Origin of the sequence: Gordonia shandongensis DSM 45094 (genome assembly GCF_000423025.1) — a bacterium.
Classification (GTDB): Bacteria; Actinomycetota; Actinomycetes; order Mycobacteriales; family Mycobacteriaceae; genus Gordonia; species Gordonia shandongensis.
This window is the reverse complement of the sequence record NZ_AUHE01000012.1, coordinates 1-56,298: the sequence shown is the minus strand read 5'-3', so window position 1 is coordinate 56,298 and position 56,298 is coordinate 1. Positions and strand designations below refer to the sequence as shown.

Below are 56,298 nucleotides of genomic sequence, written 5' to 3'. Positions count from 1 at the left end.
TCGGCGAGTTTCGGGAGCAGTCCCTTGGTGATCCGCAGGGTGCCGATCACGTTGGTCTCCCACATCCAGCGCCAGTCGTCGAGGTCGGCGTCGGCCACGGGGGCGAGGCCCTTGGCGCCGCCGGCATTGTTGACCAGGACGTCGACACGATCGAGGGCCGCGATGAACCGTTCCACCGAGGCGGCGTCGGTGACGTCGAGGTAGCTGGCTCGGCCGCCGATCTCGTCGGCCAGCTCACTGATCCGATCGACTCGGCGGGCCCCGAGCACCACCTGGAAGCCGTCCTGTGCCAGCCGTCGCGCGGTGGCGGCGCCGATGCCGGAACTCGCCCCCGTCACGACTGCGACCCTGCCGTTGCTGTTGTCCGAAGCGCTCATGCCTCCGAGTGTATTCGCTGCGGACCGGTGACATCCGGCGGTGACGACGGCCGGTACCCGCATCCCGGAGCGCTGCATACTGATACTTTCGACCCCATGAACATCAGCGGCGTCGTCGTCGCGCACCTGCGCGTCGGGTCCGGTCCCGCCGCAGCGGTTCTCGGCGCCGTGCGGGCCGGCGCGCCCCTCACCCGCGACAGGATCGTCGACGAGACGGGGCTGTCGGCGGCGACGATCAACCGTCAGGTCAACGCGCTCCTGGACGCAGGTCTCCTCGTGGAGCGCGCCGACCTCCTCGGCCACGCCGGTGTGGGACGCCCCAAACTGCCGCTGACCCTCGACGCGGATCGGTTCTGCGTGGCCGGAATGCATGTCGGCGCCCGCCGGACCGCGCTGGTCATCGCCGACGTCGCCGGCCGGACGCTCTACAGTCACGCGATCCGCACGCGTGAACTGGCCGGCGCGGAGCCCGCCGAGGCGGTCGCGCGGCTGTGCGATCTGCTCGCCGAACTCGCCGCCCGCTTCTCGGGGCGCCGGGTGCTGTGGGGCGGTGCGGCTCTCGGCGGCGTGGTCGATTCGGAGACCGGTGTCGTCTCGCACCCGATCCTCGGCTGGGAGGACCAGCCGCTCGGTGAGCGGCTCACCGCGGCGCTCGGGGTCCCGGTGTCGGTCGCCGAGCACGTTCAGGCGATGGCGGCCGCAGAACTGCTCCTCTCGTCGTCGATCGACGACGACGGCTCCACCCTGTTCTTCTATGCCCGCGAGACGGTCGGCATGTCGCTGATCATCGGCGGGGAGGTGCATCAACCGGCCGGCGGCGCGGGAACCGTCGCCGGACTCCGCGTGGCTCCCGGCGTGCTCGACGTCGAACCGATCGCGCCCCTGCAACCGGTGATCGGGACCGCCGCGGTCAAGGCCGCGGCCGCCCGACTCGGCGTCGATCACACCGCGGGGGTGATCGCCGACGATCGGGCACGGGTGCTGGGGGAGGCCGTCGCGACGATGCGCGACGTGCTCAACCCCGACCAGGTGATCGTCGCCGGTGAGGCGTTCTCCGCCCACCCGCACGGTCTGGCACCGGTGCAGGCGGCCTTCGACGCCGCCAGCCTGCTGCCCGGAGCCCTGGAGATCGTCCCCACCTGCTTCGGGATCGCGGCGCCCGAGGCGTCGGCGGTCGCCGTGGCGCTGTCGGCGGTCTACGGCGACCCGCTCGGCGTCGCGGGGGACTGACGCCCATCCCCCGGAGTCAGCATCCCCGGAGTCAGCGAATGCGGAGGTCGGCGATCCGGGCGAGCACCTCGGCGACGTCGTCGGGACCCTCGACGCAGAACGCCGCGGCCGTCGCGCCCGCACCGACCTTGACGCCGACATCACCGGGACCCAGGTGCGCGAACGCCTTCTCGTCGGTGACGTCGTCACCCAGGTAGAGCACGGCGTCGACCTCGAAGGCCGACCGGAGTCGGTCGAGCGCGACACCCTTGCTCGTCTTGATGACGGCCAGCTCGATGACCGCCTTGCCGTGTGTGACCTCGACACCCTCCCAGGCGCCGGGACCCGCCTCGGCGAGGGCTATCGCCTCGGCGGCGGCGTCGTCGTCCACGTTGCGGACGTGGAGGGCGGCGCTCACCGGCTTCGTCTCGATGGTGGCGCCGGGGAAGTGACCGCTGATGTCGCCGAGGTCGGCGACGATCCGCGCCAGCAGATCCCGGTGCCGGTCGGTCACCGCGTCGTCGAATCCCGACTCGAACTCGGCGCCGTGACTGCCGACCAGCGTGATGGACTTGTCGGCGCCGGACAGGGCGGCGAGGTCGGCGCGCGCTCGCCCCGAGATGAGCGCGGCGACCGTTCCCGGTGCCTGCGCCGCGCGTTCGAGTGCCGCGATCGACCGGGGATCGGCGACGGCGTCCTCCGGACGCGACACGATCGGCGCCACGCAGCCGTCGTAGTCGGACGCCACCAGGACGCGCTCGTGGGCGGCGACCTCGGCGAGGGCGGCGGTCAGCGAATCGTCGATCATCGCCGCACCTGGGCGAGGGTGTCGAGGAAGCTGCGCGCCCACTGGTCGACGTCGTTGTCCATCACCTGTCGGTGCAGTGCGGCCATGCGGCCGCGACGCACCTCGGCGGGATCGGTGACGGCGGCCGCGATGGCGTCGTCGACGCCGTCGGCGTCGTACGGATTCATCAGGTAGGCGTCGGTGAGTTCGGCGGCGGCACCGGTGAACTCGCTGAGGACGAGGGCGCCGCCGAGGTCGTCGCGGGCCGCGAGGTACTCCTTCGCGACGAGGTTCATGCCGTCGCGCAGCGGCGTCACGAGCATCACGTCGGCGGCACGGAAGTAGGCGAGCAACTCCGCTCGCGGCACCGGCTGCAGGAGATACCGGACGGGGGGACTCCCGACGGTGCCGTAGGTGCCGTTGATGTGGCCGACCGTCCGCTCGATCCGATTGCGGATCTCGATGTAGCTGTCGACCCGCTCGCGGCTCGGGCTGGCGAGCTGGATGAGGACGGTCTCGGCGGGGTCGAGGCGACCGTCGGCGAACAGACGCTCGAGCGACTCGAGTCGGACGTCGATGCCCTTGGTGTAGTCGAGCCGGTCGACGCCGAGCATCACCGTGCGCGGGTCACCGAGCTCGGCGCGGATGCGGGCCGCCCGGTCGGCGGTCTCGGCGGCCCGGTCGCGGACCTCCGCGGAGTCGATGGAGATCGGGAACGATCCGACGCGCACCGTCCGGCCGTCGTGGACGACGGTGCCGAAGTCCTCGCGAACCCCCACCGGACCGGTGGACGCATCGGCCCCCAGGACCCGTCTGGCGAGGGCCAGGAAGTTCTCGGCTCCGCCCGGGAGGTGGAAGCCGATGAGGTCGGCGCCGAGGAGTCCGCGGACGATGTCCTCGCGCCACGGCAGCTGGCTGAACAGCTCCACCGGCGGGAACGGAATGTGCAGGAAGAACCCGATGCGCAGGTCCGGGCGCAGGTCGCGGAGCATCGCCGGGACGAGCTGCAGTTGGTAGTCCTGCACCCACACGAGCGCCCCGGGCGCCGCGGACTCGGCGGCGGCCTCCGCGAACCGCCGGTTCACGGTCACGTAGGTCTCCCACCAGTCGCGCCGGTAGACGGGCGGGACGAGGACGTCGTGATAGAGCGGCCACAGGGCGGAGTTCGAGAAGCCCTCGTAGTAGTCCTCGACCTCGGTGGCGCTCAGGGGGACCGGACGGATGTCGATGCCGTCGACCACCGGTCGCTCGCCGGAATCGGTGGCCGGCGAATCGGTGCCCGGCGAATCGGTGCCCGGCGACTCGGGGACGCCGGACCATCCCACCCACGCGCCCGACCGGGCGGCGAGGGTGGGGGTCAGTGCGGTGACGAGACCGCCGGGGGCCCGCTTCCACACGGCGGAGCCGTCCGGTCGGACACGTTTGTCGACGGGCAGTCGGTTCGCGACGACGACGAAATCCGCACCCGTCGCCGGGTGCCCACCGGGCTGAGTCATCGAGTCGGGGTCTTCTGCTCAGGCGGTCTCGCCCGGTGCGATGCCCAGCATGGCGAGCAGCATGCGGCATTCGTCGGCGTCGGTGGCGTAGGCGGCCACCACCCGTCGTGCCGAATGCGCTGTCTCGTCAGCCACCGGCGTCAACTCGTCCTCGGCGATCTCGTCGGTCGTCGTCTTCGCTGCCATGGCCGCGATTCTACCCGAGCCGGTCAGGTGTTCCGGGCGGCGTTCGCGACGATCGCATCACGCACATAGGCGGCCAGCCCGGGTTCGAGATCCTCGTAGGTGGCGGTGAATCTCGGGTCGCTGACGTACATCTCGCCGAGACACGTGTGGAACTGATGGCTGCAGTCGTAGAACCGCCGGTCGATGTGTGTGCGAGCAGCCTCGGCCGCATCGGTGGCGGCGTCGCCGTCGGCGGGGAGACCGGCGCGTTTGGCCGCGACGAACGCGGCGTTGATAGCGTCGGTCTCCGCCTTGATCTGCGCCCAGTCGTCCTTCGTGTACCGCCGGGTCCGTTCGGCCGACTGCCGCCAGGCATCGGTGTCGCCCCACCGCTGTTGCGCCTCGGCCTGGTACTCGTCGCTGAATCCGTCGCCGAAGATCTCGCGCATCTCCGCGTCGGTCACGGGTCGCTGTGTCATCTCTGCCTCCAGTGTTCGATCGATGGCGTCGATGAGCTCGGTGAGCTCATCGCGCCTGGACACGACGGCGTCCCGGCGGCGACGGAGACTGTCGGCCGGATCGTCGTCACCGTCGAGCAGTGAGGCGATCTCGTCCAACGGCATCTCGAGTCGTCGGAACAGGACGATGCGCTGAAGGCGACGGACGTCCGCGTCTGTGTAGAGGCGGTATCCGGCACCCGAGCGCATGCGCGGCGAGAGCAGTCCGATCCGGTCGTAGTGGTGCAGGGTGCGCACCGTCACACCGGTCGACTCCGCGAGGCGACCCACCGTCCAGGTGGTGCCGCCGGGCGTCGTGCTCTCGTCGTTCACCGTCATGTCTTCGATCGTGGAGACTGACGTCGGGGGAGGGTCAAGCCCCGCGCGGGACCGGTCGCACCGGGGTCCCGGTGGGGGAGGAAGGGCATCGCGGCCATGCGGGGGAACTTCACGGCACGCCGCTGGCGGTGAAAGGCCGCAGGCAACTGCGGGCGTTTGAGCGTACGGGCGATGAACTCACCGAGCGTCACCCCCGCGGCCAGTGCGCCGGCGATGCTGATCGCCGTGGCCAGCTGCCGCATCCCGGCCACCGACTGCTCGCTCATCAAGCCGTACAACCCCCGGTAGACGGCCGAACCGGGCAGCATCGGGGTGATGCCTGCGACGGCGATGACCAGCGGCGGCGTCAACGCGCGGCGGGCGGCGAGACCACCGACGAGGCCCACCACCACGGCCGCCCCGAACGAGGCGACGAGCGGGCCCGCGGTGAGCAGCGTGAGTCCGCCGGTGACGCCGGAGGCCACGACCCCGGCGCCGAACGCGACGGGGATCGCCCGTCTCTCGGCGTAACTCGCCAACGCGAAGGCGCCGGCCGCGATCGCACCGCCGGCGATGGTCGTCGGCAGATCGGTCGGCCGGAACGGCGACGCCGTGGAGATCGACGGCAGCATGATGCCCAGCGACTCGGTCACCTTGATCGCCGCACCGACCCCGCCGAGGATGCCGACCGTCATCAGGACGACCTCCGAGAACCGGGCGGTCGCGGTGATCGGCGCTCCGGTGATCGCGTCCTGCACCGAACCGACCAGCGACAATCCCGACAGGAGCACGACGATGCCCGCGGCGATGATCTGCGAGGGCATGAACGTCACATTGAGCGCCTCGCGCCAGTTGTAGAGCGTCGCGGCGGGTAACACGGCGATGAAACCGCCCACCATCTGCTGAAAGAACACCGGGGTGCCGAAGCGTGCGAGCAGCCGATTCGTCGAGACGATGATGATCGTGGTGACCATCGTCGTCGTCGCGATGAGCGGATTGCCGCCCAGCAGAATCGAGATTCCGAGGGCCATCGCGCCCCACCCCAGGGTGGCGACCCAGTACGGGTAGGGGTGACCGGCGGTGGTGATGCCGTCCACGATGCGATGGGCGGTGCCGGGAGTGATCGCGAGCTGCCGCACCCGCCGCACGAGACGGTCGACGTGCGCGAGGCGGGTGAAGTCCAGCGACCGGTAGTGGACGGTGCGGACCGCCGTCACCGGCGGCAGCGTGGGACCGCGGCGCGCGCTGACGAGGATGGTGTTGAAGGTGACGTCGACCTCGACGTTGTCCAGGCCGTAGATGCCGGCGACGAAGATGATCTGATCGCGGGTGTCGACGGCGCCCGTGCCGGAGTCGAGGAGGACCGCGCCGATGCGGGCGGCGAGGTCGAGGACCTCGGTGATGGCCGCCTCGTCGTCCATCGGGATCGGCTTGCGGGGAGCGACGAGGATGCTGCCGGGCTCGATCGTGTCGATCGTGGCCTGTTCCTCGCCCAACAGCTTGTCGAATCCGCGACGGAGCGTGGTCAGCAGTCGCACCCCTCAGTCCTCCTCACAGGTGGTGATTCGCAGACGCATCCGGGTGGGGACGGCTGCGGCGGTGACGGTCATGAGCGGAGCCGGATCGCGGGGGTGTGCGAGGGCTCCACGTGTCAGTCGTCGTCGGTCGGCCGCTCCGTTACGGGTCTGGAGTGTGACCCTATATACTTCCGCGGCAGGCCTCCTTAGCTCAGTGGTAGAGCAACGCTCTTGTAAAGCGTAGGTCGTCAGTTCAATCCTGACAGGGGGCTCCACTCGGGGGACTCCCGTTCGGGTCGGCGGTCCTCGTCAACGGATCCGCACCAACGGGATCGTCCTCCCCGTCGCCGCCGCCCTCGTGCGGTAGTCGGCGTACAGCGGGAAGACCCGATCGGCCATCGCCCACACCCGGCCGCAGTCGGCGGCGTCGACGATCTCCTCCGCCGTCCGGGCCGGACGGCCCCACTGCGGTCGCCGGTCGTGGTCAGCAGTGCCGTCGGGATCGACGCGCGGGAGGTCGTCGTCAGTCGTCATGGTCGGCGCCTCACAGGACGACGAGCAGGTCGGTCCGCAGGTCGTCGTGGGCGATCGCCGACGGGTCGGTCACATAGATCTCGATGAGGGCGCGCGGTGCGGACCCGCGGGTCACGCGGTGCGTCTCCAGCAGCGTCTCCCACGCGCTGCCGAGTCCGTCGAAACCGCCCAGATGGCTCATCACCAGTGCCCGGCCGGCGGGGAACTCGGCGTTCGCGACACCGTCGAGGTCGGTGACGTCGACCGGCTCGGCGACCGGGAACCCGACCGTCAGGTCGAAGGTGTCGGTGACGTCGCCGACGTACACGGCGAAACCGGGCCCCACCGGGCCGGCCTCGGCGAGAGCGCCGAACGCCGAGTCGAAGATCTCCGGCAGCCCCGAGAGGGTCTCGTCGAAGAACTCCACGGTCACGGTGGGCACGCCCGACGGCAGCTGGATCTCGGTGGCCTCGAAGTACGGGTCCTCGCGCAGGACCAGGGATGCAGAACTCGTCATGCGGCAATCGTACGGCCGGACCGCGCGGGTGCGCGCCGTGCACACGGGCCGTGAACGCCGAGGTCGTGCACAATGATGTCGTGATCGCGCCCGACCTCGTCGTCGACACCGGATACGGACCGCTTCGCGGCACCGGCACCGCCACCGCCGACCTCTGGCTCGGCGTCCCGTATGCGCAGCCGCCGGTCGGCCCGCTGCGGTGGCGCCACGCCCGGCCGCCGCGAGTGCGCAGAGAGATCACCGACGCCCGCAATCACGGACCGGTGTGCCCGCAGCCGGTGATGCCGGTGATCGATCTGGGGGCCGCGGCCGTCGCCAACGAGGACTGCCTGTACCTCAACGTCGGCACACCCCGCGGTGCCGCCGGGTCGGGGCGCTCGATGCCGGTCATGGTCTGGATCCACGGCGGCGCCTACCTGTGCGGGTCGGGATCGCAGCCGCTCTACGACCCGGGGTCGCTGGTCCAGTCGTCGGTCGCTCGTGGAACGCCGACGATCATCGTGACGGTGAACTATCGGATGGGGGCGTTCGGGTTCACCGACCTGCGGTCGATGTCGGCGGGCGGCGAACAGTTCGACGCGAACTGCGGTCTGTCGGACGTGATCGCGGCGCTGGCCTGGGTGCGGGACAACATCGCCGCGTTCGGCGGCGACCCCGGAAACGTCACGATCTTCGGGGAGTCGGCCGGCGCCGGCGTCGTCACGACCCTGCTGGCGTCGCCCGCCGCGCGCGGACTGTTCCACCGGGCGATCGCACAGAGCTCGCCGGCGACGACCGTGTACGACGCCGAACGCGGCGAGCGGTACGCGAACATGCTGCTGGCCGCCCTCGACCCCGACCACGTGAGTGCGGCTCGGCTCCGGGGAACCCCGGCGTACGACCTGGTCGCTGCGTCGTCGACCGTCTTCTCGTCGGTCCCGAACAGATTCCCCGGCACCATCGCGTACGCGCCCGTCGTCGACGGCGACCTGGTGCCGCGTGATCCCCTCGACGCCGTGGTGACCGGCGATGCACACCGGGTGCCGCTGCTGATCGGCACGAACCGTCACGAGACGTCGCTGTTTCGGTTCATGTCGACACCGCTCATGCCGGTTCGCGATCACGGGGTCGACGCGATGTTCACGCTCATCGGGCACGAGCGGCCCGCGTTGTCGATCCCCGCGCGTGACGAGCTCGGCGCCTCCTACGGGCATGTGCCGAGCGGGGCGCGCAGCATGGCGATCTCCCGCGACATCGGATTCCGGATGCCCGCACTGTGGATCACCGAATCGCACGCCCAGGTGGCGCCGGTCCACCTGTATCGCTTCGACTGGGCCACACCGCTGCTCCGCCTGCTCGGGTACGGGGCGGCACACGCCACCGAGGTGCCCTACGTGTGGGGGAATCCGGCGTCGAGCCGACGCGACCCGATGTACGCGCTCGGCGGCCGAGCGATCGGCGAACGGGTGCGCCGCCGCATGCAGTACCGGTGGCTCGGGTTCGCGGCCGACGGTGTGCCCGACACCGGCGACCCCGACGACGTCCGCTGGGACCCGTACGTGCCCGAACGGCACAGTTCACTGCTCATCGACGGTCCGACCGACTACGCGGCCGAGGGGATCGACGACCACCTGCTGCGGGCGTGGGGCGACGAAGTGCTCAGCTTCCGGTGAGCCGCCGCCCGGTCACGCCCGCCGCGACCGCCGGGAGAGTCCGACGATGCCGGTGATGAGCAGGCCGAGACCGACGAGCGCCACGACGAGCCCGCCGGCGATCCACCAGCCGAAGGCGCGCAGGAATCCCTCGAAGGGTGCGGGCGGCGCCACGTACACGTTCGCATCGGTGGCGCACTCGATGTGCTGGACACCGTCTCCCGTGGCGGTGATCCGCGCGAACGACCGGTAGTCGTGTCCGTGCGCCGAGATGCTCATGAACGAGTCGGCGACGGGGGTGATCTGAGCGGCGTCGCCGGTGAGGGTGCGTGCGTGGCAGAACTCGATGCCGACCTTGGAGATCTGATCGGCCTCCGCGAACAGGATCGCGGTGTCGCCGTCGTCGAGCCGGAGGTCGGCCGTCTCGATGGGGGTGATGTCGTCGCTGTACCGGACCGCCTGGCTCGCGGTGTGCACGGCGCCGCCGATCAGACCGCCGAGCGGGCCGCCCAGCAGCAGGAGCACGCCGAGGACGATCATGACGATGGGGCCGGTCTTCGAGCGCGGCGGATTCACGTGTGGCGCAGGGTTCGCGTACGGCACGGCCATGTCGGATCCTCTCGTCGCGGGTCGCAGGTGCGCCCGTTCCGACGATGCTAACTCCCGTCCGGTTCACAGGAAGTTCCCAGCAGTCTGCCAGTCGGGGCAGCGGTGCGCTGTGCACGCTGGAGGCATGACTTCTGCGGACGCACCGGCCCGAGTCCTCGTCGTCGACGATGAGGAGAACATCCGCGAACTGCTGTCGGTGTCGCTCAAATTCCAGGGCTACGAGGTGGTGACGGCCGCCGACGGGCCGCGCGCGATCGACGTGGTCCGCGGCTTCCGACCCGACGTGGTGGTCCTCGACGTGATGATGCCGGGGATGGACGGCTTCGGGCTGCTGCGGCGGCTGCGCGCCGACGGCGTCGACGCGCCCGCGCTGTTCCTGTCGGCCCGCGACTCGGTGGAGGACAAGGTCAACGGTCTGACCATCGGCGGTGACGACTACGTGACGAAGCCGTTCAGTCTCGAGGAGGTGGTGGCGCGACTCGCCGTGCTGCTGCGGCGCAGCGGGTTCGGCGAGGGACGCGACGCGACCACGCGCATCGTGTTCGCCGACATCGAACTCGACGAGGAGACGCACGAGGTGTTCAAAGCCGGTGACCTGGTGCCCCTGTCGCCGACGGAGTTCACCCTCCTGCGCTACTTCATGGTCAATGCGGGCACGGTGCTCTCGAAACCGCGGATCCTCGACCACGTGTGGAGCTACGACTTCGGGGGCGATGTGAACGTCGTCGAATCGTATGTCTCGTATCTGCGTCGCAAGATCGACACCGGGCCGACGCGCCTCATCCACACGCTCCGCGGCGTCGGATACGTGATGCGCGAGCCGCGCACGTGAACGCATCGCCGCCCGCCGCGCGGCGCGGTGTGCCGCTGCGCGTGTCGCTGGTGGCGCTGACGGCACTCCTGGTGGTCCTCGGCCTCGTCGCATCGGGGTTCGCGGTCACGTCCGCGATGCGCGGCAACCTCGTGTCGAGGACCGACGAGGGACTGCGGGACGCGATCAACGGGTGGGCGCGACCGGGCAACATCGGAACCGACCACGTGCAGCCGCCGGGACCGCAGCGGCCGCCGTCGCAGTATCTGGTGTCGACGACGATGCCCGGTGGCGTCACCGTGACCCTGAGCGACTTCTCCACCCGCCCCGACCTGGAGTCGCTCCCCGACGGGGACGCCGGGCCGACGACCGTCGCGTCGGTCGGCCACGGGCCGCGGTGGCGTGTGGTCAAACGGACCTCCGGAATCGGGGTCACCGTGGTCGCGGTCCCGCTCACCGACGTCGACGAGACGATGAGCCGCCTCATCTGGTTGCAGGTCGGCATCGGCGCCGTGGTGGTCCTGGTGATCGGCGTCCTGAGTTCGCTTCTGGTCCGCTCGAGTCTGCGCCCGCTGCGCCGGGTGGAGGAGACCGCGCACGCGATCGCCGGCGGCGATCTGCACCGGCGGGTGCCGACCGCACCGGAGAACACGGAGGTCGGCAGCCTCGGCAGGTCGATCAACGGGATGCTCGGACAGATCCAGCACGCATTCGCCGCAACCGCGCGCTCCGAACAGCAGGCGCGGCGGTCGGAGGAGAAGATGCGTCGTTTCGTCGCCGACGCCTCCCACGAGCTCCGGACTCCGCTGACGTCCATCAAGGGGTTCGCCGAACTGATGGCCATGGGCGCCGCCGACACGGACGACGCCGTCGCGCGCATCGGTTCGGAAGCCGACCGGATGAGTCTGCTGGTGGAGGATCTGCTGATGCTGGCGCGGCTCGATGCGCAGCGCCCCCTGAGTCGCGCAGACGTGGCGGTGGTGCCCCTGGTCGCCGATGCCGTGGAGGCGGCGCGCGCCGCCGCGCCCGGCCGCACCATCGAGATCGAGGTCGGTGACGACGTCGGCGATCCGCTGGTGAGCGGCGACCCGCCGCGTTTGACCCAGGTGGTGCGGAATCTCGTCGGCAACGCCCTGGTCCACGCGGGACCCGCCGCGAGTGTCGTCGTCCGGGTGCTCGCGACACGCGACGAGGTGACGGTGGTGGTCGCCGACGACGGACCCGGGATGGCGGCCGACGACGCGGCCCACGTCTTCGAACGCTTCTACCGCGGTGACGCGTCTCGGCACCGCAGCAGCGGCGGCTCCGGCAGCGGACTGGGGCTGTCGATCGTGGCGGCCCTGGTCGACGCCCACGGCGGCCGAGCCGGTGTCGACACCGCGCCGGGGCGGGGGGCCGCGTTCTGGTTCGTGCTGCCCCGCTCGGCCGTCGCATCGACTCCCTGACTCACCACCGGACGCCCGGCCCCGGGATCTCGACTCATACACGGTCCCGACTCCTACACGGTCTCGACTCCTACACTGTCTCGACTCATACACTGGGGTCATGCCTTCGGTTTTCACACACATCATCAACGGCGATCTTCCGGGCCGCTTCGTGTGGAAGGACGGCACGGCCGTCGCCTTCCTCACGATCGCGCCGGTCACCCCCGGCCACGTCCTGGTGGTGCCGCGCAAGGAGATCGACCACTGGGAGCAGATCGACACCCCGACCTTCACGCACGTCACCGAGGTGGCGCAGAAGATCGGCCGAGCGGTCAAGGACGCCTATGACGCCCCGCGGATGGGTCTGCTCGTCGCGGGCCTGGAGGTGCCGCACCTGCACGTCCACGTGTTCCCCGCGTACACGCTCGAATCGTTCGACCTCACCAAGGCCGAGCAGGATCCGTCGCCGGAGTCGCTCGACGATGCGGCACGGCGGATCCGGGCGTCCCTGGTGTCGTCGGGGTACGCGGAGAACGTCCCCGACGAGTGACGGTCGGCCCGCCCGACTCGACTCACGCCGTCTGGTGGATCACCAGCGGGAGCACGGCGTCGGCCCCGGCGTCGCGCAGTGCTGCGGCGGCGAGCGTGACCGGCCAGCCGCTGCCCGTCTCGTCGACCACCAGCAGCACGGCGCCGGTGACGGGCGGGACCGGCTCGAGGTGATCCCGCCAGTAGACGGCTTCGGTGGCGCCTGTCGCCTCGCGGCCCGGTCGAGTGCCGGCGCGGACGCCGAGCGGTCCCCCGGACCGCCGCCCGACCTCGCGGAGCCGGGTCGCCAGCGCTTCGGCGAGGTCACCGCCGGTGAGGTCGAGTGACACGATGAGATCGGGTCTGATGCCCGCCGCGCGCGTCCAGTCGGCGACGACGGACACGGCGGTGTCGGCGAGCGCGGCCCGCGCCTGCCCATCGCCGGACTTGGCCGCGTCGAGGACGTCCCGCCACTGGGGTGCGTCGGCGAAGGCCAGGACGCGTCCCGCCTCGGCCGTCGACTCCGCCGGGATCCGGCCGCGCGTCCCGAACTCGCCGCCCGGCCACATCTTCCGCGGTGCGAGGATCTGGGCGTCACGCCGCAGGACGGCGCCGATCGCGGCGAGGGTTTCGGGATCGGGCCGCAGCGCCAACCCCGGCGTCACCTCGCCGCGACACACCGAGCACTGTCCGCACTCCTGCGCCGCCGGATCGTCGAGCGACTCGGTGAGCAGGCGCATCAAGCACTTCTCACCGCGGATGAAGGCGCGCATGATGTCCGCTTCGCGGCGACGGACCGCGAGGACGCCCGCGTAGTGTTCGGCGTCGTAGGTCCACGGACGGCCGGTGGTCGACCACCCGTCGCTGGACCGTTCGACCGCGCCGTCGACGGCCAACTGTTTGCACATGAGTTCCACGCGGCCCCGTCGGATGCCGGTCTCCGCTTCGATGGCGGGCACGGTCATGGGGCCGGCCGCCTCGGCGAGGGTGGTCAGGAGCCGGTTCATCCGGTCGGGGTCGGGAATGGTCGCGGTCGCGAAGTGCTCCCAGACGGCGTCGTCGACGCGTGAGGCCAGCAGCATGACGATCGCCTCGTCGAGGGCACGCCCGGCACGACCGACCTGCTGGTAGTAGGAGACGGGGGACGGCGGCGAGCCGACGTGGACGACGAAGCCGAGGTCGGGCTTGTCGAAACCCATGCCGAGGGCGGAGGTCGCGACGAGCGCCTTCACTCGGCCCGCGAGCAGATCGTCTTCGCGGCGGGCCCGTTCGTCGGCGTCGAGTCCGCCCGTGTAGGACGCCACGGGCAGCTCGTCGCCGTGGACCGTCCGGATCGCCGTGACGAGGCGGTCGGCGTCGGCCACCGTCAGCACGTAGACGATCCCCGACCCGGGGAGCATCGGCAGTTCTTGGGCCACCCAGGCGTACCGCTCCAGTGGGGCGAGGTCGTCGATCACGTTCAGGTGCAGCGAGCGGCGGGCCAGGGGGCCGCGCAGGACCAGTGTGGCCTCGCCGAGTTGATCGGCGACGTCGTCGGTGACGCGGGCGTTCGCGGTGGCGGTCGTCGCGAGTACGGACGTCTGCGGGTTGAGGGTCTGCAGTACATCGGACACCCGCCGGTAGTCGGGCCGGAAGTCGTGGCCCCAGTCGGAGATCGCGTGCGCTTCGTCGATCACGACCAGGCCGAGGCGACCGGCCAGCGCGTCGAGGACCCGCCGACCGAAGCCGGGGTTCGCGAGACGTTCGGGTGAGACGAGCAGGACGTCGAGTGAACCGTCCAGGAGGGCGGCCTCCACGGCCGACCAGTCGTCGATGTTCGCCGAATGCACGGTCGCGGCGCGCAGTCCGCCGCGCGTGGCGGCGGCCACCTGGTCGCGCATCAGCGACAGCAGCGGCGAGACGATCAGGGTGGGGCCGCCGCCCGCGGCACGGATGACCGCTGTGGCCGCCCAGTAGACGGCCGACTTGCCCCAGCCGGTGGCTTGGACGACCAGGACGCGGGCGCCCGGTGTCGCGAGCGCTCCGACGGCGCGTTCCTGGTCGTCGCGCAATCGGGCGTCGGGACCGGCCAGTGAGGTGATGACGCGGTCGGCGACGGCCCGCTGATCGGGCGTCAGCGGTGCGTCCTGGGGCGGCTCGGAACTCGTCATGCCGCCACAGTATCGGCGCGGGCGGCAGTACCCTTCCCTGGTGACGATCTCCACCGCCCTGCGTCGGATGACCGGACGCGACCCCGCCGAGAACGACCGCGGTGCCAGCGACCTGGAGGTCTTCTACGACCTCGTCTTCGTCGTGGCGTTCTCCGTCGCCGGCACCCAGCTCGCCGAGTATCTCGCCGTCGGCCACTACCGTGCGGCGGTGGTCGGCTACTGCATCGCGACGTTCGCTGCGGCGTGGGCGTGGATCAACTTCGCGTGGTTCGCGTCGGCTTTCGACACCGACGACTGGGTGTACCGGCTGCTGACTCTGGTCCAGATGGTCGGCGTGGCGGTCATCGCGATCGGTCTGCCGCCGGTGTTCGCGTCCATCGACGCCAACGAGCACGTCGACCTCGCCGTCGTGGTGATCGGTTACATCGTGATGCGGCTCGGAATGATCGCCCAGTGGCTCCGTGCGGCGATCCAGGCTCCCGGCTTCCGTGCGACGGCGCTCACGTACGCCGTGATGACGATGGTCGCGCAGGTCGGCTGGGTGCTGGTCGCGGTGATCTCGATGACTCTGGTGCCCACCCTCGTCGCGATCGCGGTGTGCATGGTGGTGGAGTTGCTGGGGCCGGTGATCGCCGAGACGCGGTTCACCTGCACGCCGTGGCATCCCCGGCACATCGTGGAGCGTTATTCGACGCTGGTGGTGATCACCCTCGGCGAGGGTGTCGTCGGGACGGTCGCGGTGTTGCAGTCGACGATCGAACGGGTGGGGTGGAGCTTCCCGACGGCCGTCCTCGGGCTGTCCGCGATGGGCGTCACGTTCGCGATGTGGTGGCTGTACTTCCGGTTGGAGGTCGGCAAGCCGTTGGCCGATCATCCGGCCAAGTGTTTCCCGTGGGGGTACGGCAGCATGCCGATCGTCATCGGCTGCGCCGCGGTGGGGGCCGGCCTGCACGTGGTCGGCCTGTGGGAGGACGGGGAGGTCGTGATCTCCGAGCACGCGGTGTACGCCGCGGTCGCGATCCCGTTGGCCGTGTTCTGCCTGGGCACCATCGGCATGTACTACTACCTGGAGGGACCCGATGCGCGGATGCCGTCGATGGTCGCGCTGGCCGCCGTCCCCCTCGTCGCGGGACTGGTGATGACGGAGGTCGGCGTCGGCCTGCTCGTGTGCGTGGTGGTCGCCTGCCTCACTCCGGTGCTGCCGGTGCTGCTCGTGGAGGTCTCGCACCGGGTGCGGGGTACGCCGGCGGGGTGATCGACCGATCGACCGCGGGGTGATCGACCGCGGGGCACCCACTATCCTGATGACCGTGCGCGTACTCGTGATCGGCTCGGGCGGCCGCGAACATGCCCTGCTCCTCGGACTCGACCGTGACCCGTCGGTTTCGGAACTGCACGTTGCGCCCGGTAACGCGGGAACGGCGTCGGTGGCGACCAATCATGCGGTCGATGTCGCGTCGGCGGAGGCGGTCGTGGCCCTGGCCACCGAGATCGGCGCCGATCTGGTGGTGATCGGTCCGGAGGTTCCGTTGGTTCTGGGTGTGGCCGACGCGTTGCGTGCCGCGGGCGTCGACACGTTCGGCCCGGGGGCGCAGGCTGCACGGATCGAGGGGTCGAAGGCGTTCGCGAAGGATGTGATGGCGGCTGCCGGTGTGCGCACGGCGCGCGCCGAGACCGTCGACAATCCCGCCGACCTCGACGCGGCTCTCGACCGTTTCGGTCCGACCTGGGTGGTCAAGGACGACGGCCTGGCGGCGGGCAAGGGTGTCGTGGTGACGACGGATCGTTCGGCGGCCCGCGCTCACGCCGCCGACTGCCTGGAGAACGGTCACCCCGTGCTCTTGGAGAGTTTCCTCGACGGGCCCGAGGTGTCGCTGTTCTGCCTCGTGGACGGCGAGACCGTGGTCCCGTTGTTGCCGGCGCAGGACCACAAGCGAGTCGGTGACGGAGACGCCGGACCCAACACCGGCGGCATGGGGGCGTATGCGCCGCTGCCGTGGTTGCCCGACGAGATGACGCAACGCATCGTCGACGAGGTGGTCGCGCCGGTGGCCGCCGAGCTCTCGGCTCGGGGGATGCCGTTCAACGGACTGCTGTACGCGGGCCTGGCGATCGACGCAGAGGGGCCGGCCGTTGTCGAGTTCAACTGTCGTTTCGGTGATCCGGAGACTCAGGCGGTTCTCGAACTGATGGAGTCTCCGCTCGGTGAGGCGCTCGCGGCGACGGCGCGCGGAACGCTCGCCGACCTTCCGCCGTTGCGTTGGCACGACGGCGCCGCGGTGGTCGTGGTCCTTGCGGCCGAGAACTATCCGGGTCGTCCGCGGACGGGTGACCCGATCCGCGGCGCCGACGGCGAGGGGATCCTGCATGCCGGCACGGCGCGCGACGCCGACGGGACCGTGGTCTCCGCTGGCGGTCGCGTCCTGTCGGTGGTGGGTCGCGGTGACGATCTGGCAGGAGCACGCGCGCAGGCTTATGAACGGCTCGCCGGTGTGACGTTGGTGGGCGCCCATCACCGCACGGACATCGGGAAGGCCGCCGAGGACGGGCTCATCAGCATCTGACTCCGAGTGGCCGGTATGCCGACGGTCGGGCTCAGAAGGGCGGCGGGGCTCAGAAGGGCGGCAGGCCGTCGTCGGTGGAGTTGAGTGCGGCGAGTGCTTGGTCGGTTTCGCGGTGGCGGCGGTTGATGGCGCGTTGCTGCATTCGGTATCGGTGTTTGGCCTCCAGGCGGGTCCGTGTGCGTTTTGGTGCGTTCTCGGCGTGTCCGGTTGTTCGGCGTGTCGTGCCGGTTGGGGTGTTGTGGTCGCAGGGCAGGAGTCCGAGTTCGGGGAGGAGCCAGGTGTTGGCGGCCTGCCGGCGGATGGTGATGCCTTCGGGGGTGGTGAGCTCGGTCCAGATGGTGCCGTGGGCGTCGGTGATCTGGTCGTCGAGCCAGCCGCGGGTGTGGGTTTTCAGGCCGTGGTGGAAGCGGCATTTGGGGTTGAGGTTGCACGCGCACGTCGGCCCACCCGAACCCGGATCGGCGTGGTTGTATTCGGTGACATGATCCAGATCGCACCGCCACGCGGGTCGATCACAGCCGATCCAGGAGCACGTGCCGAACAACCCGCGCACCGCCGTGTCGAGGACGGCGGTGGGCCGATATGGATTGCCTCGCTGGGCGGTCCGGTCCAGGAGTTGCCCGAGGTCCAGGTCTCGAGTCGTCGCGTCGGGGCGTTTTGCTAGTTCTCGGACGTGGGCGGCGGAGATCGGTCCGTAGCCGTCCAGTACGGCGGGGGTGTCGGCGGTGCCGTCGAGGGTTTCTTTCCGGACCACGACGTGCAGGACGATGCTCGCACACCGGGCGGCCACATCGTGATCGGAGAGCTCAGCGGCACAATCGGCGCGTTGGCACGCACAGACGAACGGGGTGCCGGTCAGGCGGGCGACGGCCGCATCAGCACGTCGTTCTCCTTTGGTGCGCGGATCGTGGCGGCACACTCCGGCGATGACCGCATCGATGGTGTCCTTGCACAGCACCGCGTCTTCGGTGGAGGTGGTGATGAGCAGTTCGGAGACGGTGTCGGTCACCGGTGCGATAAGCACCTTCTTCTGGGCGCGGGTGTCCTCGCGGGTGGCAGTGACCGCATCCGGGTCGTGCGTGGCCACGACGTGGGCGATGGTGTTCTCCACCCGGCGTGCGGTCAGCCCACCGATGACCGTGAGACGGTGGGCGGCTTCGGTGTCGATGAACGCCAGGATGTCGGGGTCCTCGATGAGTGCGGTTTGTTCGATGGCGCGGCGGAACCAGAACGGCGTCAGGACCCCGTCGCGCAGGAGGCGGCCGATGGCCGGGATGCGGTCGAAGCAGGCGAGGGCCTCATCGACGAAGCGTTCGGCGGTGCACTGCCGCACCCCCGCTACGACGGCGTAGGAGGCGGCGATCTGACACAGCGGATCATAAAGCCGCGTGAACACATCGGTGTTCCCGGCAGCATCGGCGGTGGTGTTGGCGTCGGCGGCAGCATTCGCCTCGGCGATCCGGTCGCTGGCCAGGTCGTAGATGGCCCGATATCGGTGCCAGAGGACCAGTCCGTGGAAGGAGTCGGCGCGGGCGGCGAAGAGCATCATCGCCGCATCATCACGCCCAGCATCATCACGCCCAGCATCATCACACCCAGCATCATCACACCCAGCATCATCACCACCCGCTGCCCGCCCGGCCGCTCCAGCGGGCCGCGGGAGTCGGATCACCAACTCCTCATCGGTCACCGTCACCGACAGCTCCGCCAACTCACCGGGCCCACGCAACACCGGACCCGGCCCGGGGTTGCCCGGTCCGGGCGGCAAGATCATCGTCGCGGTCATGGCATCCTCCCCGAAACTCCCGATCACGTTCGCCGTATCTCGAACTCGTGTTCGATGATACTCGCGGGGTCGGACACGTCGAACAGGCGCGACGACAGATCAGCGTGCGAGATTGCGGCCGAGGAACTCGACCTGTTCGGGGAGCACCGACCGCCAGAACCGGTTGGTGTGGCCGCCCGCGGACGTCCCGAACGCGGCCGGTGGATGCAGGTCGGCCGCCCACTGGCGCGCATACGTGTAGAACTGGTCGGCCATGCCGATCGAGATCATCAGCGGAATCTTGCTGAACGCGTGCTGTTGACCGAACAGTGAATTGGCCGCGTAGTCGGCGTAGGAGTCGAACGCGCGGGGCGGAAAATTGTTGGGGTCGGCCCACATGGCCGGTGAGCTCACCGCGATCGCCGCGATCCGCGGGGCCCCGACCAGGGCGCCGATGCGCAGGGCTCCGTAACCGCCCATCGACCAGCCGTAGAGGCCGATCCGATCGGTGCGGACGTTGAGTTCCGGATTCTCGTCGAGCAGCGGGATGAACTCGTCGATGATCATCGCGGCGCCGTCCGCGCCGTCGGTGCGAGCGTGGAAGTAGTTGCGGCCCACGTCGACGCTGGCGACGGCGAACGGCGGGTTCCCGGCGTCCACGTACTGCTGCACCACGCCCTGGATGTTGAGGCCCTTGGTGAAGATGCTGCGCTCGTTGGTGTTGAGCGCGTGCGCCACGATGACCACCGGAAGTTCGCCCGTCACACCCTTCGGGCGGACGGCGGCCCATCGGGTGGGCCGTCCGGCCATCTTCTGGGAGACGAAACTGCCGGTGATGAGGTCCGGTTCGTCGGGGATCTCCTGCGGGGTGGTCGGGGTCGGTAGCTCGTCGTCGCCGCCGACGTCCGCGGCCTGGCTCGGCACCAGGGGTTCCTCGCTCGTGCAGGCGGCGACGCCGCCGAGCGCCGACAGGCCGACGACACCCGCAAGCAGGGACCGGCGGGAGACCGGGCTTCGGGTGGTGGCCGAACGATCGGCGAACGGAGAGGTGTCGTCGGTAGGCATTCCGATAACGGACTTTACCGCGCCCCACCCGCGGAGGCCGATTCGCGCCGCGTGTGCACCGTCAGGCGTCGGCGAGTCGCGTGTCGGGACAGGTGCACCGCTGGTCGGCCGGAACCTGGTCCATGACCTGGTCGACGTGCTCACCGCAGCCGTCCCAGGTGGTCTTTCCGCAGGCGGAGCAGGTGACGGGGAAACACATGCCGAGGTTCTCCTTCGTGGTCGCGGTCGTGGTCGCGGTCGCTCACGCGTGCAGCGACTCGATGGCGGCGGTGAGCAGGGTGGTGGCTTCGTCGGCGACGGGGGCCAGCGCCGGGTCGTCGGTGACGGTCACCATCAGGGCCGGATTCATGGCTTCGACGATGCTCCGTTCTGGTCGCTCGACGTCGGTGCGGACGACGACGTTACACGGCAGCAGCAGGCCGATCTGGCGGTCGGCGGTCACGGCTCGGTGGGCCAGGGTCGGGTTGCAGGCGCCGAGGATCACGTAGTCCTCGATCTCGGCGCCGATCTTCGTCCGCAGTGTCGAGGCCATGTCGATCTCGGTCAAGACGCCGAACCCCTGGTCCGCCAGGGCTTCTCTGGTGCGTGCGACGGCTTCGGGGAGCGGGGCGTCGATGGTGGTGGCGATGGCGAGGTTCACGGCCTCGTCTCCTTTCGGGTGGGTGGTGTGGGGCGGTGGTGCGAGGTGGTTCAGGCGAGGGAGAGGAAGAGCTTCTCCAGCGACTCCGCGTCGGGGCCGTCGCCGTCGGGGTCGGTGAGGCAGGAGCGCAGGTTGGTCGCGATGATCTTGAATCCCGCGCGATCGAGCGCCTTCGACACGGCGGCCAGTTGCGTGACCACCTCGTGGCAGTCGCGTTCGTCTTCGATCATCGCGATGACTCCCGCCAGCTGGCCGTGGGCGCGGCGCAGTCTGTTCACGATCGCCGTGCGTGCCGGGTCCGTTGTCACCGGAGTGCCCTTTCGCTCGTCTTCCGGTACTTCCCCGACTATACCCCTGGGGGTATAATTCGTGCCAGGATGCGGCCACAGACCGGGTGCAGCGTTTTCGCTGGGCCGTGCGAGCGGCACTACACTGCCTAAGCGTGGGTAAACCTGCTATCAGCAACGTCCTCGCCGGCCGCTACGCCTCCGCAGACCTCGCAGAGATCTGGTCGCCGAGCAACAAGATCATCCTGGAGCGGCGACTCTGGATCGCCGTGATGAAGGCGCAGCGCGAGTTGGGTATCGATGTGCCCGCCGACGCCGTCACCGCATACGAGCGGGTGGTCGACGATGTCGATCTCGACTCGATCGCCGCCCGCGAGCGGGTCACCCGGCACGACGTCAAGGCTCGGATCGAGGAGTTCAACGATCTCGCCGGGCACGAACACATCCACAAGGGCATGACGAGCCGCGACCTCACCGAGAACGTGGAGCAGTTGCAGATCCTGCTGTCACTGCACCATGTGCGGGACCATGCGATCGCCATGCTCGCGCGGATCACCGAGCGTGCCGCCGCGTACTCGACCACGGTGATGGCCGGCCGCAGTCACAACGTGGCCGCGCAGGCGACGACCCTCGGCAAACGGTTCGCCTCGGCGGCCGACGAGCTGATGGCGGCCCTCACCCGGCTCGACGAACTCATCGCCCGCTACCCGCTCCGCGGGATCAAGGGGCCGATGGGGACCAGTCAGGACATGCTCGACCTGCTCGACGGTGACGCCGCCAGACTCGACCGTCTCGAGGAGGCGATCGCCGCGCATCTCGGCTTCGCGCATTCGTTGACGTCGGTGGGGCAGGTGTATCCGCGGTCGCTCGACTACGACGTGGTCTCCGCGCTGGTCCAGTTGGCGGCCGGACCGTCGTCGCTGGCGACCACGATCCGGCTCATGGCCGGGCACGAACTGGTCACCGAGGGATTCCAGCCGGGCCAGGTCGGCAGTTCGGCGATGCCGCACAAGATGAACACCCGCAGCTGCGAACGGGTCACCGGACTCGCGGTGATCCTGCGCGGCTACGCGTCGATGACCGGCGAACTGGCCGGTGCGCAGTGGAACGAGGGCGACGTGTTCTGCTCGGTCGTCCGCCGTGTCGCGCTGCCCGACGCATTCTTCGCGATCGACGGTCTCACCGAGACGTTTCTCACCGTCCTCGCGGAGTTCGGTGCGTATCCCGAGGTCATCGCGAACGAACTCGACCGCTATCTGCCGTTCCTGGCGACCACCAAGGTTCTCATGGCGTCGGTGCGGGCCGGTGTCGGCCGTGAGACGGCGCACGAGGCGATCAAGGAGAACGCCGTCGCCGTCGCGCTCGCGATGCGGGAGGAGGGGCGTGAGCCGGATCTCCTCGACCGGCTCGCCGCCGACGACCGGATCCCGCTCGACCGTGCCCGGCTCGATGAGCTGATCGCCGACAAGACGGCGTTCGTCGGTGCCGCCGAAGCGCAGGTCGCGCAGGTGATCGCCGATGCGGCGGCCTGGATCGACGCCCGTCCCGACGCCGCGGCCTACAGCCCGGCCCCCATCCTCTGACGCACCGGGAGTGACCATCATGCGACCTGATCTCGCCGAGTACACGCATATCGCGTCCGGCAAGGTGCGCGACATCTACCGGATCGACGAGGGCACCCTGCTGCTCGTGACGTCCGACCGGATCTCCGCGTACGACTTCGTTCTTCAGACCCCGATCCCCGACAAGGGCCGTATCCTCACGGCCGCCAGCTTCTTCTGGTTCGACTACCTAGGGGTGCCCGATCATCTCGCGGGCGGCCCCGCCGACGAGCGGATCCCGGCCGACCTGGTGGGGCGTTCGATGGTGGTGCACGCGCTGCCGATGGTTCCGGTGGAGTGTGTGGCCCGCGGCTATCTCACCGGGTCGGGGCTGGCGGATTACACGGCGACGGGGGCCGTGTGCGGGGTGACGCTGCCCGCCGGACTGGGGGAGGCCGACAGGCTGCCCGAACCGATCTTCACCCCGGCGACGAAGGCCGCTGTGGGTGATCACGACGAGAACGTGAGCTTCGAGCATGTCGCGGAGACGGTCGGCGCCGACCTCGCGGCAGATCTGCGGGCGACGACCCTCGACGTCTACCGGCGGGCCGCCGATCTCGCCGCCGAACGGGGGATCATCTTGGCCGACACGAAGTTCGAGTTCGGGCAGGCGGCGGACGGATCGCTGGTCCTCGCCGACGAGGTGCTGACGCCCGATTCGTCGCGGTACTGGGACGCCACCGTCTACCGGCCCGGGGAGGTGCAGCCGAGTTTCGACAAGCAGATCGTCCGCAACTGGCTCACCGGTCCCGACTCCGGTTGGGATCGGGCCGGGGAGGCCCCGCCGCCCGCCCTGCCCGACGATGTGGTGATGCGGACGCGCGCCCGCTACATCGAGGCGTACGAGCGGATCTCGCAGCTCAGCTTCGACGACTGGCCGGACCGTGCCCATGTCTGAGTCGACTCCGCCGGTCGCGAAGAAGGTGCCGGCACCGCGGACCCATCACGGTGACACCGTCGTCGACGAGTACGAGTGGTTGCGCGACAAGGACGATCCGGAGGTCATCGAGTACCTGCGCGCCCAGAACGCGTACACGGAGGCGCAGACGGCGTCGTTGGCCGATCTGCGGTCGGACATCGTCGCCGAGATCCGCAGTCGGACACAGGAAACCGACATGAGCGTGCCGACACGTAGCGGCCGCTACTGGTATTTCACCCGCACCACCGAGGGGCTCGACTATGCGACGCGCTGTCGTGCCCCGATCGCGGGCGACGACGACTGGACGCCGCCGGAGGTGACGATCGACGAGCGTCTCCCGGGGGAGGAGATCCTCCTGGACTCCAACGCCGAGGCGAAGGGGCACGACTTCTTCAGCCTGGGCGCCCTGTCGGTGAGCCACGACGGCCGCTGGCTCGCGTACAGCACCGATGTCGTCGGCGACGAGCGGTACACGCTGCGGATCAAGAACCTGGAGACCGGCGAGGTGCTGCCGGATGTGATCCCGGAGACGGCCGGCGGTGCGATCTGGTCGCTCGACGCGCGTTACGTCTTCTATCTCACGGTCGACGACGCCTGGCGTCCCGACACGGTGTGGCGGCACGAGGTGGGCGCCGACGTGCCCGACGTCCGCGTCTATCACGAACCCGATGAACGGTACTGGGTCGGCATGGGGACCACGCTCAGCGACGAGTACCTGGTGATCGGGGTGGGGTCGAAGATCACCGCGGAGGTGTTGGTGCTGCGTGCGGACGACCCGACGGGGGAGTTCGTCAGCATCACCGGGCGCGTGGAGGGCGTCGAGTACTCGCTGGAGCATGCGAAGATCGACGGCCGCGACTACTTCGTCGTCGTGCACAACGAGGAGCGCGACGGGGTCAAGGCCGTCGACTTCGCGGTCGACGTCGTTCCGGTCGACGATCCGTCGGCGCGGCGGGAGATGATCGGGCACGATCCGGCTCGCCGGATCGAGGACGTCGACTGTTTCCGCGACTATCTGGTTCTCAGTTACCGGGAGGGCGCGGTGCCGCGGGTGGCGATCGCGGACCTGCGTCGGATCGACGGTTTCCCGTCGATCGACGATTTCGTGGAGGTCCGGTTCGACCAGGAGTTGGCGTCGGCGGGGCTGGGGGCCAATGCGGAGTGGTCGGCGCCGATCCTGCGGATCGGTTACACGAGCTTCGTCGACCCGATCGAGGTGATCGACCTCGATGTCGCGACCGGCGAGCGGACGTTGCTGCGCAGGCAGCCGGTCCTCGGCGGCTACGACAAGGACGCCTACACGGCGGTCCGCGAATGGGCGGTGGCCGCCGATGGGACGCGGGTGCCGGTGTCGTTGGTGTACCGCCGTGACCTGGATCGTTCGCGGCCCGCACCGTTGCTGCTGTACGGGTACGGATCGTATGAGACCTGTCTGGACCCGGGGTTCTCCGTGTCACGGCTGTCGCTGCTCGATCGCGGTGTGGTCATGGCTTTCGCGCATGTCCGCGGCGGCGGCGAGATGGGCCGGCTGTGGTACGAGCACGGCAAGACACTCACCAAGAAGAACACCTTCACCGATTTCGTCGACGTCGCGCGGCATCTCCTCGACCGTGGGTGGACGTCGCCGCAGCAGATGGTGGCCGAGGGCGGCAGCGCCGGCGGTCTGCTGATGGGGGCGGTGCTCAATCTGGCGCCCGAACTGTTCAACGGTGTGCTGGCGGCGGTGCCGTTCGTGGATGCGTTGAACTCGATCCTCGATCCGTCGCTGCCGCTGACGGTGATCGAGTGGGACGAGTGGGGCGACCCGCTTCACGATCCCGAGGTGTACCGGTACATGAAGTCGTACACGCCGTACGAGAATGTGGAGCCGCGTGACTATCCGGCGATTCTCGCCGAGACGTCGTTGAACGACACCCGCGTGCTGTTCACCGAGGCGGCGAAGTGGGTGGCCCGGCTGCAGGAGGTCTCGACGTCCGGCAATCCGATCATGCTGAAGACCGAGATGTCCGCCGGGCACGGCGGTGTCAGCGGTCGGTACAAGCAGTGGGAGGAGACCGCTTTCGAACTGGCGTGGATCCTGCAGCAGACCGGCGCGCTCGGCTGATCCGACTAGTCTGATCCGACTAGTCTGATCCGTCTCGGCTGATCCGACTCGGCTGATCCGTCCAGAATCGTCACAGTCGGCGGTGATGGTCGTGGCGATACTCCTCGTATGAGGAGTTCACGCGTGATCGGTGCGGTGGTGTCGGCGGTGGTCGTTCCGGCCGCGATGGTCGGTCTGACGGCGGTGGGCGGCGGTCCGGCGCGCGCAACCGGTCCGCCCGAGCCGAATCTGACCCTGAACATCGACTGGGGCGGCGGCGCTTTTCCGCACTACACGATGCTCGGATCCGACGGGACGCTGATGGACGGGGGAGTCCTGTACCTGGCACCGACGATCCGGCCGCTGCTGGTGACGATCGTTCTGGACACCAATCCGTTCGATCACCGGTGCGCCACGGGCAGGGTGCGGCTGGAACGGCGCGACGGCGGGATCGAGGCCCACGACGTGGCCGCCTGCTCGTTGGTGAACGCCGCCATCGGCTTCGCGGAGCGGCCGTCGTCGTCCTATCGCGGCGTGTGCGCGACGTCGGGACGAGTATGGCAGTGCCCCCGCCGTTCCTGACCCCCGCCGTTCCTGACCCCCGCCGCTCCTGACCCCCGCCGCTCCTGACCCCGCCGCTTGCGGCAGCCGAGCGGTCACGGAGTGCTCGCGCCCTCCTCGACGGGGGTCGCGGGGACGTCGACGGGGGTGCGGGAGATGCGGACGTAGCAGTAGGTCATCGCGGCGACGGAACCCAGCATGAGGATCGTCGAGACGACCGCGTTCTGCGCCATCGGGACGCTGAGGTAGCGGAACGCAGCGAGCAACACGGCGAAGGCCGCCGCGCCGCCGGCGACCGCCGCCACCCGGAGACGGTGCCACCCGTCCTGCGGGCGCGCCAGGGCGCACTCGACGGTCAGGGCGAACACCAGGCCGGCGATGAGGTCGACGCCGTAGTGGTAGCCGAGTCCGAGGGTCGCCGACAGCGTGCACACGAACCAGAACACGCCGTACACCTTGAGCAGCCGCGGACCGCGCAGAGCGTGGACGAGGATCGCGGTCGCCCACGCGGTGTGCAGACTGGGCATGCAGTTGCGCGGCGCATCCTGGCTGAAGAACGCCGACACCGGCTCGAGCGACGTCGGCACCGTGTGCGGCCAGACGTCCAGCCAGCCGGCACCGGGAAGCTCGTCCCCGAACGCGAACACCGGGCCCACCACCGGGAACAGGAAGTACACCAGTGGGCCCAGCGCGCCGATCACGATGAACGACCGCACGATGTGATGGCGCGGGAAGCCGTCGACCGAACTGCGTCGCAGCTGGAAGAACGCGACGATCGCGGCACCGACCGACAGATAGTTGTAGACCTGGCTGATGAGCGACCGGAACCACGGGGTGTCCTCCACGAACCGACCCATCACCCACGACGGGCTGCCCAACGCGCGGTCGGCGACCTCGACGAAGTGGTCGGCGACCTCCGGCAGCGTCTCCTCGGTGAGCCCGAGCCACACCCCGGCGACCCGGCTGGTGACGATCAGGATCGCGGCGATGCCGACGGCTTTGAGCGCCTTCTCGCGTTCGGCGCCCGTCGACACCGCGAGGGCGTAGACGGCCAGGGCGATCAACCCCCACATCACGCCGTTGCCGAGGTGCAGGGTGTTGCCGACGATGAGGCGCTGGGCGTTGAACACCGACTCGACGGCGACCACGACCCCGATGAACGGGAGCCGCAGACGCGCCGGCATGCACATGAGGGCCAGCGCCATGCCTGCGATCTTCACCTCGGTGCCGCCGGCGACGCCGACGAGATCGTCGCCGATCAGCAGGACGGGGCCCCGAAGGTCGTAGACCGACGCGGCCGCCTGCATGACGAGGATGAACCCGACGACGATGAGCACCACCGTCGACCACTCTCGGCGGCCCCACTGTCGGCGAGGTACCGCCTCACGCCGGGGCGCCGCGTCGTTACGCCACAGCACGAGTCGTGATTCTAGTCAGCGCGTCGCCGTGCATCGTCGCCGGCTCAGTGCATCGTCGCCGACTCAGTGCGTCGCGGCGGTGACGTGCTCCTCCTCGGCCACCTGGACCAGCTTGCGTCGCGGCAGGAAGTAGGCCGGGATCAGCGTCAGAACCACCAGCGCCGTCGTGACGATGTAGGTGGTGCCGAAGCTCGACGCCATGTCGGCGGGGATGCCCGCCAGCGTGGACGGGGCGTCGGCCGGAGAGACGCCGTTGTCCAGGAGCGCCTTCTGCTGCCGGGTCGGATCGTCGCCGGCCTGCATGAGCGCCCGGGTGACGGGGGCGAGCATCGAGGTGAAGATGACGGTCATGACGGCGGTGCCGATCGACGACGACGTCTGCTGGACGGCGTTCATCATCGTCGAACCGTCGGCGATCTCCGGTCCGCGCAGTGTGGCCAGGGCCGCCGACATGATCGGCATCATCGTCATGCCCATGCCCAGCCCCTGGACGAACAGGGCACTGCACAGCAGCCAGTACGACGTCTCGGTGTCGATGGTGGTGAAGACCGCGATGCCCACCGCGATGAGGAGCAGACCGCCCATCACGAACTTGCCGGGTCCCATCTTGTCGGTGAGACGGCCGGCGATCGGCATCGTGAGCATGGCGCCGATGCCCTGCGGGGCCAGCAGGAGCCCCGCCGTCAGGGTGCCTTCGCCGCGGACGAACTGGAAGTACTGCGGGTACAGCAGCGAGCCGCCGAAGAACGCGATCGCGAACAGCGACATCGTGATGACCGAGACGGCGAGCGTCTTGTTGCGGAACAGGCGGATGTCGAGCAGTGGATTCGACGTGCGGAACGCGTGCCGGACGAACAGGGCGATGAGGGCGGCGCCGACGATCATCGGGATGTAGACCTGCGGATGGCCGAAGGTCTGCTTGTCGGCGCTCGACGAGACGCCGAACAGGAACAGCGCCAAACCGGGTGACAGCATCAGCAGGCCGGGCACGTCGATGCGCATGCCGGGTTGTTCGCCGCCGCCGGGCAGGGCGAACCACGCGTAGACCAGTGCGATGATTCCGATGGGGATGTTGATGAGGAACACCCAGTGCCAGGACGCGATCTCGATGAGCCAGCCGCCCAGGATGGGGCCGGCGATGGGGCCGAGCAGCATCGGGATGCCGAGGACCGCCATCACCGAGCCGACGCGCTCCGGACCGGCCGCGCGGGTCATGATCATCATGCCGATCGGCATGAGCAGGCCGCCGCCGGCGCCCTGGATGACGCGGAAAGCGACCAGCGAGCCGATGTTCCACGCGAGGGCGCAGAGGATGGAGCCGAGCAGGAACAGCACCAGGGAGGCCATGTAGACCCGCTTGGTGCCGAACCGTGACGCGGCCCAGCTGGCGGTGGGGATCACCGCGGCCAGCGCCAGGGTGTAGCCGGTCATCGACCAGGCGGCGCCGGCCGACGAGGTGTCGAAGGTCTGGACGAAGGTCTGCTGGGCGACCGCGACGACGGTGACGTCGAGGATCGACATGATCGCGCCCAGGACGACGACGCCCGCCACGATGAACACATCGCGGGTCAGCTTGTCGGGCTGACCCGCCGTGGTGGAGCTTGTCATGAGGTCTCTTTCTCGAATCGATGGTCGGTGGCCGGCTCGATGCAGCTCATGGCTGTCGAGAGACCGGAGTGGAAGTCCGTGCGGCGGTCCGCCGGGATCTCGGCGACGAGATCGGTCAGCTCCCCCTCGCGGATGGCGAACTGCGAACGGATCAACTCGCGTCCCCGGGAGGAGAGGCGCAGACGCTTCACCCGGCGGTCGGTCTCGTCCTCGCGTCGTACGACGAGGTCGAGAGCGACCAGGCGGTCCGCGCCCCGTCCGGCCGCGGCCACCGAGAGGTCGACGGCGTCGGCCAGTTCGTTGACCGAGAGATCGTGGTCGCTGCGGGACAGCGTCAGCAGCATGCGCAGATGCGAGAGCGTCAGTTCGGTCGACGCCACGCGGTCGGCGGTGCTGTGGCACACGCGATCGGCGATCGCCTCCAGGAACGAGGCCAGCAGGGAGGTGCAGGCGTCGATGGAGGGCTCGGAACGGGACACGAAAAATAAGTTACGGCCACGCAACTATTGCTGCAACGCAAATATCGGTGAGCTTCCTCACCGGTCGGTAGCATGTGCGTCATGGGTCACTCGAGCATCAAAGACATCCCCGTCCGCGCCCTCGACGGCGGCGACTTCTCGCTGTCCGATCTGTCCGGGCCGCTGCTGATCGTCAACGTCGCGTCGCGCTGCGGTCTGACGCCGCAGTACACCCAACTCGAACAGCTGCAGAAGGACTACGGACCGCGTGGGCTCACGGTCGTCGGCGTCCCGTGCAACCAGTTCATGGGGCAGGAGCCGGGAACCGCCGACGAGATCGCCGAATTCTGCTCGACCACCTACGGGGTCACGTTCCCGCTGTTGGAGAAGACCGATGTGAACGGTCCCGACCGCCATCCGCTGTACGCGGCGCTCACCGAGACGGCCGACGCCGACGGTGAGGCCGGGGACGTGACATGGAACTTCGAGAAGTTCGTCGTCGACGCCGACGGTGCGGTGACCGCGCGCTTCCGCCCGCAGACCGTTCCCGACGCCCCCGAGGTGATCGCAGCGCTCGAGGCCGCCCTGGCGTCCTGACGCCGACGGCTGCGCGCGAGCCGGTACAGTTGACGCGTACGCGTCCGGTCCGACCAGGCCGGACGCCTGGATCATCTGTGTGAGGAGCAGTGCGGCGAATGGCGCGTGTAGTGGTCGATGTGATGCCGAAGGCCGAGATCCTGGACCCGCAGGGCCAGGCCATCGTCGGCGCCCTGGGTCGTCTGGGGTTCGCCGGCGTCTCGGATGTGCGGCAGGGCAAGCGGTTCGAGCTGGAAGTCGACGACACCGTCGACGACGCCGCTCTGGAGCGGATCGCCGAGGAACTCCTGACCAACACGGTCATCGAGAACTTCTCCGTCTCCCGCGTCTCGGAGTGATCAGATGACCGCGCGCATCGGAGTGATCACGTTCCCCGGCACCCTCGACGACGTCGACGCCGCTCGCGCCGTCACCGTCGCCGGCGGTGAGGCCGTGAGCCTGTGGCACGGTGACGCCGACCTCAAGGGCGTCGACGCCGTCATCGTCCCCGGCGGCTTCTCATACGGCGACTACCTGCGCTGCGGCGCCATCGCCAAATTCGCACCCGTCATGGACGAGGTGATCGCAGCGGCCGACAAGGGCATGCCGGTGCTCGGCATCTGCAACGGCTTCCAGATCCTGTGCGAGGCCGGACTCCTCCCGGGGGCGCTCACCCGCAACGAGGGTCTGCACTTCGTGTGCCGCGATCAGTGGTTGCGCGTGGAGTCGACGACGACGGCGTGGACCACCCGTTACGAGCCGGGTGCCGAGATCCTCATCCCGCTCAAGTCGGGGGAGGGCCGGTACGTGGCCTCCGAGGAGACGCTCGCCGAACTCGGCGGCGACGGTCGCATCGTGTTCACCTACGCCGGCGACAACCCGAACGGCTCGGCGCTCGACATCGCGGGCATCTCGAGTGCCGACGGGCGCGTCATGGGGCTCATGCCGCACCCGGAGCACGCCGTGGAGGCGCTGACCGGGCCCAGCGACGACGGGCTCGGCATCTTCTACTCGGCGCTGGACGCGGTACTCGCGGCGGTCTGACGATGTCCGGAACGCTCCCGCCGTCCACCTCGGCGGACGCCGCCGGCCTCGCGGAGTTCATCGACGCCTCACCGTCGCCGTTCCACGTCTGCGCGACCGTCGCGGCGCAGCTCGACGCCGCCGGATACGTCCGCCTCGACGAGACCGGCGATTGGACCGGTGACGAGCCCCGCGCCTACGTGGTCCGCGGTGGTTCGATCATCGCCTGGAACGCGGGCGGCGCGAGCGGCGACCCGCGCTTCCGGATCATCGGCGGTCACACCGACAGCCCGAACCTGCGGGTGAAGCAGCACCCCGACCGGAGTTCGGCGGGGCTGGCGACCGTCGCGCTCGAGCCGTACGGCGGGGCGTGGCTCAACTCGTGGCTCGACCGCGACCTCGGACTCTCCGGCAGGCTCGCCTACGACGACGGCGACGGCGCGGTGGCGTCGACGCTCGTGCGGATCGACGACCCGATGCTGCGGGTGCCGCAGCTCGCGATCCACCTGTCCGACGACCGCAAGGGCGTCACCCTCGACCCGCAGCGGCACGTCGACGCCGTCCGCGGGGTGGGGGACGCCGAACCGCTGCTGGCGGTCGTGGCCGACCGGGCCGGCGTCGATCCGAACGCGGTCCTCGGCTGGGAGCTGATGACCCACGACGTGACGCCGTCGCGGATCATCGGTGCGGCCGGCGACCTGCTGAGCGCCCCGCGCCTCGACAATCAGGGCACCTGCTATGCGGGCCTGCGCGCGCTGCTGGACGCCGAACCCGACGGCGCGATCTCGATGCTCGCGCTGTTCGACCACGAGGAGGTCGGATCGGGTTCGGAGCGGGGCGCATCGTCGGATCTGCTGGTGACCGTGTGCGAACGGATCGTCGGCGCCGCGGGGGGAGCGCGTGCCGAGTTCCTCCGGGCGATGGCGGCGAGCGTCTGCGTGTCCGGCGACATGGCCCACGCGACGCACCCGAACTATCCCGAACGACACGAGCCGACCCACACCATCGCGGTCAACGGCGGCCCCGTCCTCAAAGTGAACCAGAACCTCCGGTACGCGTCCGACGCGATCGGCGAGGCCGAGTTCGCGCTGGCCTGCCGGGAGGCGGGGGTGCCGCTGCAGCGGTACATCCACCGTGCGGACCTGCCGTGCGGGTCGACCATCGGCCCCCTGACGGCCACCCGCACGGGGCTGTTGACGGTCGACGTCGGAGCCCCGCAGCTGGCGATGCACAGTTGCCGGGAGCTGATGGGCGTCGACGACGTCGCGATGTACGCCGCCGCGCTCACCGCGTTCCTGCGGCGCTGACGCCGCGGGCGGGGAGTGCCTACGGCTACTTCTCCCCGAGCATCGCGTCGATGCCGCCGACGTCGGTGATCGTCCAGTCCTTGTCGCTGTCGATGGTCACGCTGTAGGTCGCCGTCGACTGGACGCCCTCGGGCGCCTGCGTGTTCTTGGTGACGACGTTGACGAAGCAGTCGACGACGTAGGTGCCGTCGTCATCGGACCGGACGACCGCCGTGATGGGGGTGGCGGACGACGTCCACTGCAGCGGGGCGATGATCTGCTCCATCGACGTCGCGGCCTGCGTCAGCCGGTTCGTGAGCTCCTTCGACGTCCCCTTCGTGAGGCGGCCGCGCCATTCGGCGGGTTTGCTGAAATCCATCTGGGCCGCACCGACGGCGTAGTCGAGGGCCACCTGCTCGGCCTTCGCGTCGGCGTCGCGGGCGGCGGCCGCCGCGTTCAGCTCGTCGGACTTGCCCACGAGCAGCCACATGCTGATGGTCAGGGCGACCGCCAGGGCGACGATGATCAGCCCCACGGTGAGACCGACCAGCAGCGAATGCAGGCTCACCTGCCGGTCGCGTCCCGCGATCCGCCGGGCCGACGACTCGCGGCGCCGCTCGCGGCGCGAAGGAGACCCGGTGTCAGAATTCCCGGCGTCAGAATTCCCGGTGTCAGAATTCCCGGTGTCAGAATTCTCAGCGTCAGAATTCTCAGTGTCAGACTTCCCGGCGTCAGGCTTCTCAGCGTCAGGCTTCTCGGGGTCGGGGTTCCCTGGCTCGGACTTCCCTGGTTCGGACTTCCCTGGGTTGAGCACGGTGGAGGTCATGGCGGATCCTTCCTATCGGGGGCGGGGAGAACTGATGTCGAGGGTGAGGGCGTCGCCGGAGGCGGTCGCGGCGAGCGCCCGGTCGAGGACCGCGCCGATGTTCATGGTTCGCATCGACTTCGCCGCCGCCATCGCCGACGGCAGGACGTCCACCGTCAGCACCTGGATGTCGCCGGCCGATCGGTCCAGGAACTTCTGCAGATTGTCGATCAGCGGTCCGGCGCCGTCGGAGATCGAATCGGGCAGCGGGGCGAACACCGTGAAGAACTGCGCTGCGGTCATCGCGCCGTCGAATCCCTTGCCGAACGCCAGAATGTGATCGGCGGTGCCGCTGAGACCCGGCGGGATGAACGAGGAGTCCGCCAGCATCTTCTGCAGGTTCGTCAGCAGCGTCGTGAACGGCGACCGCGTCTCGTCGAGCATGGCCGCGGTCGCCACGCCGGCGCGCGTGATCGTCGAGAGCACCGCCGCATCGTCGGGCAGCGCCGACCGCAGTTCGGCGAAGATCTCCTGCAACTGCTCCGGGTCGATCTGATCCAGGAGGCGGGTGAACCGTTCCGAGAGCGCCTTGATCGTGGTCGGCACCGTGACCCGATCGGTGTCGATCTCCGCGCCGTCGGGCAGATAGGGGCCGTCCTGCGTGTCCGGAAGCACCGCGATGTACGTCTCGCCGAGCGCCGAGAGGTTGTCGACGCGGAACGTGCTCGACGTGGGAATCAGGTGATCCTCGCGGTACGTCAGGTCGACGGTGATCGCGTCGGCCGACGACTCCACCGAGGTGACGCGGCCGATGTCGACCCCGCGCATGAGGACGCGCGAACCGACGACCAGCCCGTTGGTGTCGTCGATGCGCATCGACGCCGACCGTTCCGAGTCGAAGTGCGCGACCGGGAGTCCCACCGAGCGCATGTAGGCCAGCGACGCCAGCGAGACGATGAGCATCGCGACGATCGAGACGACTGTCTTGCGGGTCATCGGACGGCCCCCAGCATGCGCAGGACTCGCCGCATGTCCGCGAGCTGTCGGCCGTCGGGGGTCGTCACCGAGACCAGATCCACCGACGGCCGTTGACTGAACGGCACGATGACCGATGTCAGGAAGGCGTCGATGCGAGCGGAGTCGTCGGCGAAGTCGACGCCGGCGCCCTTGACGGTGTTGATCGTCGTCGCCAGCGACTTGAGCATCGGGACGAGCCAGCCGCCGCCGGCGAAGATGCTGCCGACCGACGGGAGGATCGTGCCCAGATGCTGGATCATCTTCTTGGCCATCTGATCCCAATACTCCACACCGTGATCGGAGATGACCGCGGAGATCTTGTCGTGGCGCGACTCGACGGCCGTCGCCGTCCGGTCCAGGCCCGCCAGGAGACCGTCGATCCGGCCGAGGTTCTTCGACAGGTCCCGCAGATCGATCGCGACGGTCTTCGACAGGCCGACGAGATCTTCGGGAACGGGGACCGCACGGTTGATCCGCCGGATCGTGTCCTCGATCTTCTGGATGTTGCCGCCGTTGACGAAGTTCGCCAGCACGGCCAGCGTGTCCTCGAGCTGAGGCGGCGACGTGGTCCGCGACACCGGGATCGTGGCGCCGGAGCGCAGCGTCGAGGTGACCGTCGACCCGGGCGACCGGTCGATCGCGACGTAGGTGTCGCCGAGGACCGTGTCCTGGCGGATCGTCGCCTCCGCGTCGGACGGGATCTCCGAGTCGGCGCGGATGGTCGCGGTGACGTTCACGGTCTGCCCCGACGCCCGCACGTCGGTCACCCTGCCGACGTCCAGTCCGTCGAAGGTCACGTTGGCGCCGTTCGGCAGGTTGAGCGCACTGGTGAACTCGAGATCGACCGGGAACCCGTCCTCGACGCCGCCCGTGGGCGACGGCAGGTCGTCGGGCCCGAGGGAACAGCCGGCGAGCAGCGCGGTCGTCGTCGCGAGCGCGACGACCGCCGACAGGAGCCGATGCCGGGCCCTCATCGGCCCGATCCCGTCAGCACCGCGTCGAGAACGCTCAGACTCGAGAGTCGCACCGCGTCGCCGTCGGCGGTGCACGAACCGGGGCGGACCCGATTGATCGTCGCGCACAGCTCGCGCGCACCCGGCGACCGGAGTTCCACCTGCGGCGACGCGAGCCCGGTCGTCGTGCGCCCGCCGATCGCCCGCGTGACCGTGGAGACGGCGGGGACGGCGGCGAGCAGTTCGGAGACGTCACCGGAGCGGGATGCGGCCAAGCGCAGGCCGGCCGAAGCGTCCTCGAGCATCGAGTCGATGTCCTCTCCGTAGTTGGTCTGCACGTCGTAGAGGTCGGCGATCAACGGGCCGAGCGAGCCGATGAAGATGGTGACGCCCGGCCACAGGCTGTCGGCGGCGACGGCGAGATCCTCGGGCAGGACGCCGAGCGCCTGCCGGATGCTGCCCCACCGACTCAGTGCGCTGTCGGTGAGCGGCGCCATCGCGTCGATGATCGCGCCGACCCCGGAGACCAGCGGGTCGGGATTGGTCATGGCGCGCTCCGACGTCCGGATCAGACGGTCGACGTTGGCCCCCTCGCCGCGCAGCGACTCGTCCAGACCGATGATCGAATCGGCGACCGAGCGTGTCGTCGCGGGGGAGAGGGCGTCGAGGAAGTCGGCGGCCGAGCCGGTGATCTCCGAGAGGCTCTTCGGGGTGACCCCCTTGTCCAGAGCGATGCACGAACCCGGTGTGAGCTCCTCGCCCGTCCGGTAGTTCCCGACGAGTTCGAGACTGCGATCGGCCAGCAGGGACTTCGACCGGGTGACCGCCGTGACGGTCGCCGGAAAGCGGCGGTCGGCGGTGAGATCGAAGGTCACCCGGACGTGGTCGCCGGCCGGCGCGACCCGCGTGATCGACCCCACCGGGTAACCCATCTGGGTGACCTGGTTGCCGGGGTAGAGGCCGATGCTGTCGGGCAGATACGCGCAGAACCCGGCACGGGTCGACGACGTGCCGACGCTCACCCCGACGACCGCGGCGGCGACGACGGCCGCGACGGCGACGGCCAGGAGAATCAGACGACGGGGACGCATCAGCAGGCCTTTCCCGGGACGGGGACGCAGATGTCGGAGGCGAGCACCACGTTCGCGCCGAGCTCCTTCATGCCGTCGGCGCCGACGAACCCGCGGAGGCGGTCGGCCAATGCGCCGAGGGTGTCGATGACCGGTGACATCTGGCGGTGCATCGTCCCGACCCCCGTCCGGATGGTCGTGATGAGCTCTTTCAGGCGCCCCTTGTTGTTGTGGTAATACCAGGACAGCGGGCTGATCCGCTCGAGGACCTCACCGAGGAGGGTGTAGGTCTCGTTGAACCCCTCCCAGGTGGCGTTGTAGCGGGTCAGGACCCGTTCGATCTTCGCCACCAGGCGGAACACGAACTCGCGGTCGGCCTCGAAGCGCTCCGTGTACTCGCGGGCGAGGTCGAGCGTCTGCAGGACCTGGTCGCGCTGACGGTCCATCACCGACGAGATGCTCGTGAGGCCCTTGACCATGGCGCCGAAGGAGGTGGTGTTGTCGGTGAGCCCGGTGGCCAACTGCCGCAGGTCGGCGTCGATGGTCTTCGGGTCGACGTCGCCGGTGATCCGCGGCGCCTCCTGCAGGACGTCGGCGATGCTGTACGGGGTCGTCACCCGCTTCGAGGGGATCACCGCGTCGCCGAGCGCGTCGTCGCCGTCGGGGATCACGGTGACGAAGTAGCCGCCGACAGCGGTCAGCATCCGGATCTCCACGCGACTGTCGTCGCCGACGAACACGTGGTCGTCGATCTCGGCGGTCACCCGCACGCGGTCGGCCTCCAACGCCGTCTCGGTCACCGACCCGACCGAGACGCCGGCCACGCGGACATCGTCACCGGTCGAGATGGCGGCGGCATCGGTGGTCTCGAAGGCGACGGTCTGCTGGTTGGGCGGCCGAAGGTAGATGTAGGTGATCACCGACGCCACCAGCGCCGCCACGATGATCACCGCGACGCCGACCCGCAGGTCGCTGCCCAGGAGGCGTCGCAGGCGCGACCGGGCGGACTTCGTCACTTGCGGCATATCGTCACCAGCCGTTGGTCGAGGAACAGCTTCACGTCGTCGGGCAGCGGCGCGGCGCCCTTGGAGCAGGCGCGTGGTCCCACGCGGACTTGCTGGGACTGCATCGCGTCGAAGGCCACCGGCATCAATCGCACGGACGCCGCGAACCGGTCGATCGACCCGAACGCCGACGAGATCATCTTGTCGATGTCCATGTCGCCGCTCAGTCCGAGACCGCGGACGATCTCCGCCACCGGCCCCATGAACGCGGGGCCGAGGATGGAGGTCTTGGTGAACTCGTCGATCACCGAGATCGCCGAGTCGACGGGGATCTCCACCGAGTGCAGGATCGCGACGATGCTGTCGGCGCGCCCGCCCAGCGTGTCGGAGATGCGGGCGAGGTTCTCGACGAGGACGCTGATCACCTGTTCGCGATTCGAGGCGTAGTCACCGAGCCGCTCGATGCTGTCGAGGAGCGGCGTGAGGCCGCCGCCGTCGCCCTGCAGCAGGGTGATGGCGTTCTGGCTCACCTCGTTGATCTCCTCGGTGCTGAGCGTGTTGAGGACCGGTTGGAGACCGTTGAACAGCTCGGTGATGTCGAACGACGGTGTGGTGTGCGACAACCCGACGTGCGAGACGGTGCGGCCCTCGCCGATCCCGGTCACGTCGATGTACCGGAGCCCGGTCAGGTTCTGGTATTTCACGGCGAGCCGGGTGGCGTCGGTGATCCCGTACTCCTCGTCGAGGGTGAAGGTGACGTGCGCGACGGTCGGCGTTCCCGGTGCGGACGACCGCCGCAGCTCGATCTCGGACACCTTGCCGACCTGCACGCCGCGCAGCCGGACGTCGCCGTTGACCCGCAGACCCGACACGTCGGAGAAGTCGGCGGTGTACGTGTGCGTGGTCGAGCGGACCGGCCGGGTGGACGCGTTCAGGACGATGATCATCAGGATCGCGGCGATCGCCGCGGCGATCGCGATCTTGAGCAGCGCCCACAGGGACGTCCGGGTGATCCTCATCGGCTCCCACCTCGCAGGCCGGCCTGTGCCAGCGGGGCTGCCAGACCGGGCAGATCGTTCATGACCAGCCGCAGACGCAGGCTGGGGCGCCCCGCGGTGCCGCCGAACGCGGCGGTGAGCCGGTCGATGACGAGCCGGAGCTTGGGGCCGGTGGTCCCGGAGCCGAGCATCCCCGGGACGGCGTCGGAGAACGCGGTGACGATGGAGACCGCGGGCGTCAACTCGGTGTCGTGGGACTTCAACAGGTTGCCCGCCGCCGAGAACAGGGCGCCGCCGGCGATCGCCAGGCCGGCATCGGAGTTGTCCAGGTCGTGGTAGTTCATGCCCAGCGAGCCGTCCGGCCGGCGGTTGTAGACGCCCTGGAAGATCTGGTAGGCGCCGTCAGCGGTCTGCTGAATGAATCGGGGCATCGACGCGAGGACGGCGTTCGCGTCCCGCAGCTGCTCGGAGGGGAGCGCCTTCTGCGTCTTGGCGATCATGTCGGCGAACGCCAGTCCGCTCTCCAACAGCGGGGTGAGCGCGTTCGTGTACCGCAGGACGGTGTCGAGCGTGTCGAGCATCTCGTCGGACAGCGTGCCGGACGCGATGATGGAACCGCGCTCGATCATCCGCGACATCGTGAAGTCGCCCAGGGGATCCCGGCGCAGGGAGAGGCCGTCGCCGAGCGCCGACCCGCCGGCACGCGGCGTGAGGTTCAGCGCGGTGACGCCGAAGTAGTTCGCCGGCCGGAAGTCGATGTCGAACGTGTCGGTGACGCCCGTGATGCGACTGCGGGTGAGGGTCACGTCCAGGGCCAGCGAACCGTCCGGGGCGCGGCTCACGTCGTCGATGGTCCCGACCTCGGCGCCGCGGAGGATCACGTCGGTCCCCGGTTTGACGCCGGGTGCGACGGTGGAGCTGTAGATGCGCACGGAGACGGAGTCGTCGTCGCCGCTGAATCGGGTCACGCCGTACCAGCAGGCGGCGGCCACGGCGACGAGGACCACGAGCGCCGCCGCCGTCAGCATCGTCGTTCGACGCTGAGCTGCGGGGGAGCCGCGGAGAAAGTCCTGATGCATGGGCCCGCCTATCCGGTGAAGACGAGGGTCGGGGACAGCCCCCAGATGGACACGGACAGAGCGAAGTTCGCCACCACGATGACCACCAGGCTGGCGCGGATGGCCCGGCCGGAGGCGATGCCGACCCCCTCGGGACCGCCCGAGGCGAAGTAGCCGTAGTAGCAGTGGATGAGGGTCACGATCCCGCAGAAGACCACCGATTTGAGCACCGAAGCGCCGATCTCCGACACGGTGAGGAACTGCCCGAAGTAGTGGTCGTAGGTGCCGGGCGCCTCGCCGTGGAACACCTTCACGATCAAGGCGCCGGTGCCGAAGCTGATCGCCAGGCACAGCAGGTAGCTCGGCAGGACGGCGAGCATGCCGCCGATGAGCCGGGTGCCGACGACGAACGGGATGGCGCGCATGCCGAGTGCCTCGGTGGCGTCGATCTCCTCGGAGATCCGCATGGAGCCGACCTCCGCGGTCATCCGACATCCGGCCTGGGCGGCGAAGCCGATGCCGGTGAGGATGGGGGCGATCTCGCGGATGTTGGCGAACGAGCCGATGATTCCGGTCAGTGCGCCGAACCCGAGGAGGTTGAGCGCGTTGTAGGCCTCGATCGCGATGACGGCGCCGACGGCGACGCCGAGGATGGCGAGCAGACTGACCACGCCGCCGTCGACGACGAGGGAGCCGCGGCCCCACGCCATCGCGTTCATGGTCTTGAACGTCTCGCGCCGGTACTGGCGGATCGTGACCGGGAGCAGGACGAGCGTCTGGACGACGAAGAGCGTCGCCCGGCCGACGGTGGACACCGCATCGCCGACCGCCGTGCCGACGCGGGACAGCGGGCCGGAGACCCGCGGGAAGGGCTGATAGCGCGCGACCGTCATGGCGTCACCCGATCTGGTTCTGGAAGAACATGGCCTGGAACTGGCTCATCACGAGGTTGGCGATGAAGATCGTCACCACGCTGAGGACCACGGAGGCGTTGACGGCGTCGGCCACACCGCGCGGGCCGCCCTTGGCCTCGAGGCCGCGCAGACTGGCGATGACGACCACGATGCCGGCGAAGACCACGGTCTTCCCGATCGCGAACCACACGTCGGTCGGGGTGGCGAAGGCGCCGAACGACTGCCAGAAGGCGCCGGGGACCACGTCGTTGACGTTGACGGCGATGAGGAGGCCCGCCGCCACACCGGCGGCGACGATGATGATGCACAGGATCGGCGCGATGACGAGCATGGCGACGAACCGCGGCATCACGAGGCGTTCGAGGGGGTCGATGCCCATGACCTTCATCGCGTCGATCTCCTCGCGGATGGCCCGCGAACCGAGGTCGGAGGCGATGGCGGAGGCCGCGGCACCGCTCATCAGGAGTCCGGCGGCCATGGGGGCGCCCTGACTGACCACGCCCAGACCGGATGCGGCCCCGGCGAGGGAACTGGCGCCCACCTGGTTCATGAGACCGCCCACCTGGACGGAGACCTCGGCGCCGATGGGGATCGCCATGAGCAGCGCGGGCAGCGACGTGACTTTGAGCAGCAGCCACATCTGGCCGACGGTCTCGTCGACGGGAATCCGCAGTCGGGCGACGCCCAGCACGAAGTACCGCACCACGTCGGCGCACAGCAGCGCGGCCCGGCCGACCGTCGCGGCCGTCTGTCGCGGGGCCTCGACGACGTAGTCCGCGCACCGGTCGACGAAGGCCAGGCGCGGTGCGGACCGCACCGGCGGGGCCTCGTACGCGCCGAACGACGTCGAGGTCATCGCAGGGCGCCCTCTGCGGGGTGGGCCGGTGTGCGACGTCGGTGCATGGCCATCCTCTCGGTCGGGTGTGCGAAACGGTCGGGTGATGGAACGGTCAGGTGATGCGGATCACGACGAAGGTATGACGGCTTCCGTGCCGCGGGGTGGCGCAAAATGACACAGGATCGTGATGGCCCGGGATCGCGATGGCCGGGCGAGTGTCGTGTTCCGCGACACCCGCGCCGCGGGGGCGCGCCATAGCGTCCCGGTCATGGTGAAACAGTCCCGAGTCCACCCCGTGCACGTCGTGGGTGCCGCGGCCACCGAGTTCGTCGCGGAGCACGAGGCGATGCTCGACGAGCTGGTGTTCGACGTCGTGCACCGCGCCCTGCGCGAGTGCGGCCTGCGCAAACCCGACATCGGGCTGTCGGTGCTGGCCTCGCTGGACGTCTACGACGGCCGGTCCATCTCGTCCGGTCTCACCTCGTCGGCCACCGGCGGATACCTGTCGGATGCGTTCCGGGTGGAGGACGACATGGGTGCCGCGATCATCGCGGCCGCACAGGCCGTCTCGGCGGGCGATGTGAGCGTCGCGGTCGCCGTCGGCGTCCACAATCCCGAGAACCGGGCGGCGACCCGGCACGGATTCATCGAGCAGATCTCGAATCTCTCGTTCGACCCGCACTTCGGTCGTCCCGTCGGTCTCACCGCGGAGGTCACCTACGGGCTGCATGCATCGACGGTCACCGCGGACGGCACGCTCACCGTCGACGATCTCGCCGCCGCGGCCGCCGAGCAGATCACGGCGGGGGCCGGCGGCGTCCGTGCGATGCGACGCGCACCGGTCGGTGTCGCCGACGTCCTCGCGTCACCGCGCGTGTGCACCCCGCTGCACGAACTGATGCTGCCCGCGATGTGCGCCGGGGCCGTGGCTGTGGTGCTGGCGTCGCCGGCGCGGGCGGGCCGATGCCTCGGTCGCGACGCCCGACTGACCGGGTTCGGCGGCGCCACCGGCGGCTACCTGTGGGACGACGGATGGTTGACCGATCCCGCGGAGACGACGCGCCGTGCCGCGGGGCTCGCCTACGCGCAGGCCGGGATCGACAGGCCCGCCGACCGGGTCGGGGTCGTGGAGTACTCGGCGGTGACCGCGGCCCTCGACGGTCCGGTGAGCGCGGCCCTGGGCTGCGGCAGTCCGCGCCGCGTGAACCCGGGTGGCGGCGTCCTCAGCGCGTATCCGGGGGTCGCCAACGGCGGCCTGCGGCTCATCGAACTCGTCGACGTGCTCGGGACCGGTGAGACGGGGGTGTCGCACTCCGTCGACACGGTCAGCGGGCTCGTGGCGCAGAACGCATCGGTACTGGTGGTGGAGGGGCTGTGATGACCAACGAGCACACGCGGCATCGAGCGGCCGTCATCGGGGTGGGCGTGACGCCGGCGACGTCGCCGCGCAAGCAGACGCGCTCCGCGGTGGAGTTGAGTGCGGACGCGGCCCGGGACGCGCTGTCGCACAGTGGCATCGAGCCGACCGGACTCGACGCCGTCGTCACCGGATGCATCGACGGTTTCGAGGGGACGGTGCTCGGCTCCCGATACATCTCCCGCCTGCTGGGCCTCGGCGACAGACTGCCGGTGACCACCGTGAACACGGGCGGCACCACGGGCGGAAACCTCCTGCAGGTGGCCGTCCGGATGGTGCGCAGCGGAACGCATCGACGCGTCCTGTGCCTCGGCGGTCCCACCTTCTTCGGGGCGCGGGACCTGCAGGCGGCGATCAACACCAACTCGCCGATGATCATCGAACAGCCGTTGGGCATGGGGGCCTACCACATGGGGGCCTTCGCGGCGACCGCCTATGCGCGGCGCTTCGGCGTCACCGCACGCGACTACGCGGCCGTCGCCGTCGCCGACCACGCGAAGGCCGCGCAGAACCCGTTCGCACACCTGCGCTACGAGATGACCGAGGACGAGGTGCTGGCCGATCGACCGTTGTCGACGCCGCTGACGCAGTCGATGGTGTGCCCGGTGTCGACGGCCGCGGTCGCCTTGATCGTCGGTCGCGACGACGAGCTCGACGATGTGACGACGCGGCCGGCGCGCGTGCGCGGGGTCGGCATGTCCAGCGACCCCTATCTGGGCGGCGGGAAGGGCGACTTCTCGGAGCTGCAGAACCTGGCGACCCTCGCCGAACGGGTGTACGCGGCGTGCGACATCCGGAACCCGGCCGACGACATCGACGTCGTCGAGGTGTTCGCGCCGTACGTCCACATGCAGCTCATGCAGCTCGAGGCTTTGGGATTCGCGGCGCCCGGTCGGGCGATCGACCTGATCAGGTCGGGCGCCACCGAGCGCGGCGGCCGCCTCCCGGTGAACCTCTCCGGCGGCCCGAAATGCACCAACGCCGGCATCTCGGGCGAACTCGCGCCGTTCGCGTACGCGGCCCTGCAGGTGATGGGCGATGCACCCGAGTCCATGCAGGTCTCCGGCGCCCGGCGGTCCCTCGCCCAGGGCACCGGCGGCACCTTCTTCCAATTCGAGAACCTAGCGATCTTCGAAGCGATCGACGAAAGGCGAGACCGATGAGTCTGCAGTCATCAACCCCCGCACCGAGCACCGAGGAGGTCCGCTGGGACCTGACGTTCGACATCCATCTGGGTGCGACGTGGAGCCGGTTCATGGCCGGTCTCATCGACCGGGTGATCTACGGGACGACGTGCTCGGCCTGCGGGCGGACGTCCGTGCCGCCGCAGGCCTTCTGCGAGTCGTGCTTCGAGCCGGTGGACCGGTGGGTGGAGTTGGCGACCGAGGGGGTCGTCGAGGCGTTCACGGTGGCGCAGCTGGGATTCACCGGGGGACCGACCCCGCCGTATGTGATCGCCGGGATCCGGCTCGACGGCGCCGACACCCTGCTGATGCACTGGCTCGCGGGGATCGACCTGTCCGACGATGCGGCGATCGCCGACCTGGTGGGACGGCGCGTGCGAGCGGTCTGGGCGCAGGAGCGGACGGGGCGGATCCTCGACATCGCCCACTTCACACCCGTCGACTGACCGGGCCGGCGTCAGGGGGACGGGCGTCAGTGAAGCGGTGAGAGCCGCGCCGACGCCGCGTGGAGCGGCAGCAGGTAGCTGCGCACGAAGTCTTCGATCTGCTCGCGTCCCGCGAGGGGCAGCAGATCGGTCGGCTGGGTGAAGAACGAGATCACGATGCGCACCACGATCTCGGTGATCACCAATGCGTCGGGCGTCGACATCGTCGACGCCATGACGGCTCGGATCACATCGACGGTGGAGCCGTTCAGCGACGCCCACATCTGCGAGACGAACTCGGGGTCGTGGGCGATGAGGCTGGCGATGAGCGTGCTCTCCTGCAGGAACACCATGCCCTCCACCCAGAGGCGGACGAACCGGTCCGCCTCGTCCTCGATCTCCAGGGCGGGCAGGAGGCGTTGGGCACTGGCACGGACTTCGGCGCGGATCAACGCGTCGAAGACGTCGACCTTGCGTCCGCAACGACGGTAGACCGTCTGGCGCGAGACGTTCGCGTCCCGCGCCAGACGGTCGGTGCTGAAGCGCTCGTAGCCGTGGGCGATGATCTGATCGCGGGCGACGGCGAGGATCCGGTCCCGTTCGGGGTCCGGTTCCTCACCCGCGCTCAGCAGCGATAGGAGCCTGCGAGCATGTTCCGCGTCGGCCAACGGTCTACCTGTCGTTCTCGTGTATTGATCGTGTCGAACGGTATCAGCGGACGCCGATGTCAGCGGGCGGCGGTGTCAGCGCCGCCGCGGGCGATCGCCGACGACATCGGGCATCCGGCCGCCTCGGCCTGGGCGAGGATGTCGTCCGACTCGTCGAGGAACTTGCCGGCCTCCTGAACGGCCTTCATCCGCGGCGACGCCGATTCGGCGTAGTCGGACAGATTGCCGCGTCCGGTGCCGAAGGGGCGCGGCAGGATCTTGGTCGCGAGCCGAGCGGCCGGCGTCCAGCCCTTGCGTCCGATGCGTTCCTGCGCGTCACGCCAGCGGGTGCTGATCATGATGGCGTCGGGCGCGATCCGGAACAGGAACCGCAGGACGGGGTCGACCATCTTCGCGGTGCGGCGGTGCTTCTGCAGCTGCGGGAGCTGCCACAGGCGTTCGGCCAGTGCCGGCGGCGCCGACAGTGCCGTCCAGTTCATCACGATCGTCGCCACGGTGCGGGATGCGAAGATCTGCAGGATGGCCTCGAGGAACTCCTCGTCGACGCGAACGGTGTCGGGATCCTTGTAGTAGTCGTCGAGCCACTGCTGCATCTCATCCCAGGTCTTGGGGACCAGGTCGGGGTCGCAGCCGAGCATGGCGGCGAACTGGAGGACTTCCTCGTTGTACTTCAACGACTCGGTGAACGTCAGCGGGCCGAAGAACCGCTCGTACAGCTGGCGGTACGGGACCATCTGGGTGAGGACGGTGAACACCATCAGCTCGGGTTCGAGGGCGGCGAACGGTGTTCCCGGTCCGTACCGCTTGCTGGTGGAGTCCTCGGGCATCCGCATCACGATGCGGCTGTGGTAGCCGAAGATCCGGTTGCTGGTGCGGGTCGCGAGCTCGTCGTCGCCGACGAACCAGTCCATGAACGCCTCGTATGTGCGCGAGTACCGGGGCAGGGGGTCGGTGTCCTGCCGGATCTTGGACGTCGCCTCGCTGCCGACGGGGGTGCGTGCACCGGAGAAGCCCGCGGTGATCCGGGGTTCGAAGACCTCGAGGATGCCCGCGTACCAGACCATCAGCGGCAGCACGGGGAAGGCCTTGGAGATCTTCCACATCGTGGAGTCCGGACCGAAGTAGCCGAAGGCGGGGTCGTCGATCCGGGCGCGCGCCGCGGCCAGCTGATCCCGGTACTCGGTCGTGGTGATGATGTTCTTCAGCTCGTCGAGGGTGGCGCGGCGCTCGGCGCCGCGCGCCAGCGTCGCGGGCTTCGATTGCGAGCTCTGAGGGTGGATCACCGTCTGCATGGGATGCTCCTAACTATGTGACAGTGTTACGTCCCAACAACTTTGTAACACCGTATCACGCCGGGGTGTGATCGGTGTCGCACATCGAGACACGAGATGAAGAGAAGACGAGCTGAAGAGAAGACGAGATGAAGAGAAGACGGGGTGAAGACAAGACGGGGTGAAAAGGGAGGGGCCCCGCCTGTGGCGGGACCCCTCCCCGGTGGTTGGTCGTGGGCGGTGGTTGGTCGTGGGCGGTGGGTGGTCGTAGGCGATCAGTACGAGCGCGGGAGCGACAGGGTGTGCTGCGCGATGTGGTTGAGCACCATCTCGGTCGACACCGGCGCGATCTGCTGCAGCCGGGTGATTCCCCACAGGTCGGCGAGACCGTACTCGATCGTCATGCCGTTGCCGCCGTGCACCTGGATCGCCGTGTCGAGCGCCGCCAGCCCGGCCTTCGACGCGGCGTACTTGGCCATGTTGGTCTCTTCGCCCGCGTCGAGTCCCTCGTCGTATCGGGCGGCCGCCTGCCACACCAGGGAGCGCGCCGCCTCCAGATTCACGTGCGCCGAGGCCAGCGGATGCGCCACCGCCTGATGGGTGCCGATCGGCACGCCCCAGACCTGCCGTTCGTTGACGTACCGCTGAGCCTTGGCCAACGCGTAGCGGCCGATCCCGGTGCAGATCACCGCGCTCATCACCCGCTCCGGGTTCAACCCGTCGAAGAGTGCGCGCAGGCCGCCGTTGACCTCGCCGACGAGACGATCGGCGGGGAGCCGGATGTCGTCGAAGAAGAGAGTCCACTGCCGCTCCGGGGCGGTCACCGCGGTCGGGACGAGCGTCCGCTCCATCCCGGCGACGTCGGAGTCGACCAGGAACAGCGACAACCGTCCCCGCCCCGACCGCTCGTCGACCGAGGTCCGCGCGGCGAGGAGGAAGTAGTCGGAGTGCTCGATCCCCGAGATGAAGGTCTTGGTGCCGTTGATGATCCACTCGTCGCCCTCGAGCCGCGCCGACGTCGAGAGCATGTGGGAGTTCGACCCGGCGTCGGGCTCGGTGAGCGCGAACGCGATCCGCCTGCTGCCGTCCGCGATCGACGGGAGGTGCTCGCTCTTCTGCTCCGGAGTCCCGTGTCGCACGAGGATGTTCGCGACGATCCCCTGCGTGAGGACCAAGTACAGCTCGGGGCATCCGCCCGCGGACATCTCCTCGAGCACGATCGCCAACTCCATGACGCCCTGGCCGGATCCGCCGTACTCCTCGGGGACGTTGAGGCCGAGGAAGCCGCCGGCCGCGAGATCGTCCCACATCTCGCTCATCGGCTCGTTGGCCGCCGATCGCCGGGCGTAGTAGTCGTGGCCGTACTTGCCGACGATCCGGGCGAGCGTGGCGCGCATCGCCTGCTCCTCGTCGGTCGGCTCCACAGTCAGGGCGGCCGCGCCCTCACCGATCACTGTCTTGACGCCCATGGGTCCTCACTCGCTGTTCTGCGGCGGTAGGCCGCGCTGGTCGGATGTGTCGTGTTCAGGGATGTGTCGTGCTCAGGGATGTGTCGTGTTCAGAGATGTGTCGTGTTCAACTGTCGCGGCCGTCGTCGGCCGTCGGTTGTCTCAAGATGCGACGCGGCCCGGATGTCGCGGACTCGCCGAGGGCGGCGAAGGCGTCGGTGAGCATCGCGTGCACGTGCTCGCGGGTGATGAAGCCGCGTTCGAGCCACGCCTCGGTGGCGGCCGTGATGAGGGCCTGGTAGCACTGCACGGTGACCAGGTGGACCGGATCGTCGGGGTTCAGACCGACCGCGGTCGTCAGTTGGCGCTCCCAGGCGCGCATGCTCCCGGCCAGCAGCCCGGCCACCTCGGCGTCGCTGCTCGTCCGTGCTCGGAGCATCGCCACGTACGCCTCGCGGTTGCGTTCGATGCTGCCCAGCCAGTGCTCGAACAGGGAGTCGACCCGCTCGGCGACCGTGTCGCCGCGGATGTATCCGATCTGCGGCGGGACCGTCGCGAAGCGGCCGAGTGCGACGAGGAAGAGCTGGCGTTTCGAGGCGAAGTGGTACAGGACGTTCGTGCGCGTGGTACCGGCGGCATGGGCGATGTCGGAGGTCGAGACCTCCTCGTAGGATCGCTCCCCGAACAGGGTGCGGGCGGCCGCGATGATCTGTTCCTGGCGGTCGTCGGACTCCAGTCGGACCCGTCGGCGCGCGGGGGCGGCCCTGCTCACGATGTCGACGCCTCGAGGTCGATGCCGAGTGCCCGCATCTTGCGATACAGGGTCGACCGGGCGATGCCGAGCGAGTCGGCGGCCTTCCTCTTGTTCCCGCGCGCATCCCGCAGCGCCTGGACGAGGGCGGCCGCCTCGACCCGGTCGAGTCCGGCCAGTCGGCGGCGGCTGCCGTCGACGACCGCTGCGGCAGGCAGGTCGTGCACGCCGATGTAGGCGGCGGTGGTGGCCTGCAGGACGCTGAAGACGCGGTGCTGCAACGACGCGACGTTGTGGGGGTGGTCGGTCCGCGAGAGGGCCTGCAGGGCGTCGGTCATCCACTGCACGCGGCCGCGTTCGGGGTACGCGGCGGTGTAGCGGCGGGTCAGTTCCCGCACGAGGGCGGGAAGATCCTCGATGCGGTCCCGCAGGGGCGGCACGGTGACGACCGACCCGAACAGTCCGAGCACGTCGGTGGGGTCGATGCGACCGTCCTGCGGTCGAGCCGTCGCCACGACCCGCGTGGTGGCCATCGCGTCCCCGAGGAGTCGGGTCACCTCGATCGAGATCGCCGACGGGAGCCGGTCGAGGTGGGTGACGACCAGTCGCGGCGGGCTCTCGGCGAGGATCGCCCGCAGCCGCTCCAACCATTCGGCCCAGCCGATCCGGATGCCGTCCATCGCGTTGATCGACTCGGCGCCGTCGCTGATGGCGGCGGCGATCGCGGTCTTCCCGGTGCCGCTCTCGCCGACCAGGAGCAGCGACGCCCCCGCCAGTCCGGAGACGGTGCGGCACAGGTCCTGCCACCGGCCGCTGGAGCCGACGAGGCCGGGGAGCGATTCGGCGGGTGTCGGGGCGGCCGGCGCGGTCCGGCGCAGCCGGAGGATCATTCCGACGGTGGTCTCGCCGTCGAGGACGGGGATGAAGCGGACCTGCATGTCGTGGCCGTCGCCCACGTCGACCTGTCGTTCATCGACGGTCTGCGACCGGGTGAGCTGTCGCGCGCGCTCCCAGAGGATCGACTGCTCCTCGATGCCGACCAGACGGGCCGCGGCGGCGTTGGTGATGATGGTCTGCTCGCTGATGGCGACCACCGCGTGTCTGCTGTCGCGGTTCTCGGCGAGGTAGCGGTCCATCAGCATCCGCTCGCCGCGGCAGGCCGGGTCGGCGAGGTCGGCCTCGATCCCTCGGACGAGCTCTTCGATCCAGGACAGTGCGATCGGATTGTCGTCGACGACGTGTGTGAGCAGATGCAGGCTGCCCGCGATCCGCCTGCGGGGCGCCTGCCGGATCGCGGTGCCGGTCGACGCCAAGGAGATGAGGCGGGTCGCGAAGTGCTCGGGTCCGCATGCGGTGACGGGTTCGCCGGTCACGAGGGTGGAGAAGCTGGACGCGCCCACGGCGGTCTCGGCCATGGACATGCCGACGCGGCAGTCGATCTCGTCGAGGGTGTGCAGGACGTCGTCGACGCCCCAGCGGCCCAGCACGGTGCCGGCGGCGTTGGTCAGGACGACGGCGCCGCCGCTGCGGTCGATGTCGGCCGCGCGCCCGGCCATCGTCGCGGACACGGTGTCGAGGAGGTGGCCGTCGCCGGGCTGCCGTTCGCCGGGGAGTGGGCGGGCGGTCGCGCGGTCCATGCGGTCGGTGCGACACCGGGCCCAGGCTCGATCGAGGGCGGTGCTGCGCGCATCGTCGTCGCGTCCGGCCGCGGTGGGGGACTGTCGGTCGATCATCTGTTCCGTCACGGATCGCCTCCTCGGTGATGCACTCATCCTGAAGCGCTACTGACAGGGTGTCAAGAGGTTACTGACATCCTGTCGGTACGAGGGGGTCGCCGGCGGGCCGGGCTGTAGCGAACTGGCACAACCGTCCGCGACGGAGGCGGACGACCATCTCGTCCATGAGCACCGCGACACCGCATCCACAGTTCGCCGCCGACCTCGCCGAAGTCCGCAGCGGCGCAGCCCGACCGGCCGCCCCCGAATACGTCCCGCGGCGGCTCGGCGTCGTCGGGGCCGGAATGATGGGCGCCGGCATCGCCTACGCGGCCGCCGCACACGGCATCGACGTCGTCCTCGTCGACACCACCGCCGAGCGGGCGGCCGACGGCAGGCGATACTCCGAGAAGGTCCTCGGACGGCGGGTCGACCGCGGTGCGGTGACCCGGCAGGAGGCCGCGACGATCCTCGACCGGATCCGGGCGAGCGGCGATTACGCCGAGCTGAGCGGCTGCGACGGCGTCATCGAAGCGGTCTTCGAGGACCCGACGCTCAAGGCCGACGTCTTCGGCCGCATCCAGACCGCGGCCCCCGACGCCTTCCTCGCGTCCAACACCTCGACGCTGCCGATCAGCGACCTGGCCGCGGCGACCGCCGACCCGGCGACATTCATCGGGATGCACTTCTTCTCCCCGGTCGACCGGATGGAACTGCTGGAGATCGTCGTCGGCGCCGAGTCGAGCGATCACGCGACGGCGAAGGCGTTCGACCTCGGTGCGGCGCTCGGCAAGACGCCGATCGTCGTCAACGACGCACGGGGCTTCTTCACGAGCCGGGTCATCACCAAGTACCTCGACGAGGCGATGGCGATGGTCGCCGAGGGCGTCGGCGTGGAACGCGTCGAACGCGCCGCCCTCGCCGTCGGCTACCCCGTCGGACCCCTGCAACTGGTCGACGAGACGAGCATCGCGCTGGCCCGGACGGTTCGCGACGAGAACCGAGCGGCAGCGGGCGACGCCTGGACCCGCTACGGATCCGACGACGTGCTCGACCGCATGGTCGCCGAGTTCTCGAGACCCGGCCGGGCCGCCCGCGGCGGCTTCTACGACTACGACGATGCGGGTCGCCGCGTCGGCGTGTGGTCGGGGATCGCCGAGCACTTCGGGGCCGATTCGTCGATGGCCGACGACGACGTCCGCGATCGTCTCCTGTTCAGCGAGGCCGTCGACACCCTCCGCTGTTTCGCCGAGGGCGTCCTGCGCAGTCCCGCGGAAGCCAACGTGGGTTCGGTGCTGGGCATCGGGTTCCCCGTCGCCATCGGCGGCACCGCGCGACTGGTGTCCGACCATCCCGGCGGCGTCGACGGCTTCCTGGCCCGCGCCGACGAACTCCGCTCGCGGTACGGCGACCGCTTCGCCGTGCCCGCCGGTTCGTCCGAGATCGTCGGGGAGTGGTCGTGACCGCAGCACCCACCCTGACCAGACGGCTCGCCGCGCTCGCGACGGACCGCGGCGAGTCGCCGGCGGTCACGGACGGCACGCAGTCCGTCGGCTTCTCGGATCTGCGGGAGCGCGCGGACGCGGTCGCCTCGGGTCTCGCCGGCGCCGGCGTCCGGGCCGGCGACCGGGTCGTGATGCTCGCCCGCAACCGGGTCGAACTCTTCGAGGTGCTGTTCGGGTGCGCACGCATCGGCGCGGTGTTCACCGCGATGAACTGGCGGCTCACCGAGGCCGATCTGCGGGAGCTGATCGCCGACAGCGGCGCCCGGGTGGCGTTCGTCGAGTCCGCGTTCGCCGGCGCCGTCCCGGCCGGGGTCGACCGCGTCGAGTTCGGTGCCGGCTACGACTCCTGGCGCAGCGCCGGTGCCGACCGGCGAGACGATCGGGGAGACGGTGGCGCCGCCGCCGACGACAGCGATGCGGTGGTCTTGCAGTTCTACACGTCGGGAACCACGGGACGGCCGAAGGGCGTCGAGATCTCCCACGACAACCTCGCCTATCTGGTGCGTGCCGGGGAACGGTGGCAGCTGGGGCCGGACCGGGTGGCCGCGGCGGCGATGCCGTTCTTCCACATGGGCGGGTCGGCGTGGGGACTGGTCACGATCCTCCTCGGCGGGACCTGCCGGGTGATCGACGACTTCGATCCGGAGGCGTACCTGGCGGTCGTCGAGACGGAGCGGGTGACCAATGCGCTGCTGGCGCCGACGATGCTCCAGATGCTTCTGGACGCCCCGTCGGTGGAGGCCAGGGACCTGTCGTCGTTGACGTCGATCGCGTACGGGTCGGCACCGATCACACCGGCCCTGCTGGCACGGATCCGGGAGGTGTTCGCGGTGCCGCTGCTGCAGCTGTACGGGCTCACCGAGACGTGCGGGGGCATCGTCCAGCTCGACGACGACGATCACCGCGGCGAGCTGCTGACCTCGGTGGGGCGCCCCTATCCGTGGGTGGAGGTCACCATTGCCGACCCGGAGGGGAACCCGGTGGACGTCGCCGAGACCGGGGAGATCTGGGTGCGGTCACCGCAGTGCTCGCGCGGCTACTGGCGCAACCCCGAAGCGACGGCCGACCTCATCGGCGCCGACGGCTGGCTGCGGACCGGGGATGCGGGAAGCGTGACGGCCGAGGGGTACCTGTTCGTCACGGACAGGATCAAGGACATGGTGATCACCGGTGGGGAGAACGTCTATCCGTCGGAGGTCGAGCGGGTGCTCGCCGAACACCCGGACGTCGCCGACCTCGCGGTGTTCGGGGTGAGCGACGCCGTCTGGGGTGAGGCGGTCACGGCGGCCGTGGTGCTGCGGCCCGGCGGCGACGTCGACGGGCCGGAGCTGATCGAGTGGATGCGGCCCCGGATCGCCGGGTACATGCGGCCGAAGACCGTGCACGTCATGGACGATCTGCCGCGGAACCCGGCGGGCAAGATCCTCAAACGCGATCTGCGGGCCGTCGTGGAGGCCGGATCCGACGGGGCGGGCCGGTGACGGTCGCGGTTCGGCTCGAGGGGACTTCCGCGCGGCGCGGTGCGGCGCTCGCGGTGGCCGACACCGGCGGCGAGCTGACGCACGCCGAGTTCACCGAGCGCGCGGCCCGGGTGGCCGCGTTTCTGCGGGACCACGATGTGACCGGCGGTGACCGGGTCGGCATCCACTTGGGGAACAGCGCCGACTTCCTGGCGATCCTGGTCGGGGTGTGGCGGGCGGGCGCGGTGGCGGTGCCGTTCAACGTCGCCGTCTCCGGGGGCGCGTTGCGGCACGCCGTCGCCGACTCCGGGGCCCTCATCGCCTTCGTCGACGAGGTGGGGGCGGCTCGGCTGGCACAGCACTGTCCCGATCAGCCGATGGTCCGTCGCACGGTGTTGGTCGGCGGCGCCGATTCGGTCGATGTCCGCGCCGGTGCGGCGTGGTCGTTCGCGGACGTCGAGGCCACCGCGCCGTGCGACGAGATCGTCCCGCGCGCGGGCTCCGACGATGCGATCCTGATGTATACGAGCGGTTCGACCGGCACGCCGAAGGGCGTGCGGCAGACGCACCGCAATGTCGAGGCGGCCGTCGATGCGACGATCGCGGTCTGGTCGCTTGGCGATGAGGACCGCGCCGTCGTCTGCACCCCGTTCTTCCATGTCGGCGGACTGCAGCTGGTGGCCCTGCCGATGCTCCTGTGCGGAGGGTCGATCTACGTGCTGGGCGCCTGGAGCGCGGGCGGGTGGCGCCGCGCCGTCGCCCGGTGGGCGGCGACGTACACCGCGCTGGTGCCGACGATGGTCGTCGACGTGGTCAACGAGTTCGGCGACGCTCCGGTGGATCTGTCGTGCGTCCGCGTCTGTGCGATCGGCGGGTCGGTGCTGCCGACGGACCCGGTCCGGCGGTTCGTCGCCGCGACGGGGGTGCGGTCCGCGGTCAACATCTACGGGCAGACCGAACAGTCGGGGCTCGCCGTGTGCGAGCGACCCGGCGAACAAGATCTGCCGACGTCGCTGGGTCGGCCCCTGGACATCGTCCGGTGGCGCCTGGTGGAGCCGGAGACGGGGCGCGAGGTGACCGATCTCCCGGGGCGGATCGGTGAACTGCAGGTGGCGGGCGACGCCGTGACTCCCGGCTACTGGCGGCTTCCGGAGGTGGACGCCGAGCGGTTCGTCGACGGCTGGTTCCGCACGGGCGATCTGCTGCAGCGGGTCGGCGACGAACTCGACTACGTGGAGCGCATCGACGAGTTGATCGTGACGGGCGGCGAGAACGTGTACCCGCAGATGGTGGAGAACGCGCTGGCCTCCTGCCCGGACATCGCGGAGGTCGCGGTGATCGGGACCCCGCACGAACGGTGGATGCAGCAGGTGACGGCGATCGTCGTTCCGCGGACAGATGCGGTGACGGTGGAGTCGGTCCGCGACTACAGTGCCGCGCACCCCGACCTGCGGGGCCCGGCACGTCCTCGCCGCATCGAGTTCGTCGACGCCCTGCCCCGCACCGGGAACAACAAGATCGACCGGCCGGCGTTGAAGCGCCGGTTCGGCGGCGGTCGCTGACTCGCATCGCAACGTCCGGCGTCGCGAATTGCGACGTCCTGCCCGGCCCGGGTGGTGTGACGGTGGATGACGGATTCACCATTCAGCTCAGTTGAGGAGATCACTCGTGGCAACAGAAGCCGTCATCGTCGACGCAGTCCGCACCGGTTCGGGGCGCGGTAAACCCGGAGGCGCGCTGTCCGGGGTCCACCCGGTCGACCTGCTCTCGCAGACCCTCCAGGCACTCCTGGCGCGCAACGACATCGATCCCGCATTGATCGACGACATCGTCGGCGGATGCGTCTCGCAGGTCGGCGACCAGGCTTTGAACATCACCCGCAATGCGGCACTGCGCGCGGGTCTTCCCGAATCGGTGCCCGCGACCACGGTGGACCGCCAGTGCGGGAGCAGCCAGCAGGCGGTGCACTTCGCGGCGCAGGGCGTTCTCGCCGGGGCGTACGACGTGGTCGTGGCCTGCGGTGTGGAGTCGATGAGCCGGGTGCCGATCGGAACGAGTTCGCAGGGCGGCGACCCCAACGGGGTTCCGTTGGCCGACCGCTATCCGGAGGGGCTCGTCCACCAGGGGGTCTCAGCCGAGCTGGTGGCAGCCAAGTGGGGACTCGACCGCGCGACGATCGACGAGTATTCGGCGCGGTCGCACCGCATCGCGCACGAGCTGTTCGAGGCCGGTCACTACGACCGCGAGATCGTTCCGGTCACGCTGCCCGACGGGTCGGTGCACCGCAGTGATGAGACCGTGCGTCCGACCACGACGGCTGAGGGGCTGGCGGGGTTGTCGCCGTCGTTCCGCGATGATGCGCTGGGGCAGCGGTTCCCGCAGATCGACTGGTCGATCACCGCGGGCAACTCCTCACCGTTGACCGATGCCGGCTCGGCCATGCTGATCATGTCGGCGGAGCGGGCAGAGCAGCTCGGGTTGACGCCGCGGGCGCGGTTCGCCTCCTTCGCCGTGGCGGGGAGCGACCCGCTCTACATGCTGACAGGTGTCATTCCGGCCACCGAGAAAGTTCTCAAGCGCAGTGGGATGACGCTCGACGAGATCGAGCACCACGAGGTCAACGAGGCCTTCGCTCCGGTGCCGATGGCATGGCATCGCGAATTCGGCACCGACCCGGAGCGGTTGAACCCGGCCGGTGGCGCCATCTCACTGGGGCATGCGCTCGGTGCCTCGGGTGTCCGGCTGATGACCACGATGCTCAACAGTCTGGAACGGACGGGAAGTCGGTACGGACTGCAGACCATGTGTGAGGGCGGCGGAATGGCGAACGCGACGATCATCGAACGTCTCTGACCCGGATCGGGCCCTACTCGTTTCCGGTCGGTCCTCATCAGTTCTCGTGCAATCCCGGCGTGTCGTGATGTTCGGCGTGTCGGGATTGTGCGGTCAGTGGTGCGGGTGACCGGGCTCGGAAGGGCGGTTGGGCTCAGGAGGGCGGGGCTCAGAAGGGCGGCAGGTCGTCGTCGGTGGAGTTGAGTGCGGCGAGTGCTTGGTCGGTTTCGCGGTGGCGGCGGTTGATCGCCCGTTGCTGCATCCGGTATCGGTGCTTGGCCTCCAGGCGGGTCCGTGTGCGTTTAGGTGCGTTCTCGGCGTGTCGGGTTGTTCGGCGTGTCGCGCCGGTTGGGGTGTTGTGGTCGCAGGGGAGCATGCCGAGTTCGGGGAGCAGCCAGGTGTTGGCGGCTTGGCGGCGGATGGTGATGCCTTCGGGTGTGGTGAGCTCGGTCCAGATGGTGCCGTGGGCGTCGGTGATCTGGTCGTCGAGCCAGCCGCGGGTGTGGGTTTTCAGGCCGTGGTGGAAGCGGCATTTGGGGTTGAGGTTGCACGCGCACGTCGG

General features: G+C 69.6%; 54 protein-coding genes, 1 tRNA gene and 1 pseudogene (1 of these 56 only partly in view). 23 read left to right on the top strand and 33 right to left on the bottom strand.

Features of this window, described 5'->3' with window-relative positions:
• Positions 1 to 377: the 5' portion of an SDR family oxidoreductase gene (locus tag G528_RS0111345; protein ID WP_026919069.1), read on the bottom strand. 376 nt of this gene lie to the left of the window's left edge; only the first 377 of its 753 coding nucleotides appear in the window; its start codon is at positions 375 to 377; its stop codon lies beyond the left edge, outside the window.
• Positions 378 to 473: 96 nt separating this feature from the next.
• On the opposite strand from G528_RS0111345, the gene G528_RS0111340 reads away from it, so the two are divergent.
• Complete coding sequence (locus G528_RS0111340) at positions 474 to 1,607, top strand: ROK family transcriptional regulator (RefSeq protein ID WP_026919068.1); 1,134 nt, start codon at positions 474 to 476, stop codon at positions 1,605 to 1,607.
• A gap of 31 nt (positions 1,608 to 1,638) precedes the next feature.
• On the opposite strand, the gene otsB is transcribed toward G528_RS0111340, so the two are convergent.
• From otsB to G528_RS17300, 5 genes are read right to left on the bottom strand one after another with little or no spacing between them, the layout of a single operon-like run.
• Positions 1,639 to 2,394 carry a trehalose-phosphatase gene (gene otsB, locus G528_RS0111335; protein WP_026919067.1) on the bottom strand — a complete coding sequence of 252 codons (756 nt, stop codon included), beginning with the start codon at positions 2,392 to 2,394 and terminating at the stop codon, positions 1,639 to 1,641.
• Positions 2,391 to 3,869 (bottom strand): alpha,alpha-trehalose-phosphate synthase (UDP-forming), encoded by a 1,479-nt coding sequence (locus G528_RS0111330; RefSeq protein ID WP_026919066.1) that lies wholly within the window; start codon positions 3,867 to 3,869, stop codon positions 2,391 to 2,393. Before G528_RS0111330 ends, otsB begins: the two co-directional genes overlap by 4 nt.
• A gap of 18 nt (positions 3,870 to 3,887) precedes the next feature.
• Positions 3,888 to 4,055: a hypothetical protein gene (locus G528_RS18650; protein ID WP_169515263.1), complete on the bottom strand. Its 168-nt coding sequence runs from the start codon at positions 4,053 to 4,055 to the stop codon at positions 3,888 to 3,890.
• 23 nt (positions 4,056 to 4,078) lie between these two features.
• Entirely contained in the window at positions 4,079 to 4,870 is a 792-nt protein-coding gene (locus G528_RS0111320; RefSeq protein WP_035719786.1) for a MerR family transcriptional regulator, read from the bottom strand.
• Positions 4,867 to 6,381, bottom strand: coding sequence for a threonine/serine exporter family protein (locus tag G528_RS17300; RefSeq protein WP_156890432.1), 1,515 nt, complete (start codon positions 6,379 to 6,381; stop codon positions 4,867 to 4,869). Before G528_RS17300 ends, G528_RS0111320 begins: the two co-directional genes overlap by 4 nt.
• A 185-nt stretch (positions 6,382 to 6,566) precedes the next feature.
• Between G528_RS17300 and G528_RS0111310 the strand changes: the two genes are divergently transcribed.
• Positions 6,567 to 6,641, top strand: a tRNA-Thr gene (locus tag G528_RS0111310).
• Positions 6,642 to 6,675: 34 nt separating this feature from the next.
• Here G528_RS0111310 and G528_RS0111305 read toward each other — a convergent pair.
• Together G528_RS0111305 and G528_RS0111300 are read right to left on the bottom strand one after the other, a co-directional pair.
• Positions 6,676 to 6,900, bottom strand: coding sequence for a hypothetical protein (locus tag G528_RS0111305; protein WP_026919064.1), 225 nt, complete (start codon positions 6,898 to 6,900; stop codon positions 6,676 to 6,678).
• Positions 6,901 to 6,910: 10 nt separating this feature from the next.
• A complete protein-coding gene (locus G528_RS0111300; protein ID WP_026919063.1) occupies positions 6,911 to 7,396 on the bottom strand; it encodes a GyrI-like domain-containing protein in 486 nt (161 codons plus the stop codon).
• Positions 7,397 to 7,476: 80 nt separating this feature from the next.
• Between G528_RS0111300 and G528_RS0111295 the strand changes: the two genes are divergently transcribed.
• Complete coding sequence (locus G528_RS0111295; protein ID WP_026919062.1) at positions 7,477 to 9,048, top strand: carboxylesterase/lipase family protein; 1,572 nt, start codon at positions 7,477 to 7,479, stop codon at positions 9,046 to 9,048.
• 12 nt (positions 9,049 to 9,060) lie between these two features.
• On the opposite strand, the gene G528_RS0111290 is transcribed toward G528_RS0111295, so the two are convergent.
• Positions 9,061 to 9,636, bottom strand: a complete 576-nt coding sequence (locus G528_RS0111290) for a hypothetical protein (RefSeq protein WP_156890428.1) — start codon at positions 9,634 to 9,636, stop codon at positions 9,061 to 9,063.
• 124 nt (positions 9,637 to 9,760) lie between these two features.
• Between G528_RS0111290 and G528_RS0111285 the strand changes: the two genes are divergently transcribed.
• The 3 genes from G528_RS0111285 to G528_RS0111275 all read left to right on the top strand — a co-directional run bounded on the left by G528_RS0111285 (position 9,761) and on the right by G528_RS0111275 (position 12,421).
• On the top strand, positions 9,761 to 10,468 hold the full coding sequence (locus G528_RS0111285; protein ID WP_026919060.1) for a response regulator transcription factor: 708 nt from the start codon (positions 9,761 to 9,763) through the stop codon (positions 10,466 to 10,468).
• Positions 10,465 to 11,892, top strand: a complete 1,428-nt coding sequence (locus tag G528_RS0111280; RefSeq protein ID WP_026919059.1) for a sensor histidine kinase — start codon at positions 10,465 to 10,467, stop codon at positions 11,890 to 11,892. The genes G528_RS0111285 and G528_RS0111280 overlap by 4 nt, the downstream gene beginning before the upstream one ends.
• A gap of 100 nt (positions 11,893 to 11,992) precedes the next feature.
• Entirely contained in the window at positions 11,993 to 12,421 is a 429-nt protein-coding gene (locus G528_RS0111275; protein ID WP_026919058.1) for an HIT family protein, read from the top strand.
• A 22-nt stretch (positions 12,422 to 12,443) separates the two neighbouring features.
• Here G528_RS0111275 and G528_RS0111270 read toward each other — a convergent pair whose 3' ends face one another.
• Positions 12,444 to 14,549, bottom strand: coding sequence for a DEAD/DEAH box helicase (locus G528_RS0111270; RefSeq protein WP_026919057.1), 2,106 nt, complete (start codon positions 14,547 to 14,549; stop codon positions 12,444 to 12,446).
• 40 nt (positions 14,550 to 14,589) lie between these two features.
• Here G528_RS0111270 and G528_RS0111265 point away from each other — a divergent pair, with 40 nt between their 5' ends.
• Together G528_RS0111265 and purD are read left to right on the top strand one after the other, a co-directional pair.
• Positions 14,590 to 15,804, top strand: a complete 1,215-nt coding sequence (locus G528_RS0111265; RefSeq protein ID WP_342663118.1) for a low temperature requirement protein A — start codon at positions 14,590 to 14,592, stop codon at positions 15,802 to 15,804.
• A gap of 55 nt (positions 15,805 to 15,859) precedes the next feature.
• Entirely contained in the window at positions 15,860 to 17,113 is a 1,254-nt protein-coding gene (purD, locus tag G528_RS0111260; RefSeq protein WP_211220631.1) for a phosphoribosylamine--glycine ligase, read from the top strand.
• Between the two features lie 49 nt (positions 17,114 to 17,162).
• Here purD and G528_RS17295 read toward each other — a convergent pair whose 3' ends face one another.
• From G528_RS17295 to G528_RS0111235, 5 genes are all read right to left on the bottom strand, one after another.
• Positions 17,163 to 18,899, bottom strand: coding sequence for a DUF222 domain-containing protein (locus G528_RS17295; protein ID WP_245569748.1), 1,737 nt, complete (start codon positions 18,897 to 18,899; stop codon positions 17,163 to 17,165).
• 99 nt (positions 18,900 to 18,998) lie between these two features.
• A complete protein-coding gene (locus tag G528_RS0111250) occupies positions 18,999 to 19,943 on the bottom strand; it encodes an alpha/beta hydrolase (protein ID WP_026919054.1) in 945 nt (314 codons plus the stop codon).
• A gap of 61 nt (positions 19,944 to 20,004) precedes the next feature.
• Positions 20,005 to 20,142, bottom strand: a complete 138-nt coding sequence (locus G528_RS18645) for a hypothetical protein (RefSeq protein ID WP_169515261.1) — start codon at positions 20,140 to 20,142, stop codon at positions 20,005 to 20,007.
• Between the two features lie 42 nt (positions 20,143 to 20,184).
• Entirely contained in the window at positions 20,185 to 20,583 is a 399-nt protein-coding gene (locus G528_RS0111240; protein ID WP_026919053.1) for a DUF302 domain-containing protein, read from the bottom strand.
• A 50-nt stretch (positions 20,584 to 20,633) separates the two neighbouring features.
• The gene (locus G528_RS0111235) at positions 20,634 to 20,891 is read right to left on the bottom strand and encodes a metal-sensitive transcriptional regulator (protein WP_026919052.1); all 258 of its coding nucleotides are present in this window, start codon (positions 20,889 to 20,891) and stop codon (positions 20,634 to 20,636) included.
• 134 nt (positions 20,892 to 21,025) lie between these two features.
• On the opposite strand from G528_RS0111235, the gene purB reads away from it, so the two are divergent.
• The 4 genes from purB to G528_RS0111215 all read left to right on the top strand — a co-directional run bounded on the left by purB (position 21,026) and on the right by G528_RS0111215 (position 26,055).
• Positions 21,026 to 22,453 (top strand): adenylosuccinate lyase, encoded by a 1,428-nt coding sequence (purB, locus tag G528_RS0111230; protein WP_026919051.1) that lies wholly within the window; start codon positions 21,026 to 21,028, stop codon positions 22,451 to 22,453.
• Between the two features lie 19 nt (positions 22,454 to 22,472).
• Positions 22,473 to 23,369 carry a phosphoribosylaminoimidazolesuccinocarboxamide synthase gene (locus G528_RS0111225; RefSeq protein WP_026919050.1) on the top strand — a complete coding sequence of 299 codons (897 nt, stop codon included), beginning with the start codon at positions 22,473 to 22,475 and terminating at the stop codon, positions 23,367 to 23,369.
• Entirely contained in the window at positions 23,362 to 25,494 is a 2,133-nt protein-coding gene (locus G528_RS0111220; RefSeq protein ID WP_026919049.1) for a S9 family peptidase, read from the top strand. Before G528_RS0111225 ends, G528_RS0111220 begins: the two co-directional genes overlap by 8 nt.
• A gap of 108 nt (positions 25,495 to 25,602) precedes the next feature.
• Positions 25,603 to 26,055, top strand: coding sequence for a hypothetical protein (locus tag G528_RS0111215; RefSeq protein ID WP_156890427.1), 453 nt, complete (start codon positions 25,603 to 25,605; stop codon positions 26,053 to 26,055).
• A gap of 74 nt (positions 26,056 to 26,129) precedes the next feature.
• Here G528_RS0111215 and G528_RS17290 read toward each other — a convergent pair whose 3' ends face one another.
• The 3 genes from G528_RS17290 to G528_RS17285 form a co-directional block, all read right to left on the bottom strand.
• Positions 26,130 to 27,452 (bottom strand): phosphatase PAP2 family protein, encoded by a 1,323-nt coding sequence (locus tag G528_RS17290; protein ID WP_084638164.1) that lies wholly within the window; start codon positions 27,450 to 27,452, stop codon positions 26,130 to 26,132.
• A 63-nt stretch (positions 27,453 to 27,515) separates the two neighbouring features.
• On the bottom strand, positions 27,516 to 29,060 hold the full coding sequence (locus G528_RS0111205; protein ID WP_026919047.1) for a DHA2 family efflux MFS transporter permease subunit: 1,545 nt from the start codon (positions 29,058 to 29,060) through the stop codon (positions 27,516 to 27,518).
• A complete protein-coding gene (locus tag G528_RS17285) occupies positions 29,057 to 29,539 on the bottom strand; it encodes a MarR family winged helix-turn-helix transcriptional regulator (RefSeq protein WP_051198713.1) in 483 nt (160 codons plus the stop codon). Before G528_RS17285 ends, G528_RS0111205 begins: the two co-directional genes overlap by 4 nt.
• Before the next feature lie 72 nt (positions 29,540 to 29,611).
• On the opposite strand from G528_RS17285, the gene G528_RS0111195 reads away from it, so the two are divergent.
• From G528_RS0111195 to G528_RS0111180, 4 genes are all read left to right on the top strand, one after another.
• The gene (locus G528_RS0111195; RefSeq protein WP_425402232.1) at positions 29,612 to 30,115 is read left to right on the top strand and encodes a glutathione peroxidase; all 504 of its coding nucleotides are present in this window, start codon (positions 29,612 to 29,614) and stop codon (positions 30,113 to 30,115) included.
• Between the two features lie 98 nt (positions 30,116 to 30,213).
• Positions 30,214 to 30,453 carry a phosphoribosylformylglycinamidine synthase subunit PurS gene (purS, locus tag G528_RS0111190; RefSeq protein WP_026919045.1) on the top strand — a complete coding sequence of 80 codons (240 nt, stop codon included), beginning with the start codon at positions 30,214 to 30,216 and terminating at the stop codon, positions 30,451 to 30,453.
• Positions 30,454 to 30,457: 4 nt separating this feature from the next.
• Positions 30,458 to 31,138: a phosphoribosylformylglycinamidine synthase subunit PurQ gene (purQ, locus tag G528_RS0111185; protein ID WP_026919044.1), complete on the top strand. Its 681-nt coding sequence runs from the start codon at positions 30,458 to 30,460 to the stop codon at positions 31,136 to 31,138.
• A 2-nt stretch (positions 31,139 to 31,140) separates the two neighbouring features.
• Positions 31,141 to 32,424, top strand: coding sequence for a M18 family aminopeptidase (locus G528_RS0111180; protein ID WP_026919043.1), 1,284 nt, complete (start codon positions 31,141 to 31,143; stop codon positions 32,422 to 32,424).
• A gap of 25 nt (positions 32,425 to 32,449) precedes the next feature.
• Here G528_RS0111180 and G528_RS17280 read toward each other — a convergent pair whose 3' ends face one another.
• The 9 genes from G528_RS17280 to G528_RS0111135 form a co-directional block, all read right to left on the bottom strand.
• Positions 32,450 to 32,971 (bottom strand): hypothetical protein, encoded by a 522-nt coding sequence (locus G528_RS17280; RefSeq protein WP_156890426.1) that lies wholly within the window; start codon positions 32,969 to 32,971, stop codon positions 32,450 to 32,452.
• Between the two features lie 270 nt (positions 32,972 to 33,241).
• A complete protein-coding gene (locus G528_RS0111170) occupies positions 33,242 to 34,204 on the bottom strand; it encodes an MlaD family protein (protein WP_026919042.1) in 963 nt (320 codons plus the stop codon).
• Positions 34,201 to 35,199, bottom strand: a complete 999-nt coding sequence (locus G528_RS0111165) for an MlaD family protein (RefSeq protein ID WP_026919041.1) — start codon at positions 35,197 to 35,199, stop codon at positions 34,201 to 34,203. The genes G528_RS0111170 and G528_RS0111165 overlap by 4 nt, the downstream gene beginning before the upstream one ends.
• The gene (locus tag G528_RS17275) at positions 35,196 to 36,269 is read right to left on the bottom strand and encodes an MlaD family protein (protein ID WP_035719782.1); all 1,074 of its coding nucleotides are present in this window, start codon (positions 36,267 to 36,269) and stop codon (positions 35,196 to 35,198) included. The genes G528_RS0111165 and G528_RS17275 overlap by 4 nt, the downstream gene beginning before the upstream one ends.
• Entirely contained in the window at positions 36,269 to 37,264 is a 996-nt protein-coding gene (locus tag G528_RS0111155) for an MlaD family protein (RefSeq protein ID WP_051198711.1), read from the bottom strand. Before G528_RS0111155 ends, G528_RS17275 begins: the two co-directional genes overlap by 1 nt.
• Complete coding sequence (locus G528_RS0111150) at positions 37,261 to 38,271, bottom strand: MlaD family protein (protein WP_026919039.1); 1,011 nt, start codon at positions 38,269 to 38,271, stop codon at positions 37,261 to 37,263. Before G528_RS0111150 ends, G528_RS0111155 begins: the two co-directional genes overlap by 4 nt.
• Positions 38,268 to 39,329: an MlaD family protein gene (locus G528_RS0111145; RefSeq protein WP_035719780.1), complete on the bottom strand. Its 1,062-nt coding sequence runs from the start codon at positions 39,327 to 39,329 to the stop codon at positions 38,268 to 38,270. Before G528_RS0111145 ends, G528_RS0111150 begins: the two co-directional genes overlap by 4 nt.
• Before the next feature lie 8 nt (positions 39,330 to 39,337).
• Positions 39,338 to 40,201, bottom strand: coding sequence for an MlaE family ABC transporter permease (locus G528_RS0111140; RefSeq protein ID WP_026919037.1), 864 nt, complete (start codon positions 40,199 to 40,201; stop codon positions 39,338 to 39,340).
• 4 nt (positions 40,202 to 40,205) lie between these two features.
• Complete coding sequence (locus tag G528_RS0111135) at positions 40,206 to 41,078, bottom strand: MlaE family ABC transporter permease (RefSeq protein ID WP_026919036.1); 873 nt, start codon at positions 41,076 to 41,078, stop codon at positions 40,206 to 40,208.
• 250 nt (positions 41,079 to 41,328) lie between these two features.
• Between G528_RS0111135 and G528_RS0111130 the strand changes: the two genes are divergently transcribed.
• The 3 genes from G528_RS0111130 to G528_RS0111120 are packed head-to-tail and all read left to right on the top strand — an operon-like array spanning position 41,329 to position 44,107.
• Complete coding sequence (locus G528_RS0111130; RefSeq protein WP_026919035.1) at positions 41,329 to 42,438, top strand: beta-ketoacyl-[acyl-carrier-protein] synthase family protein; 1,110 nt, start codon at positions 41,329 to 41,331, stop codon at positions 42,436 to 42,438.
• Positions 42,438 to 43,640, top strand: a complete 1,203-nt coding sequence (locus tag G528_RS0111125; RefSeq protein WP_026919034.1) for a thiolase family protein — start codon at positions 42,438 to 42,440, stop codon at positions 43,638 to 43,640. The genes G528_RS0111130 and G528_RS0111125 overlap by 1 nt, the downstream gene beginning before the upstream one ends.
• On the top strand, positions 43,637 to 44,107 hold the full coding sequence (locus G528_RS0111120) for a Zn-ribbon domain-containing OB-fold protein (protein WP_026919033.1): 471 nt from the start codon (positions 43,637 to 43,639) through the stop codon (positions 44,105 to 44,107). The genes G528_RS0111125 and G528_RS0111120 overlap by 4 nt, the downstream gene beginning before the upstream one ends.
• Before the next feature lie 26 nt (positions 44,108 to 44,133).
• Here the strand turns inward: G528_RS0111120 and G528_RS18050 are convergent, their stop codons facing one another.
• The 5 genes from G528_RS18050 to G528_RS17260 form a co-directional block, all read right to left on the bottom strand.
• Positions 44,134 to 44,754 (bottom strand): TetR/AcrR family transcriptional regulator, encoded by a 621-nt coding sequence (locus G528_RS18050; protein WP_026919032.1) that lies wholly within the window; start codon positions 44,752 to 44,754, stop codon positions 44,134 to 44,136.
• Between the two features lie 59 nt (positions 44,755 to 44,813).
• Positions 44,814 to 46,037: an oxygenase MpaB family protein gene (locus G528_RS0111110; protein WP_169515259.1), complete on the bottom strand. Its 1,224-nt coding sequence runs from the start codon at positions 46,035 to 46,037 to the stop codon at positions 44,814 to 44,816.
• A 263-nt stretch (positions 46,038 to 46,300) separates the two neighbouring features.
• The gene (locus G528_RS0111105) at positions 46,301 to 47,455 is read right to left on the bottom strand and encodes an acyl-CoA dehydrogenase family protein (protein ID WP_211220633.1); all 1,155 of its coding nucleotides are present in this window, start codon (positions 47,453 to 47,455) and stop codon (positions 46,301 to 46,303) included.
• A 145-nt stretch (positions 47,456 to 47,600) separates the two neighbouring features.
• Positions 47,601 to 48,245, bottom strand: coding sequence for a TetR/AcrR family transcriptional regulator (locus tag G528_RS17265; RefSeq protein ID WP_051198706.1), 645 nt, complete (start codon positions 48,243 to 48,245; stop codon positions 47,601 to 47,603).
• Positions 48,242 to 49,969: a helix-turn-helix domain-containing protein gene (locus tag G528_RS17260; RefSeq protein WP_051198704.1), complete on the bottom strand. Its 1,728-nt coding sequence runs from the start codon at positions 49,967 to 49,969 to the stop codon at positions 48,242 to 48,244. Before G528_RS17260 ends, G528_RS17265 begins: the two co-directional genes overlap by 4 nt.
• A gap of 155 nt (positions 49,970 to 50,124) precedes the next feature.
• On the opposite strand from G528_RS17260, the gene G528_RS17250 reads away from it, so the two are divergent.
• From G528_RS17250 to G528_RS0111075, 4 genes are all read left to right on the top strand, one after another.
• Entirely contained in the window at positions 50,125 to 51,402 is a 1,278-nt protein-coding gene (locus G528_RS17250) for a 3-hydroxyacyl-CoA dehydrogenase family protein (RefSeq protein WP_051198701.1), read from the top strand.
• On the top strand, positions 51,399 to 52,925 hold the full coding sequence (locus G528_RS0111085) for a class I adenylate-forming enzyme family protein (protein ID WP_156890425.1): 1,527 nt from the start codon (positions 51,399 to 51,401) through the stop codon (positions 52,923 to 52,925). The genes G528_RS17250 and G528_RS0111085 overlap by 4 nt, the downstream gene beginning before the upstream one ends.
• The gene (locus tag G528_RS0111080; protein ID WP_026919028.1) at positions 52,922 to 54,466 is read left to right on the top strand and encodes a class I adenylate-forming enzyme family protein; all 1,545 of its coding nucleotides are present in this window, start codon (positions 52,922 to 52,924) and stop codon (positions 54,464 to 54,466) included. Before G528_RS0111085 ends, G528_RS0111080 begins: the two co-directional genes overlap by 4 nt.
• A gap of 106 nt (positions 54,467 to 54,572) precedes the next feature.
• Complete coding sequence (locus G528_RS0111075) at positions 54,573 to 55,757, top strand: thiolase family protein (protein WP_026919027.1); 1,185 nt, start codon at positions 54,573 to 54,575, stop codon at positions 55,755 to 55,757.
• Positions 55,758 to 55,905: 148 nt separating this feature from the next.
• On the opposite strand, the pseudogene G528_RS18640 reads toward G528_RS0111075, so the two are convergent.
• Positions 55,906 to 56,298, bottom strand: a pseudogene (locus G528_RS18640) (HNH endonuclease); the annotation flags it as partial.

What these genes read in the sequence shown, in the direction of transcription:
- G528_RS0111340 (WP_026919068.1), top strand. Translation starts at nt 474, where the DNA reads ATGAACATCAGCGGCGTCGTCGTCGCGCACCTGCGCGTCGGGTCCGGT.
- otsB (WP_026919067.1), bottom strand. Translation starts at nt 2,394, where the DNA reads ATGATCGACGATTCGCTGACCGCCGCCCTCGCCGAGGTCGCCGCCCAC.
- G528_RS0111330 (WP_026919066.1), bottom strand. Translation starts at nt 3,869, where the DNA reads ATGACTCAGCCCGGTGGGCACCCGGCGACGGGTGCGGATTTCGTCGTC.
- G528_RS18650 (WP_169515263.1), bottom strand. Translation starts at nt 4,055, where the DNA reads ATGGCAGCGAAGACGACGACCGACGAGATCGCCGAGGACGAGTTGACG.
- G528_RS0111320 (WP_035719786.1), bottom strand. Translation starts at nt 4,870, where the DNA reads ATGACGGTGAACGACGAGAGCACGACGCCCGGCGGCACCACCTGGACG.
- G528_RS0111305 (WP_026919064.1), bottom strand. Translation starts at nt 6,900, where the DNA reads ATGACGACTGACGACGACCTCCCGCGCGTCGATCCCGACGGCACTGCT.
- G528_RS0111300 (WP_026919063.1), bottom strand. Translation starts at nt 7,396, where the DNA reads ATGACGAGTTCTGCATCCCTGGTCCTGCGCGAGGACCCGTACTTCGAG.
- G528_RS0111290 (WP_156890428.1), bottom strand. Translation starts at nt 9,636, where the DNA reads ATGGCCGTGCCGTACGCGAACCCTGCGCCACACGTGAATCCGCCGCGC.
- G528_RS0111285 (WP_026919060.1), top strand. Translation starts at nt 9,761, where the DNA reads ATGACTTCTGCGGACGCACCGGCCCGAGTCCTCGTCGTCGACGATGAG.
- G528_RS0111275 (WP_026919058.1), top strand. Translation starts at nt 11,993, where the DNA reads ATGCCTTCGGTTTTCACACACATCATCAACGGCGATCTTCCGGGCCGC.
- G528_RS0111270 (WP_026919057.1), bottom strand. Translation starts at nt 14,549, where the DNA reads ATGACGAGTTCCGAGCCGCCCCAGGACGCACCGCTGACGCCCGATCAG.
- G528_RS17295 (WP_245569748.1), bottom strand. Translation starts at nt 18,899, where the DNA reads ATGACCGCGACGATGATCTTGCCGCCCGGACCGGGCAACCCCGGGCCG.
- G528_RS0111250 (WP_026919054.1), bottom strand. Translation starts at nt 19,943, where the DNA reads ATGCCTACCGACGACACCTCTCCGTTCGCCGATCGTTCGGCCACCACC.
- G528_RS18645 (WP_169515261.1), bottom strand. Translation starts at nt 20,142, where the DNA reads ATGTGTTTCCCCGTCACCTGCTCCGCCTGCGGAAAGACCACCTGGGAC.
- G528_RS0111225 (WP_026919050.1), top strand. Translation starts at nt 22,473, where the DNA reads ATGCGACCTGATCTCGCCGAGTACACGCATATCGCGTCCGGCAAGGTG.
- G528_RS0111220 (WP_026919049.1), top strand. Translation starts at nt 23,362, where the DNA reads ATGTCTGAGTCGACTCCGCCGGTCGCGAAGAAGGTGCCGGCACCGCGG.
- G528_RS0111215 (WP_156890427.1), top strand. Translation starts at nt 25,603, where the DNA reads ATGAGGAGTTCACGCGTGATCGGTGCGGTGGTGTCGGCGGTGGTCGTT.
- G528_RS0111205 (WP_026919047.1), bottom strand. Translation starts at nt 29,060, where the DNA reads ATGACAAGCTCCACCACGGCGGGTCAGCCCGACAAGCTGACCCGCGAT.
- G528_RS0111195 (WP_425402232.1), top strand. Translation starts at nt 29,612, where the DNA reads ATGTGCGTCATGGGTCACTCGAGCATCAAAGACATCCCCGTCCGCGCC.
- purS (WP_026919045.1), top strand. Translation starts at nt 30,214, where the DNA reads ATGGCGCGTGTAGTGGTCGATGTGATGCCGAAGGCCGAGATCCTGGAC.
- purQ (WP_026919044.1), top strand. Translation starts at nt 30,458, where the DNA reads ATGACCGCGCGCATCGGAGTGATCACGTTCCCCGGCACCCTCGACGAC.
- G528_RS0111180 (WP_026919043.1), top strand. Translation starts at nt 31,141, where the DNA reads ATGTCCGGAACGCTCCCGCCGTCCACCTCGGCGGACGCCGCCGGCCTC.
- G528_RS0111170 (WP_026919042.1), bottom strand. Translation starts at nt 34,204, where the DNA reads ATGACCCGCAAGACAGTCGTCTCGATCGTCGCGATGCTCATCGTCTCG.
- G528_RS0111165 (WP_026919041.1), bottom strand. Translation starts at nt 35,199, where the DNA reads ATGAGGGCCCGGCATCGGCTCCTGTCGGCGGTCGTCGCGCTCGCGACG.
- G528_RS17275 (WP_035719782.1), bottom strand. Translation starts at nt 36,269, where the DNA reads ATGCGTCCCCGTCGTCTGATTCTCCTGGCCGTCGCCGTCGCGGCCGTC.
- G528_RS0111150 (WP_026919039.1), bottom strand. Translation starts at nt 38,271, where the DNA reads ATGAGGATCACCCGGACGTCCCTGTGGGCGCTGCTCAAGATCGCGATC.
- G528_RS0111145 (WP_035719780.1), bottom strand. Translation starts at nt 39,329, where the DNA reads ATGCATCAGGACTTTCTCCGCGGCTCCCCCGCAGCTCAGCGTCGAACG.
- G528_RS0111140 (WP_026919037.1), bottom strand. Translation starts at nt 40,201, where the DNA reads ATGACGGTCGCGCGCTATCAGCCCTTCCCGCGGGTCTCCGGCCCGCTG.
- G528_RS0111135 (WP_026919036.1), bottom strand. Translation starts at nt 41,078, where the DNA reads ATGACCTCGACGTCGTTCGGCGCGTACGAGGCCCCGCCGGTGCGGTCC.
- G528_RS0111130 (WP_026919035.1), top strand. Translation starts at nt 41,329, where the DNA reads ATGGTGAAACAGTCCCGAGTCCACCCCGTGCACGTCGTGGGTGCCGCG.
- G528_RS0111125 (WP_026919034.1), top strand. Translation starts at nt 42,438, where the DNA reads ATGACCAACGAGCACACGCGGCATCGAGCGGCCGTCATCGGGGTGGGC.
- G528_RS0111120 (WP_026919033.1), top strand. Translation starts at nt 43,637, where the DNA reads ATGAGTCTGCAGTCATCAACCCCCGCACCGAGCACCGAGGAGGTCCGC.
- G528_RS17250 (WP_051198701.1), top strand. Translation starts at nt 50,125, where the DNA reads ATGAGCACCGCGACACCGCATCCACAGTTCGCCGCCGACCTCGCCGAA.